The organism is Mycobacterium sp. NGS61 (assembly GCF_059812325.1).
Genome location: NZ_JCALCL010000005.1, coordinates 283,576 through 338,633, shown reverse-complemented (window position 1 = coordinate 338,633; position 55,058 = coordinate 283,576). Strand labels below are relative to the sequence as shown.

The window sequence follows — 55,058 nt, the reverse complement described above, 5'->3', positions numbered from 1 at the left end:
GGCTGCTCCGAGTGCTGCGCAGATGAGGCGCGGCTACTCAGCAGCTACAGCAACAGCAACAACCCGCTGTGCGGCACAGGTCGACTGTGCGGCACTTGGTGAGCAGAAGCTCGGCGCGGGCTGACACGTCGGTCAGCTTACCCAATGACATAGTGATCAAGCCAACAGCGATAACCGGACCGAAGCTCAGGACTGTTTGAAGTCGTCGAGTCGGATGGTGACGTTGTTGGTGATGCCTTCGATGATGACGTCGGATCCGCGGGCCCCGACGGTGTTCGGCGCCACGCCGAACGGCAATTTCTGGCTGTACAACCTACCGGTGAAGGCGCGCAGTACCGCGGTCAGCTTGTCATCCGGAACGCGCTGGTCGGCGGTGTCGGGGCCGGTCAGCACACCGGTGGGGGTGATGACCAGCGTCGCGGGGTCCTCGGGGGCGATGGACAGGTCCACCGACACGCTGACGCGGTGGTCGAAGTCCGCCGATTTCGGGGTGCCGCTGAACACCAGTCCGTGGCTGTCGGATATTCCGGACTCGGTGGTCCCGCCGGTGGCGTCGTTGGACTCCTGCGGGGGTGCCTCCACCATGAGGTCGGTGATGCCCAGGTAGCGGCCCAGGTGCACCGAGTCGATGATGATGCGGCTCTCCAGCTCGCCCACCGGGATTTTGGCGTCCGGCCTGATCAGCCAGGATGCGTCGGTCAGGTCCACCGCGTGCATGGTGGCCTCGAGCAGTGCCCGGCCGACCGCCGGCTGGTCTCCCGTGTAGGCCTTGATCTCCAGCTCGTTGTAGCGGTGGTTCATCGCCTGCGGAATGAACGGGAAGGCCAGGATCGCCACGAACGGATCGGAGCCCAGGTCGGCGGCGTGGCGAACTGCGGTCGAGAGCCGGTATTCGGCGTAGATGCTGGCGCCGTAATCGACGCTGAGGGCACCGAACCCGACCACACCGACAGTGATCGCCGCGGCGGTAGCACCGACCAGCATCTTGCGCATCGCCATATTGTGACATCGCCGCGGGCCATGTTGCATTGGTCACAACCGCCGCGCGGCAGCGAATCCGCTGGTCTAACCGCTGGTACCGGTGGGCCGCGACGCCCTGTCAGAAGGCCAAAGACCAGGTGGCACGTTATCGTTAGATGTTCTGGCCGCTAACGCGATGTGTCGCGATGTGCCTGGAGGCCTTACCCACGAACGCTGGAGGGGCTTGTTGGAGCTACTACTGCTGACCTCGGAGCTGTATTCCGATCCGGTCCTACCGTCGCTGTCGCTGCTCCCTCACTCCGTGCGGACGGCGCCGGCGGAAGCTTCTTCGCTGTTGGAGGCAGGCAACGCGGATGTCGTCCTGGTCGATGCGCGTAACGACCTGTCGGGGGCGCGCGGTCTGTGCCGGCTGTTGAGTACGGCCGGTAGGTCGGTCCCGGTGCTGGCCGTGGTCAGCGAAGGCGGGCTGGTGGCGGTCAGTGCCGATTGGGGTCTGGACGAGATCCTGTTGCCCAGTACCGGGCCGGCCGAGATCGATGCCCGGTTGCGGCTGGTGGTCGGTCGGCGCGGAGGTCTGGCCGATCAGGAAAGCGTCGGCAAGGTCAGTTTGGGCGAATTGGTGATCGACGAAGGCACCTACACCGCCCGACTGCGCGGCCGTCCGCTCGACCTCACCTACAAAGAGTTCGAACTGCTCAAGTACCTGGCCCAGCACGCCGGCCGGGTGTTCACCCGTGCTCAGTTACTGCACGAGGTGTGGGGATACGACTTTTTCGGCGGCACCCGCACTGTCGATGTGCATGTCCGCAGGCTGCGCGCCAAATTGGGCTCCGAGCACGAAGCCCTGATCGGCACTGTCCGCAACGTCGGTTACAAGGCGGTTCGGCCTGCGCGCGGTCGTCCGGCGGCCGCCGAGTCCGAGGACGAAACCGAGGCAGACGGTCTGCAGGACCCGCTGGCCGACCCGTTGCGCAGTCAGTGACCACCCTGACCTGGCGCTCGGCGCTGACCGCCGAGGACCAACGCGCGATCCGTGAGATCATCAGCGCGGCAACAGAATTCGATGAGGTCGCGCCGGTCGGAGAACAGGTGCTGCGGGAGCTGCCGCAGCAGCGCACTCATCATCTGCTGGCCGTCGAGGGTGATGACGGCGGTGCCGTCGTCGGGTACCTCAATCTCACGCCCGCGCGAGATGACGCCGCCGCGATGGCCGAACTGGTCGTGCACCCGCAGCACCGGCAGCGTGGCATCGGGACCGCGCTGGCGCGCTCGGCCCTGGACAAATCGGGTGGTGGCAACCAGTTCTGGGCGCACGGCACGCTGGCGGCGGCCCGGGCCACCGCCGCGGCGCTGGATCTGGTCGCCGTGCGGGAACTGCTGCAGATGCGACGTCCGCTGCGCGATGCGCCCGCCCCGGTGCACCCCGATCGGCTGCGTGGGTTGCGGATCCGTACCTACGCCGGCCCGTCCGACGACGACGAGTTGCTGCGCGTGAACAACGCTGCGTTCTCCTACCACCCGGAGCAGGGGGGTTGGACCGAACGAGATCTCGACGAGCGGCGCGGCGAGCCGTGGTTCGATCCCGACGGGCTGTTCCTGGCGTACTCGGCCGCCCCCGCGGACGGAGACGAGAGACTGCTGGGCTTTCACTGGACCAAGGTGCATCCCGGCACCGCGGGATTGGGGGAGGTTTATGTGCTGGGCGTCGACCCCGCCGCGCAGGGCCGTGGACTGGGGCAGACGCTGACGTCGATCGGCCTGGCCTCGTTGGCGCAGCGGCTGGCTGACCGGCCCGATCCCACCGCGCTGCTGTACGTGGAATCCGACAACAAGGCCGCGGTGCGGACCTACGAGAAGACGGGTTTCTCCGTCTACAGCGTCGACACCGCCTACGCGGCCGCCACCTGAGCATCGCCATGACGACGCCGAACCCAGCCGACGCAGGTTCGGGCGAGGTCGTGGCCGCGCCCTTTCCCGAACCACCGGTCATTCCGCTCAGTTCACGGGGGCTCCCCGAACCCCGCCTGGCGGATCGGCTTTTTCGTCGGCTGTCCGCGGCCTCCGGGGCGCTGATCGTCGTCCTGCTCTCAGCCATCGGCGTCGTCCTGCTCCTGCAGGCCTTACCGGCGCTGTCGCGCAACCGGGAGAATTTCTTCACCTACGCCGGCACCTGGATCACCACCGATGCCGCGACGCTGCGATTCGGCATTCTGGAGCAGCTGCAGGTTACGGTCTTCGTGTCGTTGTTCGCGCTGGTCGTGGCGATGCCGGTGGCGCTGGGGGTGGCGCTCTACCTCACCCACTACGCGCCGCAGTCACTGGTCGCGCCGCTGTCGTACCTGGTCGACCTGCTGGCTGCGGTGCCCTCGATCATCTACGGCGTGTGGGGCCTGCACGTGCTTGCGCCCCAGCTGCGTCCGGCGGCCGGCTGGCTCAACGCCCACCTGGGTCAGTGGTCTCTGTTCGCCGCCGGTGACGGGTCGATCAGCGGTGGCGGCACCCTGTTCACCGCCGGGATCGTGCTGGCGGTGATGATCCTGCCGATCATCACCGCAGTCACCCGTGAAGTGTTCGCCCAGACACCACCGGACCAGATCGAGGCCGCGCAGGCTCTCGGCGCCACCCGCTGGGAAGTGGTCAAGTCGACCGTGCTGCCCTTCGGGCGATCCGGCTTCGTCAGCGGCGCGGCCTTGGGTCTGGGCCGCGCCCTGGGGGAGACGATGGCGCTGCTGATCATCCTGCGTGGCACCCGCGAGGAGTTCGGCTGGTCGCTGTTCGACGGCGGCTCGACCCTCGCCACCAAGATCGCCGCCAACGCACCTGAATTCGACAACCATTACCGCGCCGGTGCCTACATTGCTGCCGGGCTGGTGCTGTTCCTCCTCACGTTCGTGGTCAACGCGCTGGCGCGGCGCGCCGTGTCCGGGTCGCGGGCCGGGGGAGCGCGATGACCTCCTTCCTGGACCGCCCCCTGAAGTGGCGAAAAATCTCGGGTCTCAGTCGGCGCCGCCGATTCGCCGACCGGGTGGCCACCCTGCTGGTGAACGCGGCGATGCTGCTGGCCTTGGCGCCGCTGGTGTGGGTGCTGTGCGCGGTGGTGGTCCGCGGGATGAAGGCACTCGGCTCCAGCTGCTGGTGGACGCATTCCCAGGCGGGTATCTCGGTCTCTACGGCCGGCGGCGGGGCTCTGCACGCGATCGTCGGCACGCTGCTGCTGGGGCTGGTGTGTGCGGTGATCTCGATTCCGCTCGGGATCTCGATCGGGATTTATCTCGCCGAGTACGGGGGCGACGGTGTGATGGCGCGCCTGGTCACGTTCACGGTGGACATCCTGGCCGGGTTGCCGTCGATAGTGGCGGCCCTGTTCATCTACGCGGTGTGGGTCGCGGTGTTGGGTCTGCCGCGCTCGCAGTTCGCGGTGGCGCTGGCGCTGGTGGTCCTGATGTTGCCGGTGATCGCACGGGCCACCGAGGAGATGTTGGGGATCGTCCCGGTCGACCTTCGCGAAGCCAGTTACGCGCTGGGAATACCGAAGTGGAAGACCATCTCCAGGGTGGTACTCCCGACCGGCCTGTCCGGCATCCTGGCCGGCATCATGCTGGCCTTGGCCCGGGTGTTGGGCGAGACATCACCGCTGCTGGTCCTGGTCAGTTACTCGAGCGCGACGAAGTTCGATATCTTCGGCGGGTTCATGGGCTCGTTGCCCGGCATGATCTATCACCAGACGAATGCGGGCGCCGGTGAGAATCCGGTTCCCACGGATGCACTGTGGGGTGCCGCGCTGACACTGGTCCTGTTGATTGCGATGATCAACGTCGGGGCCAGGGTGGTCGCGAGAGTTCTCGCCCCGAAGAAGGCGTGACCCGAAGCAGTATCGAGGCGGGAGCTGTAGCAGTGGCCAAACGGTTGGACCTCAACGAGGTCAACATCTACTACGGGTCGTTTCACGCGGTCGCAGACGTGTCATTGTCGGTGCTGCCGCGCAGCGTGACGGCGTTCATCGGCCCGTCCGGCTGCGGCAAGACGACCGTGCTGCGCACGCTCAACCGGATGCACGAGGTCATCCCGGGTGCACGGGTCGAAGGCAGCGTGTTGCTCGACGACGAGAACATCTACGGCACCCGCATCGATCCGGTGGGAGTGCGCCGCGCCATCGGAATGGTGTTTCAGCGGCCGAATCCGTTCCCCGCCATGTCGATTCGCGACAACGTGGTGGCCGGTCTGAAGCTGCAGGGCGTGCGCAACCGCAAGCTGCTGGCCGAGACCGCCGAGCATTCACTGCGCGGCGCCAACCTGTGGGACGAGGTCAAGAACCGGCTGGACAAACCGGGCGGCGGATTGTCCGGTGGGCAGCAGCAGCGGCTGTGTATCGCCCGGGCCATCGCCGTCCAGCCCGACGTTTTGCTGATGGATGAGCCGTGTTCGGCTCTGGACCCCATCTCGACGATGGCGATCGAAGAACTGATCAGCGAACTCAAGCAGGACTACACCATCGTCATCGTCACCCACAACATGCAGCAGGCCGCGCGGGTCAGCGATCAGACGGCGTTCTTCAACCTGGAGGCCACCGGCAAGCCCGGCCGCTTGGTGGAGATCGACGACACCGAGAAGATCTTCTCCAACCCGAGCCAGAAGGCCACCGAAGACTACATCTCCGGCCGATTCGGCTGAGGTCGACTACAGCGTGCCGGTGGCCTGGAAAATGACCCGCCGGGCCACCTCGACCGCATGGTCGGCGAAGCGTTCGTAAAACCGGCCCAGCAGGGTCACGTCGACGGCGGCAGCCACACCGTGCTTCCACTCCCGGTCCATCAGCACGCTGAACAGGTGCCGGTGCAGGTCGTCCATCGCGTCGTCTTCTTCGCGGATCCGCGCGGCCTTTTCAGGATCGCGGGATATCAGCACCTCTTGCGCGCTGTTGCCCAATTCGACTGCGACACGGCCCATCTCGGCGAAGTAGCCGTTGACCACTTCGGGTAGCGCGTGCTGGGGATGGCGACGCCGAGCGATCTTGGCGACGTGCAGGGCCAGCGCCCCCATCCGGTCGATATCCGCCACGATCTGGATTGCACTGACGATGGACCTCAGGTCCCCGGCGACCGGCGCCTGCAGCGCCAGCAGTACGAAGGCGCTCTCCTCCGCCTGCGTGCTGAGCGCCGAGATCTGTTCGTGGTCGGTGATCACCTGTTCGGCCAGCACCAGATCGGCCTGCAGGAGCGATTGCGTAGCACGCTCCATTGCCATCCCGGCCAGCCCGCACATCTGACCGAGGCGCTCAGAAAGTTCCGTGAGCTGCTCGTGGTAAGCGGTCCGCATGGGTAGAGCCTACGTTCTACCGGCCGGAATCGGAGTGAAGCACCGCACGTCCTGCTACTCGCACGTGGTGTCTGCGGCGTTGGTCACCGTCAGATCCTCCGGCAGCCTGGTCGGAGTGCTGCCGGACGCGCGACTGATCTGCATGCTCACCGAGGAGCCGCTGGGCGGCGGCGTGTTCACCGCGTTGAAGTCCGAGCCGATGACCACCTGAACCACCGAGCCTATTCCGGTGACCCGTTCCACCTTCGAGTTTCCGAAGGCGGCGGCGACCGTCGCCGCGGCCTGCTCGTTGCCCGGCGAGAAGAACACCGTGGTGGCCTTCAACGTGTTGGGGTAGTCGTCGGGCGTCATGACGTTGAACCCGTTGCGTTTGAGCTGGCCGGCGGCGGTGGCGGCCAACCCGGTGGTGCCGGTGCCGTTGGACACCTGCACGGTGACCTCTTGCGGCGAGGTGGTGATGACCTGCTCCCGGCGCGTCTCGTTGGTCGGAGTCGCCTCCGGCGCCTTGCTGGCGGTCGAGGGTGTGGTGGTGGTCCCCGACGTGCGCGGCCGGAGCGTCTGCGCGTTGTGGTCGTTCTCCAGCGGCAACGGATCGTCGTTGATGATCGCTGTGAACAACGCCTTCATGTCGGCCGTGCGCGGCGGCTCGTTGCCGTCCTGGTCGGTGATCCCGGTCGGAACGGTCACGAAGGTGACATGCCCGGCCGCCATGTGCTGCAGTGATCGACCCAGCTCGACGAGGTCCTTGGTCTTGACGTTGTCGACGTAGCTGTTGCCGATGAACATGTTGACGACGTTGTTGAGCTTGTTCAGGTCCATCAGCGTGTCTTCGGAGATCATCGTTCGCAGCAGCGACGACAAGAACAGCTGTTGACGCTTGATGCGACCGTAGTCGCCGTTGCTCTCGGTGGTGACCTGGCGCGCGCGCACATAGTTCAGCGCGGTGGGCCCGTCGATGATCTGGCGTCCGGCGTGGTCGAGGACGGTGCCCAGCTCGTAGTCCTTCAACGCCGTGGTGCTGCACACCTCGACGCCGCCGAGAGCCTCGACCATGCGCCCGAAGCCGACGAAGTCGATGGCGATGAACCGGTTGACGCTCAAGCCGGAGAGCTTCTGGATGACTTTGACCAGACACTTGGGCCCGCCGAAGGAGAACGCCGAGTTCAGTTTGGTCTCGGTGTAGACCATGCGCGGACCCGTCTTGCCGGTCTTCGGGTCGTAGATGGGGCCGTACTTACCCGTCTCGGGGTTCCAGGCTTCGCACTGGATCGGATTGATCGCCAGGTCGCGGGGAAACGACACCGCTACCACTCGTTTGCGGTCGGCCGGGATGTTGACCAGCATCACGGTGTCGGACCGGGCGCCGCCCGCATCCTCGGTATCGCCGGCCCCGACGTTGGCGTTGGCACCCAGGCGGGAGTCCATGCCGACGATCAGGAAGTTCTCGTCGCCGTATTGGGCATTGGGGTCGACGATGTCCGCCGATTGCGGATCCAGCGCACTCACGGTGTTCAACCGGTTGTTCTTCGATGCGCTCCACTGGTAGGCGCCACCGGTCATCACCAGAGCCAGCACCGCGACGACGGCGACCGCGGCGCGGCCCGCAATCAACAGGCCGCGGTGGTTCCGCCGCTTCGCCTCGCGCGTTCTCGGGCCGTTGTCCTTAGCCGCGGAGATCCTTCGGAATCGTTTGCGTCGCGGCTTTGCCGAGCCGGCGTCCTCGTCGTCGGGGTCGAGCGGGTAATGGGCGGACCCCAGGTCGGGCAGCTCCGACTGCAGTTGCAGCGAGTAGGCGGGGATGGGAAGGATCTGGGTGTCGGTCAGGTCGTCGCGGTCGGGTGCTTCGTCGGATTGCGGCACGGGCCGCTGGACTTCGGCAATCTCGGGCGATGCCGGCGCCGCCGGCTCTTCTTCGGGCTCGTCAGCGACCTGCGGCTCGTCAGCGTCCTCGGGCTCCCCGGCGACGTGATGGTGCCGCGGGCGCTCGGAAACAGTCGCACCGAGCTTGGCGATCAGATCGGCGACACTGAGCGGGCCGCGGTCGTGGCCGGCCGCGGTGTCGGCCTGCTCCGGACGCTGATCAGTCTCGACGGCTGGGGGTTTGCCCGACCATCGGCACAGGTCCTCATCCACTGCAGATTCGGTGAAGCGCTCCCACGGCGCGGCGCCTGGCATTGCCGACGCTTCTGCGGTAAGCCAGTCATCATCGCGGCCGGAGCTGCGCGGGAGGCCGGGAGTGGCGTCCTTCTCGCCGTCACTCATTCTTTGTTGGCCTCCGAACGTGCGCATGAGTAGGCGCAGCACCATCGGACAAGTGCCGCGCAACTGCAGTAGGGCTCATATCGTACTGATTTCTTGGCTGAGGCGCGATTTCAGTAGCGTCTCGGTTCGGCTACCCGAACTCAGCCGCCGGAGTGCATGACGTCGGCGCCCTGGGGCACTCGGCAGTCTTCGGGGTCCTCCAGCCAGCCCGCTGGGAGCGCCACCTTGGCTGCCGACCCCTGCCGACCGCGTGGGCCACTGCCGACCTCCGGGAAGGGGACGCTGCCGTCCAGGCGTTCCAGCAGTTCGTCGAGTTCGTCGAGGGACGTGACCAGAGCCAATGCCCGTCGTAGGTCGGACCCGGCCGGGAAGCCGTGCAGATACCATCCGACGTGCTTGCGGATGTCGCGCATGCCTTTGTCCTCGCCGAAATGCGCGGCCAGTAGCACGCCGTGCCGGCGGATGATGTCGGCGACTTCGCCGAGGGTGGGCGGGGTCGGCGCCGGGCGGCCGGTGAAAGCTGCCGACAACTCGGCGAAGAGCCAGGGCCGGCCGAGACAGCCGCGGCCGATCACCACCCCGTCGCAGCCGGTGCTCGCCATCATGGCCAGGGCGTCGCTGGCGTCGTAGATGTCGCCGTTGCCCAGCACCGGGATCGTGCGCACCTGCTGCTTGAGCGCGGCGATCTGCTCCCAGTCGGCGGTGCCCGAGTAACGCTGCGCGGCGGTGCGGGCGTGCAGCGCCACCGCTGCGGCGCCTTCGGCTTCGGCGATCCGTCCCGCGTCCAGGTGGGTGTGGTGCTCGTCGTCGATCCCGATGCGGAACTTCACCGTCACCGGGATACCGCTGCCCGCGGTGGCGCGCACCGCGGCGGCGACGATGCGGCCGAACAGCCGCCGTTTGAACGGCAGGGCCGCCCCTCCGCCGCGCCTGGTCACCTTGGGCACCGGGCAACCGAAATTCATGTCGATGTGGTCGGCCAACCCCTCGTCGGCGATCATTTTCGCCGCGGCGTAGGTGGTGTCCGGGTCGACGGTGTAGAGCTGCAGCGAGCGCGGTGACTCGTCCGGCGCAAAGGTCGTCATGTGCATGGTGACCGGGTGGCGCTCGACGAGCGCGCGGGCGGTCACCATCTCGCACACATACAACCCGCTCACCGTGCCGACTTTGGCCAGCTCCTGTTCCCGGCACAGGGTGCGGAACGCGGTATTGGTCACGCCGGCCATGGGTGCCAGCACCACCGGGCTGGCCAGCGTGATCGGACCGATACGCAAGACCCCTACCGGCGACTCATCGTCAGCTTGCCCGCGGTCTGGTGCAGTTCGAACGCAGTGGTCCTCTTGCCGGTGCGGAGCTCCCGGTCGAGTTGACGCTGCTTGGACACCTCGAACTTGTCGCAGGACTGCTCGAGTTCCTTGATCAACAGGGCCAGGTCGTCGCGCAGCGCGGCCGCCTCGCCGGTGATGTCCTCGCGCTCGAAGAACCGCCACTTCTTCAGCACCGGCATCACCACGTCGTCGAGGTGGATGCGGGGGTCGTAGACGCCGCCGACGGCGATGAACACGGCCTTGCGACGGAATTCCGGAACCTGGAAGCCGGGCATCTGGAAGTTGCGCAGGATCTTGTGCAGCGACTTCGTTGCCTGGTTGGGGCAGATCTCGAAACCGGCCTCGCTGACGTCGCGGTAGAAGATCATGTGCAGGTTCTCGTCGGCGGAGATCTTGGCCAGCATCTGATCGGCGACGGGCTCGTTGCAGGCCTTGCCGGTGTTGCGGTGCGAAATCCGGGTGGCCAGTTCCTGGAACGTGACGTAGATGACGGAGTCGAAGAGGCTCTCGGCGAACAGGTCGTCGCGGACCTGGTGGTTCTGGCCTGGGCTGAAGCCCCGGTTGACCACCTCCATGCGCAGCTTCTCCAGCTCATAGGGGTCGACCGCACGAGTCACCACCAGGTAGTCGCGCAGCGCGATGCCGTGCCGGTTCTCCTCGGCGGTCCACCGGTTGACCCAGTGTCCCCAGGGTCCGTCCAGGCCGAAGTTCATGGCGATTTCGCGGTGATAAGACGGCAGGTTGTCTTCGGTCATCAGGTTCTGGACCATCGCCACCTGCGCGAGGTCGGACAGCTTGCTTTCCTCGGGATCCCAGTCCTGCCCGCCGAGAGCGTAGAAATTCTTGCCATCCGACCACGGAATGTAGTCGTGCGGGTTCCAGTCCTTGTGCATCTTCTCGTGCCGGTTGATGTACTTCTCGACGACCGGCTCGAGCTCGTGCAAAAGCTGCAGGTTGGTCAGCTCGGCTGACATGATCCCTCCAGTTATCTGTGTCTTTGGGTTGCAGTCAATATATCTGTGTCTATCAGTAGCATCAAGTTTCTCGGCGGTGTGGCGTATCACGCTCGGGTCACATTCGAAACGGGTGCCCGAGGGCGTCCGGCGCTAATCCTGGGCAGCGTCGCCGGCGGGGAAATCAGCCAGCGGAACGTAGGTAGCGGCCGTGCTGAGCAGCATGTCGACGCAGTAGTCGATGAACTGTTCGCGACTGGCGCCCAGCTGCCCGCTCAGGTAGGCGGTGAACAAACCGGTCAGCGCGCCGATCAGGCTGGTGGCGACCAGTTTCTGGACGACGGGGTCAGCGATGCGGGACAACTTGCGCTGCAGCAGGGCGATGAAGTTAGGCATCCACTCCGCGCCGGACTGGGTCAGTATCGGCTCCACCGCGGGAGCCAGCAGCAACACCCGGCCGCGCACCGGGTCGTCGACCATCAGCGCGACGAATTGCTCGACGGCTTCGCGTGGCGTTTTCGCTGAGGTGAGAGCGGCCATCGCCTTGGTGCAGACGTCGTCGTAGACGGCGCGGACAAATTGGTCGCGGTCGGCGAAGCTCTCGTAGAAGTAGCGCTCGGTCAAACCGGCTTTCCGGCAGACGGCGCGCACAGTGAGCGCCGGGCCGTGTTCCCCGCCGAGTAACTGCACGCCCGCGGCGACCAGGTCGTCACGGCGCAGGGCATGGCGGTCCTGCACGGGAACACCCGACCAGCGCCCCCGCCGTTGACCCGCCTGCACTTCTGCTCCTAAGATTGATTCTGACAACGCGCGTAGTCAGAATGGTCGAGAACCGAGGTTGAACACTTGTGACTCAAGATACGTCTGCCGGCTGCCCGCTGACCAGCGATGATGCCCCATCCGATGAGGTGGTGGCCGCCGGTTGTCCGGTGTCGTCCGGCTACGACGCGCCGCCGACCCCGCTCGGCCCGGGTTCGCTGACCTGGAAGTATTTCGGCGACTGGCGCGGCATATTGCAGGGCCCGTTCGCCGGGTCCATGCAGAACATGCACCCCCAACTGGGTGCGGCGGTCGAACAACACTCGACGTTTTTCCAAGAGCCGTTGCCGCGGGTCTTGCGGTCGCTGTACCCGATCGGCGGGGTGGTCTTCGACGGTGACCGGGCGCCGACGACGGGCGCCGAGGTGCGCGACTACCACATCGGCATCAAGGGTGTCGACGATCAGGGGCGGCGCTACCACGCGCTGAATCCCGACGTCTTTTATTGGGCGCACTCAACATTTTTCATGGGCACCATCCTGGTGGCCGAGCGGTTCGGCGACGGACTGTCCGAGGCGGACAAACGCCAACTGTTCGACGAGCACATCCAGTGGTACCGCATGTACGGCATGAGCATGCGGCCGGTGCCCAAGACCTGGGAGGAGTTCCAGGACTATTGGGATCACATGTGCCGCAACGTGTTAGAAGACAACTATGCGACGCGCGCCGTACTCGATCTGACGATCTACGACAAGCCGCCGATCGCGCCCTGGATTCCGGATCGGGTGTGGGCAGCGCTGACCAAGCTGTCCCGGCCGATGTTCGTCTGGCTCACGCTCGGCTTCTACCATCCGGCTGTGCGGGAACGGTTGGGTTATCAGTGGTCTGCCCGCGACGAGTGGCTGCATCGGCGCTTCGGGAATCTGGTGCGGGCCATCTTCGCCTTCGTCCCGCCCAGATACCGCAAGCATCCGCGGGCCCGCGCCGGTCTGGATCGTGCCAGCGGGCGCATTCCGGCCGACGCGCCGCTGCCTCAGACGGCCGCGCGCAATCTGCCGCCGCTGGAGCGGCGCGGCAGCCCCAATCACTACTGCCCAGAGGTCTGACCGGATCCGCTCACTCCGGCAGGGCGGTTGCCTGACGCTGCCCGTCGTTGCGGTCCTGCCAGAGCCGGTAGACGTCGACCGCGGCGTCGCGCGGCTCGTACCGCATGGGCAGTCGCCGGTCCTGCCAGTCTTTGGCGAATTCGTCGTAGAAGGTGGCCAGTTCGAAGTATTTGCGGTCGTCGACGTAGTGCGGTTCGTAGGCATCGCGGGTGGTGAGGAAGACGACCTCATCAGGTGAGCAGTAGTAGAGCGAGCCCAGGCACATCGGGCAGGGATGGGCCAGCACGTAGATGGTGGTGCCGACCAGGTGCTCGGTGCCCAGCCTGGTGCAGGCGTCGCGGATCGCCAAGATCTCGGCGTGTGCGGTCGGGTCGCTGGTCTGAGCCACCTTGTTGGCGCTCTCGGCGAGGACTTCGCCGTCCTTGACGATCACGGTCGCGAACGGGCGACCACCTTCTTCGACGTTGCGGCGCGCGAGATCGATGGTGCGTTGGGCGAAGTCGGTCACAGATCGCAGCGTAGTCCCGATCGTGCCGGTCTCGACCGAACGTGATACTAACTAGATTATCTATATTTTTTGCTGAGGGGAGTTGGTCGTGCGTAGCGATCGCGATCGTTGGGATTTGGCTACGAGTGTCGGCGCGACGGCCACCATGGTCGCGGCTCAGCGTGCGCTGGCCTCCGAGCGTGCCCTTATCGACGACCCGTTCGCCGCGCCCCTGGTGCGTGCGGCCGGCCTCGACGTCTATGTCCGGCTGGTGAACGGCGAGATTCCCGCCGACGCCGAGGCTGGGTTCGATCCAGACCGGATGGCCCAGGGAATGGCCTGTCGCACAAGGTTTTACGATGATTTCTTCCTGGACGCCGCCCGCAGCGGGATCGCACAGTTCGTGATCCTGGCCTCCGGCCTGGACGCGCGCGCCTACCGGCTGCCGTGGCCGGCCGGCACCGTCGTCTACGAGGTCGACATGCCTGAGGTGATCGACTTCAAGACGCGGACGCTCAGCGAGTTGGGTGCCGAGCCGACCGCAGAACGCCGGACCGTTTCGGTCGACCTGCGCGACGACTGGGCAGCGGCACTGCGCGCGGCGGGTTTCGACGCCCAGGCGCCGGCGGCCTGGAGCGCGGAAGGACTGCTGGTCTACCTGCCCGGCGACGCGCAGGACGCGTTGTTCGACAACATCACCGCGTTGAGCGCGCCCGGTAGCCGGCTGGCTTTCGAGTTCGTACCCGACACCCGGATCTTCGAGGACCGGCGGTGGCGGGAACATTACGACCGGATGGCCGAACTCGGGTTCGAGGTCGATTTCAACGACCTCGTCTACCACGCCGAGCGCAGCCACATCCTCGATCATCTGTCCGGCGAGGGGTGGCAGACGTCGTCGCGCACCGTCAAGGAACTGCAGGATGCCAACGGCTTCGCCTACCCCGACGACGAACTCTCCCAGGCGTTCGCCGACATGACCTACAGCAGCGCGGTGCTGGGGTCGTAGAGCGCTACTGCTGCCCGCGCAGCAGGTCGTCCTTGAGGCGCGTGGTCAGCATGTCCTGGAAGACCGTCTGCGCCGGGGCATACAGATCCCGGAAGGTCGAGAGCAGCGCCTCGCGGTTGTACTCGGGGATCGCGCCGGTGGGCGGCGTCCAGAAGCTGTCGATATCCATCAGGAAGAACTGGCCCGTCCCGGCCGGTGCCACCCGGCGCAGGTGGTAGCTCTGGTCGAGGGCCTGGCCGACCCCCGGCCCGTACCGGACGATCAGCGACCTGCCGGGCTGCGCCTCCCGGAAGACGCCCGCGCCCTGCCATTCGGTGAGCGTCAGCCCGCCGGGAGCCAGCCGCTGCGGCCCCAGCAGGCTTTCGTCGATCCAGTTGGTCCATTCGATGCGGCCGTCGACGCCGGCGGGTACCCGGATCTCCAGGACGTAGCGCAACCCGATGCGCTCGACGCCGACAATCGAGGAAATGCGCGAGCGGGCGTCGACCACGCGCATCGCAACGTCGAGGAACGTGTCGAAATTGGTGTAGGCGGTGGTCTCGACGACGATCGCCTGGTTCTTCAGCGACGCCGCCGTGGTGTTCTCGCGGTTGGAATAGCGCACGAAGCGGTCGGCGACGGGCTGCGGGGGCTGGCCGGGAGCCGTCATACCCCACTGGACGTCCTGTGCCTGGCGCTCGATCGGCAGGTCGGCGAGCAGTTGTTGCTTCAGCTCGCGGCTCGCCGATTCGGTGAGGGTCTCTGCGGCCGGATGACGAATTTCCAGCGTTACCAGGGCTACGGGGGCGTTTGGTTGGGCATCAACGGAAGTCACGTCCGGAAGCATAGCCGCGAGCATAACCGTGCGGGGCGGCATTCGAACGGTGCGCCCAACTTCGCGTCGGCAGCGGGACGTGACCAGCGCCGCGGTGCCCCCAGCAGGGCTCGAACCTGCGACCTGCGGATTAAAAGTCCGTAGCTCTACCAACTGAGCTATAGGGGCGTGGAGACTCAGGATACTGGGTGGCCGGTTGGGCCTCGTTTGAGGATTAGGCCCGGGGTGCCCTAAGCTGACTTGGCTCCCAACGGTGATCTCGTTGCGAGTGCCCCGGAGAGATTCGGTTCTGGCCCCCTTCGTCTAGCGGCCTAGGACGCCGCCCTTTCAAGGCGGTAGCGCGGGTTCGAATCCCGTAGGGGGTACTTGCGACGCGGGTGACCGCGGAGCAGAGCAAGGCCCTGTGGCGCAGTTGGTTAGCGCGCCGCCCTGTCACGGCGGAGGTCGCGGGTTCGAGTCCCGTCAGGGTCGCCAGCACGGCGAGGCACACGCTGCCTGCCGGCTTCCGGCCAGGTAGCTCAGTCGGTACGAGCGTCCGCCTGAAAAGCGGAAGGTCGGCGGTTCGATCCCGCCCCTGGCCACCAGTCTTGAGCTGCACGGACGCGGTGATGGCACTCTATGGATGGTTCGGTGTGTCCGGTTCCTGTCCGTTCGCCCGGTTTTTGGCGACGTCCTGAAGCCGGTCGAGATTCGTGGCTACGTGGTCGAGTTCGTCTGAATAGAGGTCGCTGTAGATGTTCGCGGTGACGGTCGGCGTCGAGTGCCCCATCGTCTTCTGGACGTAGCGGAGGTCGGCGCCGGAGGCCCGGGCCAGGCTGGCGTAGGTGTGGCGCAGGTCGTGAATCGTCAGCGGCACCAGTCCGGTTTTCTTTAGGGCTTCGTTCCAGTCGGTATGCCGGCGCCAGTTGTTTGATCTGAGGAACCCGCCATTTGGCGAGGTGATTGCATGTTCTGTGGGCGCGCGATTATCGATCCTTGGTTTGAGCGCGTCGATGACGATTTGGGGGAGTGGGACGGTTCGGGCGGCGGCGCGAGTTTTTGGCGGCCCGACGATGATCCGGCCTTCCACTTCTGGCGCGGCCTGGCGGACATAGAGCCGACGCGCAGTTAGGTCGATGTCGCCGACCCGCAGGCCGACGAGTTCGGACCAGCGCAGGCCGGTGAAGGCGAGGATGATCACCACGTCGCCGTGGTCGCCGCATGCGGCTGCCAGGGCGGCGACTTCGGTGGCGGTCAGATAGCGGTGGCGTTCTCGGGTGGGTATCCGCCCGGATGACACCCCGTCAGCCGGGTTGCTGTGGATTCGACCGTCCTCGCGCGCCATGTCGAGAATCGACCGCAGCAGCCGCAGCGTGGCGAGTTTGGCCCAGGGACCGACGGTCATGGAATCGATGAATTGCTGTATATCCTTTCGGCTGATTTCATCAACCGGGACGTGGCCGAAACGCGGACTGATGCGTAGTTCCCAATGCTGGGTGTAGCCGCTCCAGGTCTTGGGCGACACTGCGGGGCGTTTCAACGCGCTGTATTGCGTCCAGACAGCGGCGAGTTTGGCCCGGCCAAGTCGGGGGTCGAAGCGTCTGGCGCCGATCGCCGCTTCGCCATCCCGGTCGGCCTTGAATGCCCGCGCTTCTCGCAAGGTGGCGAACGTCGACGACGTCTCAGCCCATCCCGACGGGGAGTCTGAATCACGCACCAGGTAGCGCACTTGATAGCGCGGCAGACCGGCCGAATTGATCCGCTTTCGGATACCGCGCGGGACCGATCCGGCCACTTAGCGACGCACCTTACGAAGCCATGCGCGGACTTCAGCTGCGTCCCAACGTCTTACGCGATCAGATAGCGTGTAGCAGGGCGGTCCCACGTCTGCGCCGTGTTCGCGCAATGCGCCCCATCGACTCACCGTCGCAGCGGACACGCCAAGCAGCTCGGCCACCTGCTCCGCTGTTAGAAGCTCTGGAAAGGTCGCTGTCGCGGTGGCGCTGGTTTTGATGCCGAGGGTTGTCATGCCGATGTCCTCAGTTCTCTGCTGAACCAGCGCGACTTGAGCTTGTAGGCCCGTATTCTTGTGCGACAGAACGGATTAGCGAATCGGGCCAGAAGTCGGCGCGTACTCGCATCGTTGACCCGTCTTCGGCGATGACGTATCCGGTACCAGGCTCATTTGGGTTGATCCGATGCGCGGGGGCGGCGTCGGCGAGGCCGTCACCCAAGACCATGGCGACTTCGTCGCGTGAGCGCAGCCGCAGTGCGACGGTTTGGGTGAACAACCCGCGCATGGGCAGAATCTCCTTGCGAGGGTCCTGCATGAATGCGGCGACCACGATGCCTACAGCCCTACCCTTTGTCAGGATGCGTGAGAGTGAGCCCGCAACTTGCTTCCTCAGTGCCGCGTCCGTCATGTATGCGGTCAAGCCCGCGAATTCATCGATGAGCAGCACGACGAGCGGTTCGGCGGTGCTCGGTGTGTGCGAACGCGCTCGGCCGGCCATCCTGCGACCGCGGCTGTCTAGTAGCTCCTCCAAGTTGGTCAGCAGTCTCGCGGCGTTGGCCTCGGTCGTCGCAATGCCGCTGAATAGTGCAGACCCGACTGACACTTCGATCCCGTACTTGAGATCCACGGCGAACAGCCGCACGGTTCCCGCCTTGATGGCTGGGCCTAATCCGCCTGCAATGCCCCAAAAAACGGAGCCCTTGCCCGCACCCGAGCACCCAACAGTGAGGGTGTGCAGGCCGGCGACGCGCAGAGTCCATGCCGACCCATTCTCACGCCGGCCGACCTCGACGCCCGTCGGCTCGACGCTGGTTGGGAATGCAGCGGTCTCTGCCTCTGAAAGGCATTGTTTCATAACGAATTCCACGCGAACCGTGCCGGGGCCGATCAGTGTCGAGCGGGCGGAATGCGCCCCGACAGCGTCACGAATTGCGGGGACCGCGTTTTCGAGGTCGTCCACCGTCTGGCCGGTCCGTGTTCGGACTGTCATCCGTAGGCAGTCGCCGAACATGCTCACCCCGAGAAGGCGAGGATGAGTCCAAACTGTCCTCGTCCTGCTCTTGCCCTGTGCGTCCGTGCGTGTGACGTGCTCGGGAGTCGACAACCCGCAGGCCTTGGCAACCCGTGGCCAGGAGATCGATGCCCAGATCAGCCATCGGGCCCGACATGCTGGTGTTGCAACATAACGCCCAAATGTGGCGGGGGAACGCACTCTCCAAACGACGAGCGAAACGGCGACCACGCCGATCACCGCAATGAGCCACATGGCGCCGACCGCCAGCAGGTGCGTGAGGTCAAAGAAGTCGATGCCGGCGTCGGGATCTGGAATCGAATACGGATCGCTAGGTACTACGGGGTCGTACGGACTCATGCTGACACCCGGTCTCCCGCTGAGGACCCCGCCTTGCCGGTGTCCGCAGTCATACCCGAGGCCCGAAACGACCACGCGATGCGGCCGGATTCGCTCGAACGGTCTACGTACGGCAATATGTATAGTTCCTCGAAAATCACTGGTGTGAAGGGCATTCCGGCAGTGTTCGGTGGGCACACAGGCTGCTTGGGCGTTGCGAACTTGACGGTGAGAGTGCGCGCTCGCTTACTAGCTGTCGGGTCGCCGTCGAGGACTTCGACCTGCCACAACGGAGCGCCTGATTCTCGATCAGTCGCCTGGACCTTGTTGTCCTTCGTCGACCGCTCGTAATCGATCACCGCCGTCACGTCGGACACCACAAACGCTTTGCGTGGGAAAACCTGCTGGTGTGACACCTTGAGCCATTTCGGCACAGACATTTGTCGACCTTTCATGAGAACTGCTCTAGACAAGTTGAGGTTACATAGTCGTCTAGAGGAGTGCAACGGTCGACGCCCAGTTGATCGAAGACTTTGGGCTCAGCGGGCCGGGAACTCGTATTCGAGCAGGTAGGCGGAAGCAACTTTCACCGTGTCGCAGACCTCAACCGCCACGTCATTCGCGTCATATGCGGTTCGCAGCACTGTCAATACGGGAACGCCTGGTTCGAGTTCCAGTTGCCGCCGTTCTTCGGGAGTGGGCATTCGGGCTGCGACCTCCTCGGTGAAGTGACCGAGTACGTGGCCATTCTCTTCCAGTCGGGCGTAGATGCCCCCGGGCCCAGTGTCCACCTGCTCGATCCTCGTGCCTTCGGCGAAAGCAGCCGGGATGAAGGAGACCGCCGTTTCAACCGGTCGGCCATTCGCCAGGTAGCGGCGCGATCGCACGACGATGTCATCGTCCGGTGATAATCGAAGTCGTTCCGCTACAAACGAATTCGGCTTCTCGCGGCTCACCGCAATATTGTCGACTTGCGGCGAGTAACCCGATTTCTCGGCCTCGACGGTAAACGCCGCCTTGCCTGCCGCGCGATGCTGTCGCGCGAATCGATCCGACGCGAGCCGGCGGATGGGGGGCGTCGGGCGAATAAACACCCCGCGGCCATGCTGCGAGACGACCAGTCCCTCGGAACGAAGCTCCTGCACAGCTTGTCTTACCGTCATGCGTGCCACACCGAAATGCTCGATAAGTTCCGTCTCAGACGGCAGTCGTTCCCCGGGAGCTAGCCGGTTGGAACGGATCGCTTCTCGCAACATGCCCGCGATCTGCCGATATGGCGGCTTGTCATCGGCTCTGTCGATTTGTCCAAGTTGCAGCACCCGCTGGCCTTCCATCACATGTCTAGACGACTAGTCTAGGAAGCCAGTCAACCCGTGTCTCTTCTGCCGGCATCGAACAAGGAGGACCCCAGAAATGGCAACCTCGCCTAAGCACTCGGTCAGTGTCGCCGGCATCGTAGTGCGTGACGATGATCGCGTTCTCGTGATCAGGCGGGACGACAACGGCCACTGGGAAGCCCCTGGTGGTGTACTCGAACTAGGCGAATCTTTTGAGGACGGTGTTCGGCGCGAAGTCCTTGAGGAAACCGGATTGACGGTGAAGGTAGAACGTCTCACCGGCGTTTACAAGAACCTGACCCATGGGATTGTCGCTCTGGTCTACCGCTGCCATCCGGCCGATGGGGACACTCACCCCACTGCGGAAGCCCGCGAGGTTCGTTGGATGACAAGGGAGGAAGTTCAGTCAGCGATGAATCCTGCATTCGCGGTGCGTGTACTGGACGCGTTCGACGAAGAAACTCATTCGCGGGTCCATGACGGCGTCAACCTCGTGTCGGGCTGCTAGGGGTCCACTACACGCTGTCCGGATGTAATCCGAACAGTGCTTGATAGAACACTGCTCGCTTTGGGGGCGCTGGCTCGACCTCGCCCGGACGAGCCTGCACGCATCCCAGGAACGCACTAGACGACGGCGCATTCGCCGGTTTGTTCCGGACGATAAGTTTCGTGAACGCTTCGATGTACTCGAGCGCCGCTCGGATGAGGGTGAAACCGGTTGTCGCAAGGTCGGCCACCATTGACGAACCGGTAAAGGGCGAAACAGGTTCGGTCTGCCACACTCCCAGCGCGTCGTAGTGGTGCTGAGTCATCTCATTGTCGGCACCGAGGGCTAACTCGGGAATCACACTGAGATTCAGCGCCACGTTCATCGTGTTGCCGTAGCTGCGGCCAGGGTGGGTGTCGACGGCAAGAACGCCATCGTGGATGTGATTCCTCAACTGCTTGCAGAGCCACGCATACACCCGCAGGCGCGTCACGTCACCCAAAAGTGACTGGTCGTACTGCGTTCGCACTTCCTTGTCGATGAAGGTCCGCGAGTCGAGTGATCCCCGAGCCTTTTTCCGATCAACTGACGGGTCGACCATCGCTTGGTAAGCACGCCCGAAAATATCGAAAACTGCTGCAAGATAGAGTAATTCACGGTCAAAAGCTTCAGCGGTAGCCTCGGCAACATCTTCGTTCCGCTTCCCGTCCAGCGGGTTCGACAGCGCGGCCAGCAGATCGTCGAACGCGCGCGCTGCACGTCTCAGGCGGATGCGAACCGACGTGAATGCCTCTGCGGCCTCAGGTCCACCTTTAGCGGCAGCCGCAAACATTGAAGCGGCATCGAAGTATGGCAATCCGCTGACCGTGCCCCAGTCGTAAAGATTGACGATGGTCGCAGTCGACTCCGTCGTCTCCCAGCTTCCGCCACCCACCAACATGCCGCGCTCGACCGTCACAACCGGATTGCTAGTCACCCGCAAGTAGTGACCGATGAGTGGTACAGCCGCGTCGGGTGTCACGCTGACGACCACATCGTTGTCGGCGACATCTGTTCGTCCCGCAGTGGGGGCGGTGGTGACGATGGCATCGATGCCAACAGCCCCGGCGGCGGCAGCATAGGCAGCTGCACGATGTCGCTGATCGAGCGTCAACGGGGGGAGGCCGTCCGGCGCATCGTGCTCATCGAGCTGCTGGTACGCGGCGAAGAACCGAGCCTTGGACCAGGCACGGTAGCTCTCGCCACGAGCGGTGCTGACGGAGAACTCGGCCGCGTCGCAGAACTTGCCTGCGTCAGCTACGTTCGTGAAATTGACGGTGTGGCAAGGCGGTTCATCGAGCAACTCGGTCCACCCGCTCGGAGCTTCCGTTGCCGCCGGGATCAATAGGTGCACCTCGATCTCGTCGCGCGTCAGGAACCCGGTGATGTAGCCCTCCTCCGGCGGCTCCGCGATGGTCCCGACATCAATGCCCAGCCGCACCGGGCGCGTTGCCGGCCTCAATGGGTACAGAGGCTCCAACTTCGAGTCTCTCGTCGGCGGCCGAACGTAGCGCATGAAGCGCCAGTTGGGCCGGCCGGATGGGATGGTGATCGCCATATTGGGATGGTCGCACTTGGGGATGACAACTCAGATCGGTCCGTAGTGTTCGCATTCCGACGACTGCATGCATACGGCAGGTCAACCGACCGCAGCCACACCAGAGCCGCACGGCAGGGGAGGCGCGCGAGCGCATTGATCGAGGTTTGCAGCGCATTCTTGATGCATGGAACGCCCGCGATAGCGCATAGGAATACTAATAGTATCGTTGCGCTACTATCGGTAGCATAGATGGGACTCACCGACGCGTCGAAGGGGGCGGTTATGCACACGCAATGGATTGAGCAATGCACCGTTCAGCGAGTCTCGCTGCACGAAGGGCTCATACTCGACCTCGACGGTTACAACGAATTGGTGATTTCCCGACCGCTGCGACTGACCCTCCCGCCGGCAGGAGCCTGGCCGTCGGATGAAGTGTTGATCGACCCCATCAACCTTTCGCCCGAGGAGCGGCCACTGTTGGACCTTGCCGGAGCGATCTGCACGCGCGCCTGGTGCGACGACGACGGGGCCTTACATCTCTGTTTCTCCCCCGGCCACCGCATCGACGTCGACCCGGATGTAGCGGCGACCTCGTGGGAACTCTATGGCAAGTGTCACGGATACGTGGCGTGTCTGCCGCGAGGTCGCGTCCGAGCGATTCGGCACGACCTTCCTGTCGACGAGAATGACTCAGACGCAACACAACCCAAAGCCATGGCACATCAGTAGCCCGGGTGGCTGAAGACTCGCTGGATGCTTATGTCAGGGTCCTCATGGCGCGGTCGAGGAAGTCGGTAACCGCGGCGGTGAACGCGTCGTTGTTGTCGCCGGCAACCATGTGACCGGTGCCGGTGACGTCCGTCGTTTCGGCGTGCCTGACGAGCTGGCGGAATTCGCTGACGGTTTCCTGGGAGACTACGTCTGAAAGTGCCCCGCGTACCAACAGCGTTGGGGCCGTGATTCGACGTGCTCCTTCGGCGAGGAATCCGCTGATGGCGTCGAACTCCTCGCTGCCCGTCATGAGATTGCCTTGGAGGACATCGAAGTTGGAGCTGATGAAGGCCGGGTCCCAGCGCCAGATCCATCGGCCATCGCTACGTTGGCGCAGAACCTTGTGCAGGCCGTCGAGATTTTCGGGTCGCGCGCGGCGTGGGTTGTATTCGGCGATGACATCGGCGGCATCATTGAGCGTGCCGAATCCGTCGGGGTGTCCGGCCATGAATGACAGGATGCGACGGGCCCCATGAAATTCCATTCGCGGGGTGATGTCGACCAGGACAACGGCTGCCCAGAGGTCGGGTGGGGCCAGCAGATGGGTAGCGAGGATGATCAGCCCACCCAGCGACGCGCCGACGACGGCGGGGGGACTGTCGGCGCTGACGTGTCCTCGTACCGAGATCAGATCGGACACAAACCGTTCGATGTCATATTGTCCGCTCGGGTCCCAGTCGCTGTCGCCGTGACCTCGTGTGTCGTAGGCGACGACGGTGTAGCCGTGGGAATAGAGTCGACGGGCGGTGGTGGCCCACGCGTGACGGTTCTGGCCGCCGCCATGGAGCAGCAACACGACGGGGTGAGTCGCGGCGTGCCGGTAGCAATCGGCCACGAGAGTGATCCCGTCGCTGGTGCGGATGCGCTCTCGGCCAATTGTCATGTGGTCCGGTGTGGTCGGCCGTTGTGAGTCGAGGATTTCCGTTGCGGCCACCAGCTGGCCTCGCGCAGGAGCGTAGCGATCGCGGGCACCGTGAGGGTGCGAACGACGAAGGTGTCGAGTAGTAGGCCGCAGCCGACGATGAATCCGACTTGGATCATGATTCCGACAGAGCCGACCATCAGGCCGAACATACTCGCGGCGAAGATGAGCCCGGCTGAGGTGATGACTGAACCGGTGTTTGCGACCGTGCGTAGCACGCCGACGCGAATGTTGTGAGCGGATTCTTCGCGTAACCGCGAGATCAGCAGCATGTTGTAGTCGGCGCCGACGGCGACCAGGATGATGAACGCCACAAGCGGTACGGGCCAGGCGATTTCCTTACCCAGGCCGTATTGGAAGACGAGCGTCCCAATGCCCAGTGCCGCGCCATAGTTGAGTACGACCGTACCGAGGAGGTAGAGCGGGGCCAGCAAGGCACGCAGGAGAAGGACAAGGATCACTCCGACGATGACGAGCGTGGCGATCGCCAGCAGATGAAAGTCGGCCGACAGCAGGCGCTGAATATCGGAGTTGACGGCGGGGAAACCGGCCATCGATATCGTGGCGTTGGCCAGGGAGGTGTTCGGGCGTGCGGCCCCGGCAACTTCGGTGATTTTCTGAGCGAGATCCATCGCTTGGCTGCTGTAGGGGTTGTAGCTCGATTCGATCGCGAAGCGGGCGGTCTTGCCATCGGCCGACATAAAATGTTTTGCCACATCGGCGAACTGGCGATTCTCGAAGGTGTTGGCGGGCAGGTAAAAGCCGCTGGCGTTGTCCGAACCGGCGCTGGACCGCGCGGAATTTTGTAATTGGGTGGCGACCTGACTCATGCCGGACAACATTTCGATGTTGCTGTCGGCAAGGGTGTGCACGCCGGTGGCCAGGGCTTGTGCACCCGACGCGAGCTGGCTGATGCCGTTTTGGAGGCGGCGGATATTGCCGGCCATGTCGGCGGGATCGCCGAGTGCTCCGAAAGCCTTGTTCAGCGAGGTGACCGTGCTCTGCAGATCTGCTACGGTGCCCGCCGCATTGTCGCTGCCCGGCTGGTACATGTCGCCCAGGTTGGCGAGCTGGCTGAAAAAGCCGCCATCGCGCAAGGTCACCAGAATCTGCACCTGATCGCGGATCTGGGCACACTCGGGTGTGGTGGCACACCACGGGGAGGTGTTGAGCGCACCAACCAGCGGATCGATCGTGGCGATCGCGTTTTGGGCTTGTTGAGCTTCTTGACGCAGTCCCGGCCCGGTTCGGATCGCTTGATCGATGGTTGGTGTGGTAGCCGAAAGTTGCTGCAGCAGAGGGCGAAAGTGTTGAAATTGCGATCCGCTGGACTGGGCTTGGGTAAGGACCGCGGTCAGCGGTGTCAATGCCGTGCGCAGGGTGGTGTCAAGTTGCGCCAGGCCGCCGGCGAGTTGGTCGGCGCCACTGGTGAGTTTGGCCAGGTCGTCCTTATGGGCGTCTCCCTTGGCGACCGCGCCGGCCATCTTGTTGCCGATCTGGCCGTTTTGCCACGAGAGCTGTGCCTGATCGAGGCGTGCACCGGTGGGCCGAGTGACACCGGAAACCTTGGTGACGCCCGGCAATTGCGACACTCGAGACGCCATTTCATCTAGGTCGGCTAGGCCTTTACTGGTGCGCATATCTGTGGGTGATTCGACGACCATGAACTGTGTGATGACGATATCTTTGCGGAAATGCCTATCCAGCAAGCGATAGCCCTCATTGCTGGTGGTCGTCGCCGGCTGTCCTTGCCGATCGTCGTAGCTGATGTGCATAGTCAGCGCGACAGCCGCGAGGCCTAATACAAGTGCCAGGCTGGCGGCCAGCAGTGGGGCGGGTCGGCGGACCACGGCCACGGCGATCCAGTTCCAGTATCGGCGCGTGCGGTCAGCTTTGGGTTCGCCAATGCCATGTTTCGCGGCAAGCGCCAATACCGGAGGAAACAACGTTACTGTAGCTGCGACTCCGACAAAGACAGCGATCGCGCACGCCGGGCCTAATGCGCTAAATACGCTCAGCTTCGCAAAGACCAAGGATAGAAACGCAAACGCCACAGTCGCGGCGGAAGCCATGATCACCCGCCCGATGGTGGCGGTTGCGTTAATCACAGCCAGGTCAGCCGAAATCATCTGGCGGCGCTGCTCGTGATACCGGCTGATCAGAAACACGGAATAATCGGTGCCGGCACCCAACAAGATGGCAGTCATGAACGCAATCGTGAATTGCGACACCGGCATTCCTGATTCGCCCAGCGCCGAGAGCACCCCGCGCCCGACCGCCAGGCTCACACCGATCACGAGCAATGGCAGCAACGCGGTAACTAGTGACCGATAGATGACCAGCAAAATCACCGCGATCAGACCGGCTGTCACGATGGAGATGCCAATCAAATCCTGCTCAGCCGAATCGATTAGATCGCTGAATGTCGCGGGAGGTCCGGTTACACGAACGATCGTGGACGTACCGCTAAACGACTCGGCGACAATAGCGCGCACCGCCCGAACGGATTCCGCCGCTCTAGGATCGCCGAGCGTGCCAGCTACCCCGACCGGCACATACCACGCCTTGCCATCCTGGCTCATCGCCTGACCCGCAGTAACGGGGTCGGCTAACAGATCCTGAACCAGTCGCACGTGCTGGGAGTCGGCACGCAACCGCGAAACCATCGTTTTGTAGCGCTGACGCACCGGCGCAGTCAGGCCCGTCGGGTCCTCGAATGCAACAAAGACGGTGGTCTTGGACCCCTGCTCGCCGAATGCCGTGCCCATCCGGTCAACCGTCTGCAGCGATGGAGCATCAGGGGGGACCAGATTCACCGACTGCTGTTTCACAACGGTTTCCAGCTGGGGGAACAGCATCGCCAGGACGCCGGCGGTCACCACCCACGCCCCGATGACCAGCACCTTATGTCGGATGCTGAACCCCGCCAGGCGAGCTAGTCGATCACTGTATGCGCCCTCGCCCGCCGCGACCTTGCGAAGTTGCTCCCGAACTGGGCGACTCAGCGTCGCCACCCCCGAGGAAACCCACCCGTTGTCCGCCATCCCCCACCTCCGTTATCCCAAAAGAAACTAACGGTGTCGGAACAGTACCGCTAGTACCCTTTCGCTTCGTCGCCGAAACCGCGACAGGCGTGCACCCGTCGACCGCTACCGCACTACTCACCTGGATTGGCCCGAGAGCACCCCGCAGGCGACGGACCAGCATTTCGCGCCTGGCGCGACGTGCCCCTCGGCGCGCAGGTTGATTGACCGTGACGACGCACCGTCGCCGAAATTCTGAAAGGTTCATGAACGCCGCAGACGAAAAGCCAGCCGGGAAGTTAGCCTGGTGGGATCGTCGTGCACGTGGTTGTACATTTCCCGGTTCATCAAATTGTCGTCCAGGTATGAGCAGTAGCGAGGCGGGTAATGCCGAGGACGAACGCGGTCTTGGTCCGGCGGCGTTCGGTGGATGTCACTGGTAATGGTGCGGCCGCTGAGCCTGAAACCGCGAGCCGCACTCATCCACACTTGGGTCCTGGTTAGCGCAAGCAGCGCATTCATCGCAGAACGCCATCCTCGGCGTGTGCGAGTCCCTGCCGCACAAGTTGGGAGGGTTCGTGGGATGGCCTCATGAACCGACATGCCAGCCGTGCATTGGTGGCCTTTTGGACCACGGGTTGTTCGAGCCGTTGCCTGATCACGAATCCCCCTACTACGCACAAACCCCTACGAATAACTGTACTATTGGTAGCGCTATGCTACCAACAGTAGCGTTAGTTGGGTAGTGGCTGGATCAATCGCCAATGCAGATGCGATTCGGTGCGGGCCAGGTATGCGTAGGGTTTACGGTGACCATATGGAGCGCGACGGTTTTGACATGCCGGTCGACGACGATGTCGATCCGCGCCTGGTGCGCTCCCGGACCCGGCTATTAGATGCAGCCACCAAACTCCTCAGCGCCGGCGGGATTGAAGCCGTCACCATAGACGCGGTCACCAAGGCCTCTAAAGTTGCGCGCACGACCCTCTATCGCCACTTCAGCAGCTCCACTCAACTACTGGCCGCCACATTTGAACGGCTGCTGCCGCAGGTTCACCTTCCGCCGGCGACGGGATCGTTGCGCGACCAACTCATCGAACTGTTGAGCCGACAGGCCACGCTGTTCCAGGAGGCGCCGCTGCACGTCACCACACTGGCTTGGGTCGCGCTTGGCCCAACATCAAACAGCACTCAGGAGACCTACGATCGGCACGCGCTGCGGACCCGGATCATCGAGCAGTATCGCCAGCCGTTCGATCTACTTTTGCAAAGCCCCGAAGCCTGCGCCGACCTCGATGAATTCGACCCCGAGCTGATCCTGTGCCAACTCGTGGGGCCGGTCGCCTTCGCGCGCCTCACCGGGCTGCGTGCCATCGATCGTCAAGACTGTGAGCGCATCGTCGATGACTTCCTCGCCGCGCACCGCCGCAAGGTCGACGAGCCCGCATCGTAGTGATCCCGCTCCGCGGGAATGGCGCCGCCCCAGCCGCTCTGCCTGACGCGCAGTTCGGCTAATTTGCCGACCACGAGATAGGCAAAGACATATAGCCCCGGATGAGGCCCGACCGCAGGCGCTGCGCGTTCTCTAGGTCGACTTCCCAGTTGGGCACTCGGGCCAGCAGGGCGCGCAACGCTATCCGGGCCTCCATCCGCGCTAATGACGCACCGAGACAGAAGTGGATACCTCGGCCGAACGCCACTTGATGTTCGGGTTTGCGCCCGATATCGAACACGTCGGGATCAGCAAACACTCGTTCGTCACGGTTAGCCGAGCCGAACAACAGCAGCACTGAATCACCGACGGACATCGTGACGCCATGCAGCGTGACGTCGCGGGTCAGAGTTCGTGAAAGTCCTTGCACCGGTGAGTCATACCGGAGGAGCTCCTCAACTGCGGGACCAAGCAAGTTGTCATCGGCGACTAGTCGTCGGCGAATGTCGGGATCGCTCGCAAGCACTACTGCGGCGTTGCTGAGCAGGTTCGAGGTGGTCTCATGGCCTGCGATGAGCAGCAACAGGCAAAAGCCAAGGAGGTCCTCGTCAGTAAGACGCTTTCCGTCGATCTCGGCGGACACCAAGGCCGACATCAAGTCGCCGCGCGGTTCGCGTCGACGCTCGGCGAGGAAGTCGGTGAAGTAGGCATAGACGGCCGCAGCCGCGGCCAGCCCCTCGCCCATCTCACCGCGCGCCGGATTGGACTGGACCATCGTGGTTGACCACTGCCGAAACTGTGCGCGGTCCTCGCGAGGAATGCCGAGCAAATCAGCGATCACCATGGCCGGCAGGACGGCGGCAAAGTCGGCGGCAAAGTCAACCGACCCTGCGCCCCGGTCAAGGCAATCTGATAAATCCTCCGCCAGGTCCTCAATCCCACTACTTAACGCCGCGATGCGCCGCGGGGTGAACGCCTTGCTTACCAACGCGCGCAGCTGATCGTGTCGCGGGGGATCCATCAAAATCATCATGGGCAAGAACGATGCGTGGAAATCTGAGCCCGGTGGAGTTGGAAATATGCCGTCCACGGATGAGTAGGTGTGATGGTCAAGCAGCGCGCTGACGACATCTTCGTGGCGACTGAAAACCCACGTGTTGGAATCGGCTGCGCGATACAGCGGGGCTTTGTCGCGCAGCTGCCGGTAGATGGGGTAGAGATCGTCCTGAATCGTCGCATCGAACGGGTCGTAGCGAAGTTGCACCGTCGTCATCTGAGCTCCTACCGCTGTGAATCTAATTATACGGCTGTCTAATCCAGTAGTTTAGACTGTAAGTCCAACCGAGAGGAGCGTCAATGCGCGAGGTTCCGCGAAAAATTGCCGACCGCCTGCCGCCGGCGGCGGCACTTTTCGCAGACCGCGGGCTCAACGACACCAAGATCGAAGACGTCGCCGCCACCACCGGCATCGCCAAGGCCACCCTTTACTACTACTTCGCCGGCAAAGAGGAAATACTCGCCTTCCTCCTCGAAGACGTCCTACAGCAAGTCGCGCACGAGGTCGCCGCAGTCGTGGAGGCAGAAGGCTCCGCCGCTCAGCGCCTGCACGCAGTCATCAGTGCCCAGCTGCGCGTGATGGCACAGAGACCCGCCGTCTGCCGCGCTCTCATCGGGGAACTGGGCCGCGCCGCCCGCATGCCCGTCATCGCCGACATGATCAGCGCCGCATACTTCGCACCCGTCGAGACGTTACTTCGCGCTGGCGCCGGCGACGGCTCACTCGTGACCCTCGACAACCCAGCAGTTGCCGCGATCGCGCTATTCGGTGCCGTCACGACCAGCGCACTGACCTACCTAGTGCTTGACGATGCGCTCGACGAAGATCGAATTGCCAGAACAATTCACGACCTCGTTTTTGTCGGTTTACGACCGCGCTAGCCGTCCCCCGCACCGCGTGGACGGTAGTGCGCAGCTGAGCATGGCCCGCGACTCGGACTATCCGGAGCATCCAGGCGACGCGGGGTCGTCGGAGTGAGCTACAGACAGCGCGTGACGCAGCGGATGAAGTACGGCTGGCCCACCCGTATGCACCGCCAGCCGCAGCTGCTCAATGACTGTGTGCACCTGACGTCGCTCTTCAGTGTCGGAAAGTCCGAATTCATAAAGCTCCCAACGATATTTATGATCCTCCAGCCGCAGGAGTAGCTCGTTGATCACGTTGTCCAGGTCCATCTGCTCAGCGGCCAATTCCTGATGATTCCTCGGCCGCTCACCATCCGGCAGGCGCGGCGACAGTTCGATGGTCACGTGCTAAGCGTATGTAGCCGGTTGCTGCAATGCGACGGTCAGAGGTGAATTGCGTTAGATCACTTACGGCCCGCGAGTTGTTCGTCGCGCACCGCCTTCGCCCGATCCGCCGATAACGCTGCCGCGAGCTGGGATGCGAACGCTGGTCCGTCGTTCACAAGGGCGTAGCCACCCGCGAAGCCGCCTTGGCGGCAGAGAAGTCGCCTCCGACAGACGTTGCGGTGGCGTACTTTGCCAGTCTTGGAGTTTGTTCGTTGAACTGCGACGCGGGTCATTCGCGGAACGAGTGCGGTGGGGAAGCAGTGGGTGCAATCGCTATGAATGGCCTGTGAGCGAGACCACCGACGGATGATCCTTCGGGCCGTCAGGTATGCGTCCTGGGCGATCTCAACGACTGCGGTTGCTCGTTCCAACCCGTGGACCCCCCAAAAGCGACCCGGTCCGCGGCCCGGCCGCCGCCAGGCCTCCGGAACGATGTGCTGGTATTCCTTGTCGCCCAATCTATTCGGTGATGAGTGCTTCGTGAAGTAGATCGCCAAGCGTTTGGGGTCGCAAGCACGCAATCCGTTGAGGCTGTCGATAGCCGTACCGGCGCGCAAGTGGCGTGTGCGTTGTTCAGGGTCGGGATGGGCGACGACTTCCGCCCATTCCTGCGACAACCATTCGCTGAACCTACGGCCTGATCGACCGACGGTATACGGGGGAGCCATCCATAGGTGAATGTGTGGTGCGCCGCGGCGTTGAAATTCCATCTTCCAGATGTAGCGCGCTGGTTCACCCCATTCGCGCTGAAATCGTTTGCGCCACAGCATCATATGTCGCTTTACGCTGGCTCCATCGGGTGCGACCGATTCCCAGTCGCCGGGGTAGGTCAGCGTGACCATCGCGGGTACCCGTCCGCTTTCCACCATCGGCGTGTAGTCCAGCTCGGCGAAGGTGCGGCACATCGCCGCACGCGACTTGCGGGACCATTCGGTGATCGCACGGCCCGACGGGTCAGGCACATCACGACCGGCCTTTATGCGGTCTACCTCGCCCGCTACGTCCTGCATGTGCTGGCCCACGGTCCGCTCAGATGCCTTCTCCGCGCGAACGGGATTGGTCCAGCCGAGACGGACGACGCCCGGGCCGATCGTGATCCGGAATCGCCCGCACTCAGGTTCGACATCCAGCCGGTCCCGTCCATGCGCCCATGGTTCGGCCGGTTCGAACAGCGCCGCTGCCGAGGCCACCATGTTGGGCCTCGGGAACCGCAGCCCCAAGGCATCCGAGGCCGACAGTTCCGCATCAACAATGCCGTCGACGGTGTCGCGGACACTTTTGGCGCATATAACAAGCCCGTTGGTCCCAGCCGGAACACGGTCTACGCCGCTCCCGCCGTCCGACCGACCGCTACCGCTCTCGCGCCCTGCGGCCTTGCCGGCCTCGGGCACTCGCGGTCTACCGGCGTCCGCCGCTCCGTCCGTGTTCCGGCTGGCCGTTCGGGTTGTGTCCGGCCGAAGGGTGAGTCGCTCCGCAATCGAGCTCGTTGAATGCGCGCTCGACCTCGTGATGCCGGGCATCGGGTACCTGCTCCCCGGGAGCCCCCAGCGCGCATCACTGAGTGACGGGCGATGAAGGGTCCCTTGTCGGGAGTGCTGTCACCGTGTCCGGTCTGTGTCCGATCGCCGGACGAGCAGCCTGCGTCAGACGCGCTCAGCGCGGCGTATTTGACGTATGGGAGTCATTAAACCGCAGGCCAGCGGCCGTTCCATCCACCTGAAAAGCGGAAGGTCGGCGGTTCGATCCCGCCCCTGGCCACGTCAGAGGTCCAACGCATGAAGATCCACCGCCAGTTCGCCTGGATCCCCCGAAAGGACCTCCTTGCGACCCTGGATCGGTGGCTGAGTAGGCGGTGACGCCCACCCTTGGTGGCGCTCCCCGGTTGTGGTTGTTCGTCGTTCACAGCGTCCCGTCCCGAGAGATCCCGAAGATCCGCCGGAAAGAATCCTCGCCGTAGCTGGTGGCTTCGGGCCTGCCGGCGGTCAACCGGAACGTCCGCGAACCATCGGTACGCCGCTCGGCCCGCAGAAACAGGTCAGTCGGATCCTGACGCGCGTACAGACTGTCCGCGAGGTCGTAGAGGTGGGTCACGAAGAACACCCTGACTCCGCTTTCGACCATGGCGTGCACGATGCCCCGCGCGATCTGAGATCCTTCGAGCTCGTTGGTCGAGGCGAACGACTCGTTGCACAGCAGCAGCGACCCCGGCCCCATGTGCTCGACCATCGCGCTGAGCCGGGCCAATTCCTCCTCGAGCTTGCCGTGCCGCAGGCTGGCATCCTCTTCCCGCTTGAAATGGGTGAAAACACCGTCGCGGACGTTGGCACTGAACGCCGCTGCGGCGACGAACATGCCCGCCTGCATCATCAACTGGGCGACACCCACGCTGCGCAAGAAAGTCGACTTACCGCCTTCATTGGCCCCGGTGATGACGATCAAGTTCTTGCCGTCGGCGTCGACGTCGTTTCCGGTGATTTTCCTCGTGGTGGTCAGACAGAGTGCAACGTCGCGCAGACCCCGGGTGTCGAATTTGACCGTCCCGATCGGTGCTGGTACCGGAACACACAGTGGCACAGACCGTTTCGTCAGCGCATCATGCAGATTCAGGCAGCCGAGGTAGAACGCCAGTTCCAGCCGCAGGCGTCCGAAGAACGTCTGGAAATGTTCGGCTGCCTGGGTGACCACGCTGGCGACGTCGTTGACTGCCTGACCGGCCAGCTTGTCCAGCGCTTGCTCCCCGGCCATGTCCTCCTTGTCGACGACGAATCCGTACCCGTCGCGGGAACCTCCGAGCGGCCTGCCCCACCGATTGCGCTGGGGCGGTTGGTGTAATTCGTGGTGTTCTCCTCGGTTGCCGAGTCCGAGCCGGGCGCTGAGCAACACCCCGCGGGGCAGATTCAATTCGGCCAGGTATTCCTCGAACCGGTCGAGATAGTCGTCGGGCATCAGTTCGGCGAGCATCGCGAAGAACTGCCCGAACCCGGCCGAACGGAACCGACCGGCTGATGCGTCGGCCAGACCACGCAGCCCTCTGAACGTGGTGACGAGCAGTTCCAGGATCCGGACCGAGCGGCGCAGCATCAACGCGGGGTCGCCTGAACTGAGACCGCCGAGAAACACCTTGTGTCGCAGCTCGATTCCTTCAACGGCGGAGGCGATGTCGTACATCTTCTGCACCACACCGCGATTGGCCAGGCAGTCAGCGAGCACCTGTTGGCGGTAGCGGATGACCTCCGGCTCGCTCACGCTCCATGGGACCACCTTCTTGGCGGTTTCCAGCAGAAAGGGATCGCCGGCTGCCATTGCGTCATAGAGTCTGCCCAGCTCCAGGTCTTCTTCGGTGAGAATGCTGAGCCGCCAGGGCAATCGGGCCTTGAGGTCGAAATCCGACTCGGGATGGAGCAGGCGGACTTTCACCGGCCGATCCTCTGTCGCAGGGCCTGGTGGGTGAGTCCGTACTTGTTCGCCAGCGCGGCGGCGTAGGCCAAACCGTCCGCGGGTCGACGGGTGAACTTGAACGTCCGCCGCGCGGGGTCGTCGGGTGCAACCTCGCCCACCATGCTGACGCACGCGCGATCCACGCTGGCCAGCTGATCGAGGAAACTGACATAGACTGCAGTGCAACGTATTCCCACAATGCGCCGAACAACCTTCGTAGCGATCAGCAGAGCATCGTTGAGGGTGGTGGAGGCGAAGCTCTCGTTCAGGATGACCAGACTGGTGGCGGTGGCACTCGACAGGATCTCGTGGATCCGGACCAGTTCGTCCTCGAGTTTGCCGTGCAGGGTCGTCAGGCTCTCCTGTCGTTCGAAGTGCGTGTAGATCGTGTCGGGCACCGTGAACCTGGCATGTACGGCGGGTACCGGGCAGCCGAGGGAGGCAAGATAGGCGCACTGGCCGATGGTCCGGGCGAAGGTGGTCTTGCCGCCCTGATTGGGGCCGGTGATGACCAGCACCCGTTCGGCCTCCGAGAACCGGAAATCGTTTCCCACCAACGGATGATCCGACTTGATCGCCAACGCGAGGTCGACGGCGTCGTCGGCGGCCAGCACCCCCGGCTCGGCGGTGACCTCGGGGTAGCTGAAGCGCAGGCCGGCTGCGGACATGCGACGCACGAAGGTCAGATAGTAGAGATAGAACCGAATTTCGTGGTCGAACCGGATCACGGTGGACTCGGTGAAGCCGGTGTTACGGCGGCAGAATTCCGCAAGCTGTTTGAATGCGTTCGGGTAGAGCTTCGCGACGCACTCGAGGATCTGCCGTTCAACGTGGTTCATGTCGGCCGAGTCCCGATGGGTGACGTGGTAATCGATCGCTTCTTCGGTCGCGAATCGCTCGAATGTCGCCACCGCGTCGGGACTGTAATCGGTTTGGCCGGAATATTTTTCGACGTGCACGCGGCGGTCTTGGATATGCACGGTGTAACGAACGTCATGCAACGCAGCCCGGACCGTCGAGGTATCGGCCAGCAGGCTCTGGAAGGTGTCGCTGTCGACGTATTCGGTTAAGTAGGAACAGAACTCGGACAATCCGCGAGAGGTCGGTGCTACTCGGCCGAGTGCTTGGCGCAGTGTCGCCACGGTTTCGCAGTAAGTCTGCACCGCGTAGATGAACCATCCTTGCCGCTGCAACGGATGTCGGAGTTCCCTCGCCTGCTCACGCCGGTGCCGCATCGTTCGCAGGCCGTTGACGAAATCCGTGATGGGCTGGCGAATGCGCTCGTCCTGCAGATCCCGGAACACCTGATGGCGGTGCTCGATGGCGGCGACATCGGGCAGCGGTTGGCGAAAGTATCGATCGACGTCGTCGGCGTGCCCCGCGTTGATGGCCGTGATGATTTCGTCGAGGTGCAGATCGGAGAGGCAATCGGGCGCCGCGTCTGCTCCCGTTGCGGCATCACCCGCTGGGAACAGGATGCTGAAGCGGGCCATCGAGCCCCCTTCGGTCGTGAGCATTGAGGTCGGTGCGGAACGTGGGCCCGCGTCAGCTCAGTCTACGACCGGCGGCAGCTGCAACTAGCTGGCCAAACCCGACCAGACAGGTCCTTGGGTGACCAGATCGGCGCCACCGGCCCCGGCCCACGTCGACTCCCTCGCCATCGTGGGGATCAAAGGGGCTCCGAAAATGTTGTTCCCGGAGAACACTTCTCCGGGGCAGCAGAACGCGCATAGAGCCGGTTTGAGCGTCGGATAACCGCACGCCGGGCAGACATGGGATGTCATGCGCGCTGCCTCCCTAGTGGACGTCTGTGGAACGAATCGCGTTTACCCCTCCTGAGGGTGTTCAAACCCTTCTGGCGCAACGGTTGCCGGACGAATCAACCGAATCAACATGCGTGTTATAAGCGGCTCGGTTCGGGGAACTCGCGTGTCAGGAGGTGCTCAACAGGAGCGCCGCTGTGCACAGGAGTTGAAATGATCGGAACTATTCTCATGGCCCTGGTTGTCGGCGCCATCATCGGTCTCGTGGCACGGCTGGTGATGCCGGGCCGGCAGAACGTCGGGTTGCTCATGACCGTGCTGCTCGGCGCTGCCGGCGGACTGCTCGGGTCCGTGGTGGCGAGCCAGTTCGGTTACCACAACGCCAATGGCGGAATCGCCTGGATTCCGTTCTTCATCGGTGTGGGTCTGGCCATCGTCTTCATTGCTGTCTACGAAGCCCTGACCGGTCGCCGTACCCGCACCGGCATGTTCCGCTAGTTCAAAAGTCCCCGGCCGCAACTCATTTGCGGTGGGACCGAATGGATGACGAGCGTAACGCTGCGGCGAAAAGTTGAGGGGAAATTTCGCCGCAGCGTTACGCTCGCATCCGTTTCAGCGTCGGTAGGCGGATAGATTCTGCGCCAGCTCCGCGAACAACGCCTGATTCAGGTTGAAGGCGATTTTCACTTCGTCCACCGCGCGACCGATTTCGTCGGTGTCGAGTCCGAGCCGGTCGAGGCGGGCGCGGTAGGCGTCCTTGTACGGCTTCGGCCGCATCGGAAACTCGTAGAACGACAGGCCGGCGCCATCCAGATCGAAGGTGCGGTTGAGGATCTTGCCGATGGCCTGTCCGCCGGACAGATCGCCGAGGTAGCGGGTGTAGTGGTGGGCCACCAGTTCGCCGCCCCACGAGGCGTTGGTCAACCGGTCGCGGTAGGCGCGCGCAGCGGGGGAGTCGACGTCGTGGCCCGCGCCCGGCGCCCAGTACTGCAGGTCCGTGTCGATAGCCTCGAGCCGCTCCAGCGCGGGATCGTAGACGGCAGCCACCAGTGGGTCTTCCCGGTGACTCCGCACCGCCCGCTCCAGGGCTTCGTAGATCATCCGCAACCGCAGCAGGTAGTCGGCGTAACCCTGACGGTTGACGCGGCCGGCGAGCAGTTCGGACACGTAGGGCGAGTGCTCGGCGGCCTCGTGCTCGGCGGTCGAACCTTCCTTCATCGCGACCGAGAAGGGTCGGACGGCCTCGGCGGTGCTGACTGACACGTTCTGCTCCCGGTACTCGGCTACTGCTCCAACGGCTCTGACAACATGTCAAAACGATGCTGACAATCTGTCAGAAACATAACACAGGCCGCACTACGGTGTCGCTCCCAGCGCGCGCAGTACGAATCGCTCAATAGCGGCGGTCGGCAGGTCGCGCGGCGCCAGACAGGCGTGCAGCAACGACATGGTGGCAGCTTCGTCCTCGACCACGAACTGGCTGGAACGAACCCCGTCGGCCAGGATTTCGCGCAACACGTCTTCGATGGCCACCACGTGCTCACGGATGGCGCGCATGGTCTCCTGCGACAGCGCGCCGTAGAGCTGCGGCCCGAGACCCATGTGGAATTGCTCACCCGCACCGAGCTGATGGCGGACGTAGATCCTGAGCCGCTCGGCCGGGTCGTCGACATCGGCCAACTCGGCGCGCAGCCCGTCGATGTAACGGCTTGTCTCGTGCGACGCGAATGCGACGACAACGGCTTCCTTGTCGGCGAAGTGGTGGTAGATCGCGGTGCGCCCGATGTCCGCGGCGGCGGCCAGCTTCGCCATCGTGATCGCGTCGAAACTGTGCTCGGCCATCAACGTGGCGAACGCCTCGAACACACGTCGTTGCACCTGCTCGCGGTGCTCCTCCACCGACGAAGCGCTGATCTTGGGCACACGCGACTCTAACTCCCGCGTGCGCCGCCGAGCGTGTGACGCACTCGCCCGTAGGATGACCAGTGGGCCGCGACCGGGGAGGGTGGATTTGCTCAGACCACGAACCGCGCGCGGTGGCTGGCATCTGATCGTCACCTGCGTGATGGTCGCGCTGACGGCGTGTTCGTCGCACAGCACGTCGGCCAAACCCACCACCAAGCCGGGCTCGCGCGCCGATTCGCTGATCGTCGGCATCGAAGAAGTTCGTCGCATCGCCAACTACGAGGAACTCACCGCGCATGCGCACGCCGACCTGCATCAGCCACCACCGAGCGACCTCAACGCGCCGGCGCCGTGCCGAGCCGCGGGCATCAGCGACGTCACCTTCGGTTCCGGCTGGTCGGAGTTCCGCAGCGCGGGCTACCACGGCATCACCGATGACCTCAAACCAGGCCCGCCCGCATTGATCCAAACGGTCAGCCAGGCCGTAGCGGTGTATCCCGACTCCAGCATGGCGCGCGGTGTCCTGCACCAGCTGGAGACGTCGTTGCAGGCCTGCGCCGACTTGCACGACCCCCGCTACCAATTCACCCTCGACCGGCCCGACGGCGCGACGGTGCGGATCAGCGCCAACGCGTGGAGCCACCTCTACCGGGAGAAGTCCTCGGTGCTGATGTCGGTCGGTGTGGTGGGGCTGGAACCCGCCGCCCAGATCGCACAGGTCATCCTGCAAACGGCGACCGATCGCATCGGTTGAGACCCGCGCGCCGGCTCCCCGTTTCCGGGGTCGCGACCCGCGACAATGAAGCAATGCGTCGAACAGTGCAGTTCCAGCTGATCGTGGCCATCGTGTGCCTGGTGGCCGGGTGCGGTGCGCCATCGTACGGCGCCTCGGTGCGACCGGTGGGCACCACGATTCCGCTCAGCCCTGGCGTGCCTCCGGTGAGTCCCGAGGCGGCCGCGGCCGGACTCGTCGACGTGCGCAGCATCGTGGGCGACGCAGTGATCGATCTGCGATACGCCACCACCGACAACTTCACCCACACGCAGCTGTACCCCCCGGGCGCCCGTTGCCTGGTGCACCACACCATGGCGCCCGGGCTCGAAGCGGCCGCCAATTCGCTGCGCCCAGCCGGGCAACTGCTGGTCTTCTGGGATTGCTACCGGCCGCACGAGGTTCAGGCCAGGTTGTATCAAGCGGTGCCCAACCCGGCGTGGGTGGCCCGTCCCGGCCCGTACGCCACCAGCCATGAGGCCGGACGGTCGGTGGACGTCACCTTCACCACCACCCAGCAACCGTGTCCGACAGTACGGCGGGCGGCGCAGTTCTGCGTGGCTGACATGGGCACCGATTTCGACGACTTCACCGCGCGGGCAACGGCTTTCGCGACCAAAGATGTCAGTCCCACCGCGCAGGTGAACCGGTCCCGGCTGCGGGATGCGATGAAGTACGGTGGGCTGCAGGTGTATTCCGGTGAATGGTGGCACTTCGACGGCCCCGGGGCCGGGGTGCAGCGGCCGATTCTCGATGCCCCGGTCGACTGAACGGACCACTTCATGAACGAGGAACCCCAGGCGATCTACACCCACGGACACCACGAGTCGGTGCTACGCGGACACCGGCGACGTACCGCGGCGGACTCCGCCGGCTACCTGCTGCCGCACTTGCGGCCGGGCCTGTCGCTTCTCGATATCGGCTGTGGCCCAGGCACTATCACCGCAGACCTCGCGCTGCGGGTCGCGCCCGGCGCAGTGACCGCCGTCGAGCAGACCGAACAGGCGCTGGGCCTGGCGCGCACCGAGGTCCAGTCGCGCGGCCTGTGCAACGTGTCGTTCACCACCTCCGACGCGCATGCGCTCGACCTGCCCGACGACGCGTTCGACGTCGTGCATGCCCACCAGGTGCTGCAGCACGTCGCGGACCCGGTGCAGGCGCTGCGCGAGATGAAGCGGGTGTGCGCACCGGGTGGGATCGTCGCCGCTCGGGACGCCGACTACGCCGGGTTCATCTGGTACCCGCGTCTGGCGCCGCTGGACCGCTGGCTGGACCTGTACACACGCGCCGCCCGCGCCAATGGCGGCGAACCGGATGCGGGCCGCCACCTGCTGTCCTGGGCTCGCCAAGCCGGCTTTGACGACATCACGCCGACCGGCAGCCTGTGGTGCTACGCAACCGACGAAGCTCGGCGCTGGTGGGGTGGCATGTGGGCCGATCGGATTCTGCACTCGGATCTCGCCCGGCAGCTGGTCGAGTCAGGCCTGGCCGTCAGCGCCGAGCTCGACGAGATATCGGCGACCTGGCGGGCGTGGGCCGCGCACCCGGATGGCTGGTTCGCCATCCCCAACGGGGAAATACTGTGCCGCGCATGATGGTGCGCGGACTGCTCAGCGAGACAGGATCGCGTTGCGGGTGAAATCGGCGGCTTGGTTGGCCATGCCGTTGTCCCGATAGGTGCTGTGCGCGGCGCGGTCCCGGCCGCCGGGGAAGCACACCGGATCGCCGTCCGCGCACAGTTGCAGCGTTTTGGCCGTGTACAGCGGACCGATCGCGATCGGCGGAGCGCTGCGGTCCACAATGCTCAAGAATCCGTCCGACGGGGCCGCGAACAGTACGACCGCGGCGACCTTGGACGCGACGGCGGGCGGCATCGGCCCGGTCCCGTCGGGCAGCGCCACGCCGTCCGGGACGGAGTCGGCCGTGGTGTATGCGGCGACGGCCGCACCCTGGGAGTAACCGCCGAGCACGATCTTGGTGTTCGGGCAATTCGCGGCCGTGGTCTCGACCTTGCTGCTCGCGTCGGCAACACCGTCGACCGCCCTGGCGAAGTCCAGCGACGCGGGATAGTTGACCGGGTCGACGGCGACGTTCTTGCCCACCAGCCGAGCGTTGAGGGCATCGACGAACGCCTGTCCAGTAGCGCCGACGCCGGGAGCCTCGAAGGTCCCGCGCGCGAACACCACACTGACATCGGGACATCCCGGATCAGCGCCGGCGCGGGCCGGCTCGCCGAGCGGCGACATGAGTGCGGCTACGGCGCCGACGATCACGGCCAGCCTGGGTGCCATCCGCCGAAGGGAAGGGTTTCCGGTGCGGCGCAAAGTCAGCTCTTTTCCGTTGATTTGGGGGCTCCGCCGATACGAACTCGCGTCGGGAGCAGTTTGTTCCGCGCCCGTGATTTCCGGGGCGATGTGCTGAGCGTAAAACACAGGTTGAATTGGCGCTGCCGGCAGCGGCCCGCGGCCGGGGCGCGCCATAGCTGCGCTCGAAGCGCATTTCCGCACTTGATCGGCGATGACAGGCGCCGCCGGGACCGGACTTCGGCCCCGCCGCGATGTGCTGATGTTCACACATCCGCAGCCGCGGAATCGCTGGCTCGGTGCGGCGAGCGGACAACTCCGAGCCGACCACCCTGCTGGGCCCGAATAGCCGGGGCCGTGTGGCCCCAGACGCTGCTGGCGCGGCACCGTTTCAGCAGGTCAACACTATGGTATTGGCATTCTCTTTTTTTGCAAGTACGTTATTCACCGATGGATAACGCAGCCCACACCCCATCAGGCATACCGCTGGCCCCGGTGTATGGCCCGCAGGACCGCGGCACCGAGCCCCCGCCTCCGGGTGAGTTCCCGTTCACCCGGGGTAACTTCGCGTCCGGATACCGCGGCAAACTGTGGACTTTCCGGCAGTACTCCGGTTTCGGCACCGCTGAGGAATCCAATCGTCGCTACCGCTACCTGCTGGACCAGGGCGGTACCGGTCTCTCGGTCGCGCTCGACCTGCCGACTCAGTGTGGCTATGACTCCGACGATCCTGATTTCGGTGAGGAAGTGGGCCGGGTCGGGGTCGCGGTCGACACCCTCGCCGACTTCGAGATCCTGTTCGACGGGATCCCGCTGGACAAGCTGAGCACCAGCATGACGATCAACGGCACGGCGGCGATTCTGCTGGCCTTCTACGTTGCGGCCGCGGAGAAGAAAGGCATACCGCGCGCCAAGCTCACCGGCACCATCCAGAACGACATCCTCAAGGAATACGCCTCGCGGGGAACTTGGATCTGGCCGCCGGAGCCGTCGCTGCGGCTGATCGCCGACACCATCGAGTTCTGCGCGGCCGAAGTCCCGCGTTTCAACGCGATCTCAGTGGCCGGCGCCCACTTCCGTGACGCCGGCGCCACCGCGGTACAGGAGATGGCCTTCACCCTTGCCGACGGGGTCACCTACTGCGACACCGTGGTGGAGCGCGGCCGGATGAGTATCGACGAATTCGCGCCGCAGATCTCGTTCTTCTTCTACACCCACGGCGACTTCTTCGAAGAGGTCGCGAAATACCGTGCGGGACGCCGACGTTGGGCCACGATCGTGCGGGAGCGGTACGGGTCGACAAAGGACAAGGCGTCGATGTTCCGGTTCGGCTGTGTCTGCGGCGGTGCGTCGTTGTACGGTCCGCAAGCCCAGAACAACGTGGTGCGGGTGGCCTACGAGGCGATGGCGGCGGTCCTGGGCGGTGTCCAGTCCATGTTCACCGCGGCCTGGGACGAACCCTTCGCGCTGCCCTCCGAGGACTCCACCACGCTGGCCCTGCGCACCCAGCAGATCCTCGCCTACGAGACCGGCGTCGCGCAGGTCGCCGACCCACTGGGTGGCTCCTACTTCGTCGAAGCACTCACCGACGCCACCGAGACCCGCATCATCGAAATCATGGCCGACCTCGAACAGCACGGCGGCATGGTCAGCGCGATCGAGGACGGCTACCTGCAGGGGCTGATCGCCGACGAGGCTTACCGGATACATCAGGACATCGAGAGTGGCGCCAAACCGGTGGTGGGGGTCAACCGATTCGTCTCCGAGGAACCCGAACCCGATATCGACACCTACGAACTCGACGCCGAGGGCCGCGACCTGCAGCTCAAGCGGCTGGCCCAGGTGAAAGCCGAAAGAGACAGCGGCGCAGTGGAATCCACCCTGGCTGCGCTGGCCCGCGGCGCCGAAGGAGACGACAACCTGATGCACCGGCTGATCGACTGCGCCAACGCCTACTGCACGGTCGGTGAGATGGTCGCCACGCTCAAGGCGGTCTGGGGCGAATTCCAGCAGCCGGTGGTGTTCTAGATGGCCGCCCGCATACTGGTCGCCAAACCCGGTCTGGACGGACACGATCGTGGCGCCAAGATCGTCGCCCGTACCCTGCGCGACGCCGGCTTCGAGGTCATCTACACCGGTATCCGGCAGCGCATCGAGGACATCGCGTCGATCGCGGTTCAGGAAGACGTCGCCGTCGTCGGCTTGAGCATCCTGTCCGGAGCCCACCTGACGCTGACCGCCCGAACGATCGCAGCGCTGCGCGCCGCCGATGCGGCTGACATCGCGGTCGTGGTCGGTGGAACCATCCCGAACGCCGACGTGCCCAAGTTGCTGGAAGCCGGTGCCGCAGCGGTGTTTCCGACCGGCACACCGCTGGACGCGTTGGTGCGCGAGATTCGCACGCTGACCGGAACACCCGAACCGGCTGCCCAGACAGCACAGGAGGAACCGTGCGTGTCGGAGTGATGATCGGCGCCGAGCGTGGCGACATGTCCCGCAAGGTGACCAAGCTGGTCGCCGACATCGAATGGGCCGAATCGGCGGGTCTGGACACGGCCTGGATGCCGCAGGTTCCCGACGACTTCGACTGCTTGACCATGGTGTCGCTGATGGCCGCCCACAGCTCACGCATCGAGCTGGGGACGGCGGTGGTGCCGCTGCAAGCTCAACATCCCATTGCTCTTGCCCGTCAGGCACTCTCGATACACGCGGTGGCCGGGGGGAGGCTGGCGCTGGGTGTCGGACCGTCGCACCACTGGATCATCCGGGACATGCTCGGGCTGCCCTACGAGAAGCCGGCCGCCTACACCCGCGACTATCTCGAGGTACTCAACGCCGCCGTCGCCGGACCGGGACCGGTTGACGTACAGAACGATTCGTTCACAGTGCACAACCCGCTGGCGATCGGAGCCGATACCCCGATGCCGGTGCTGGTCGCCGCACTGGGTCCGGTGATGCTGCAACTGGCCGGTGAGCATGCCGACGGCACCGTGTTGTGGATGGCCGACGAGCGTGCGATCGGTGACCACATCGCACCGAAGATCACCAAGGCCGCCGTGGATGCCGGCCGCCCTGCGCCGCGGATCATCGCGGGTATCCCGGTATGTCTTTGTGCGGCATCCGAAGTCGACACGGCCCGGGAACGGGCCAACCGCATCCTGGGGGAAGCTGAAGTCTCGCCCAACTATCAGCGGCTACTCGAACGCGGTGATGCCCGCGACGTCGGTGACCTGTGCGCGGCCGGCGACCCCGAGCAAATTCTCTCCCGGATGCGGGGATTCGCCGACGCCGGGGTGACGGATCTGTCGGTGCGGCTGCTGCCGATCGGTGACACCCGCGAGGAACTCATTGCTTCCAAGCGACGCACGCGGGAGATGATCGCCGAACTCGCCCGGGAGTTGCGGTGAGCAGTGCCGGTCCGCTGGCCGGCATTCGGATACTCGAGGTCGGCACCATGTTGGCCGGACCGTACGCCACCATGTTGCTGGCCGACCTGGGCGCCGACGTCACCAAGATCGAGCCGCGCGGCGGGGAGATTTCCCGTGGGGTCTCCGACAGCTATTTCGCCAGCCTCAACCGCAACAAGTCCAGCATTTGTCTGGACCTCAATTCGCAAGGCGGACAACAACGCTTAGGCGAACTGGTTGCCGACGCCCACGCGCTGCTGGTGAATCTGAAGCCGTCGGCGATCCGGCGGCTGGGATTGACCTACGAGACGCTACGGCAGCACAACGAAAAGATCGTCTGCGTGGCCATCACCGGATTCGGACTCGACGGCGGAGACGACCCGGCCTTCGACTACGTGGTGCAGGCCGGAGTCGGTATCGCCGCGCTGACCGGCGATCCGCAAGGCCCACCGACCCTGCCGGGATATTCTTCGGCGGACAATTCCACCGGCATGACCGCTGCGCTCGGACTATTGGCCAAGATCATCTCGGGCAGCGGTGGTCAGGTGGACGTGTCGTTGCGCGATGTGATGTTCTCGCAGCTGAACTATCACGCTGCCGCCTACCTCAATGACGGTGTCGTTCCCCAGCGCCGGCCCTACGGTGCGCACTCGTATTATGTTCCCGCACAGCTCTTCCCGACTTCCGATGGGTTCCTGGCACTGTTCATCACCCACGACGGTTTCTGGAAATCCTTTGCCTCCGAGGCAGGTATCGGCGGCTTCGAGACGATGGCCGAGCGGGTATCCCGGCGCGACGAGGTGCTGGCGGTCGTGACGGCGATGCTGGCGACCGACACTGCCGTCAGCTGGGAGCAGCGGCTGCGTCCCCTCGGGGTGCCGGCCGCGGCGGTGCGGACGCTGCCCGAAGCGCTGGAAGCGACACCGGAAGTTGTTGTCCAGGCTGGAGATTCGCGCTTGGTGGGCAGTCCGATTCGGGTGTCCGGTTACGAACCGGACTACCGGCCGCCGCCGAAGCTGAACAGTTCTCGACCGTAACCGCGCGTCGCGCTGGTCACGGAATATCGCCTGAGCGCCGTTCGCAAGCCTCCTTGGGATAGTCCAATCGATGTGCGGCGACATCAACGGCGCCCTCGCCACCTATCCAACAAGAACCGGCGAACCACCGCTGGGTCAGCACCAGCTGATCGGGCGTCTCCTGGCCGGGGTGTGTGTGCTGCCATTCGGTGACCACCGACGGCAGATGCGGCATTCGCGCGCCGAGCACATAGGTCAGCCCGGCGGCGGCCGGCGCGGTCTGGTTGCCCTCCGAGATCATCCGGCGTCGGCGACCACGGTGACATCGGCGAGCTGATGGGCCTTCTTGAACGCGGTGATGACCGGCAGCATGGACGCGGTCTCGGCCTTGTTGCCCTCGAAGGCCTCCACCATCAGCGGCAGCCCACAGGCGTCGGTGAGCAGCCCGAGAGTGATTTGCGCTCCAGCCGGCGTTCCTTGGAGAACCCGGGTTCGCGGAACCCGTCGCCGGCATCGGTCTCGAAATACAAAGTGCTGACATCGAAAAACTCCAGGCTGGCCGGGCCGAGCTGCGCGTGGGCGGCGCAGGCGACTGAAAGTGCTTGCCGGAAGCCGGGTTTGGCGAATACCGGCAGGCGGCGTTTCAGTGTCGATACGACACCGCGGTGATGCCGGCTTCCTCGATCACCCGCGGGGAGTCAGCCTTGCTGGTGGGCTCGATGATCCGGGCCAACACCAACTGGCGGAACACCTCGTCACCGCCGGCGGCCTCCTCGAAACCTAGCATGTCATAGACATCGGACAGCGCCGACCACAGATGATGGGCCCGAGAGGACGTGATCGGCAACGGCTCGGCGTCCACGCCGGAGTCCAGTCCCAGATCGAGCTGGTCCTGGCCTCCGGCGATCCGCTACGCTCCAGCGGCTTCAGCGCCGCGACACCGACCTCGTCATGGGCAGATCCGAGGTGCTCGATGTTGCGGGAACCGCGCCGGTTGGACCACACGATCTGCACCGCAGTCACCCCCGAGGCGGTCTTCACCGTGCGGACATGGGCCACCCGGGCAGCTTACGACCCACGACTAGTGCTCAAATTCCTACTCCCCGCCACCCAAAACAACAGGTCACAGGCCTACATCGTCGTAACCGCCGCGATAGTGATAAAAGTCAGGTTTGAGAAGCTTCAGAACTACAACAGTTCAAGGATCGCGGCTGTAGCGGCAATGACCGTCATGCTTACCATTCGAGTTGCGGCCCCCGCGAGTGTTAACTCCACGGCGACGGTGAAGGCGAAGACCACGCAGCGCATGAACGGCCCGAACCCGAACTTCGGCCAGGACTGAACTTCACACCACGGGCATGTTATTTCAGCTTCGATATGTCGAACGGCGGCTGGGATGACCTATACAAGACATCTGACGGACACTTCGTTCCTGACGTCGACATAGAGACCCACACTTTGAACACGTTGGGCCCGGATTGCGGTAATGGTGGGGGTGCGCCCGCCCCAGCTCGGGCGCCCGCAGCTGCTCCGGCGGGTGACAAGGGGGACAGGTGCCTACCTCGACTCGTAATCAATGGCCAATAATCCGACCGGCGCCGCTTAGTGCGAGTTGTTTGTCGAGGACTCGCCACGTTCAGTGCCACAGGTGATTTCTGAGGCGTAGCGTCTCAACAGTCAGAAGGCGGTTTCGAAATCGGAGGTTCACGTGGCCAGACAGAGTTGGAAAGAGTACTTGGCCGAGCAACGCGCGCGGCGGGAGAGGGCTAGCGGACTGAATGTGTTCGGCCAGCGGGCGGATGCAGTGGCCGCTCACCTCGCCCAAATCCCCTCAATTATTCGCGGCAACTGTCCTGTCTGCTACCACGACGTAAATGCACAAGTGCAGAAACAGTTCATGCGAACCACCGTTGCATGCGGGTGCGGGCACACCGTATCGATGAGTTCCTGGCAACAACAGAACAACTACTGACCTCAATCGGCGGAAACTGGCCGGGCTCGGCGAAGCCGCGCCGGCACCGTTTCACGGTGCCGCTAGGTGACGCGCGGAACGTTGACGACGCCGCCAAAGACGCGCAACCACCGCTTCCACGGTCCCTGCCGAGAGTCGTTGCGGTTGTTCTGGCGTGTTCCCGCTGAATTTGTCCAACTGGTTTTAGTGTCCTGTGGCCTGATATCGGGCCGCGGGACGATGAAATCGTGCGCAAGTTACGCCGTGCGGATGATCCTGCCGCAGAAGATAAGACCGGCGAGGAGATCGCCACCGAACTCGGCGTCTCGCCGGCCACTCTGTACAACTGGCGTCGCGCCTACGGCGGCGGGGTGGACACCGACGCCGGCAAGGAACTCAAGAGATGCGCGAGCAGAACGCCCGCCTCAAGCGGCTGCTGGCCGAGGCCGAGCTGGAGAAGGACGCCCGGGAGGGTCGCGAAGGACGCTCCTACAGATGTCAAGTGCTGAGTTGGGCGTAAACGGCGCGCAGGGTGTGGAAGATTTCGCGGGCGAGGTAGCGCTTTGGCAGCGGATAATTTCGGGCATGGATAGGCCCTCGGTGGTGCGACGGTCGGCGTAGGCGCGGCTGCGTGGGTCATAGCGCTGCCGGACGACTGCGGCAGAATGTAGGGCGCTGTTGGCGGCTCGGTCGCCGCCGCGGTGCAGTCGGTGTCAGTGGGTTTTGCCCGAGGATGCCGCATACGGTGGTTGCGGTGTCTGCACGCGTGTTCTGCATTGCGAATGCAAAGATTGCGGCAAAGGATGCGGCGAGCCGGTTCATCGCTAATTTTCAAGGCGATCGCAGCCGCCGCGCAGAAGTCGGGGCCCTTCATCTACGCGCCTCATCAACGTCGGATTGAGCAACTCCTGTAGAAGCTGAGCGCGGCAGCTAGTCCGACGGGTTGTGGTCGGTGATCACCTCGAGCAATCGCGGTATCGGCGGCGGATCGAGTTGCAGCGCACTGGACATGGTCAGCTTGGCAGTGCTCATGCCCTGCAATATGGCCGGCAGGTCGTCACCCTCGATCTCGTACAGCGCGACGTACGGCCCGTCACCGTCGATCGGGCGTAACCGGCGTGCCGAGATGATGCCGTCGAGCGCCACGAGTTCGCCCAGGTGCACCTCGTCGTACCAGGTGTTGTACTCCTGCTCGCGGTCCGGCGCACTGGGGTAGGTCTCGACGTAGATGATCCCTCTGGCCATGTGCCGCCTCCCTGGTGGCTACTCGTAGTGCACGGTGATCGGTGCCGCGTCCGGCACGGCCTGGCAGGTCAGAATGTAGCCGTCCTCGACCTCGTCGTCGTCGAGGGCGTCGTTGATCCGCATCGTCGCGGTGCCTTCGGTGAGGTGCGCCATGCACGTCCCGCAGTTGCCGGCCTCGCAGTTGAACGGCGGTTCGAGCCCGGCTCGTCGCGCGCTTTCCAGCAGCGTCTCGCCGGGGACCAACGGCACCGACACCTTCTTGCGGTCGAGGTGAATCGTCACCATGCCGGCCTCCGTCACGCGCACCTCCCTGCACTTTGTATTCTTCACTATAGAGAATAGTATTCTCATTAGACGATAGGGTCTTCTCAGACGGTTGGAGGATCGAGACGTGACCGAGCCGGCCGCGCTCGCGTTCGAGGACCGGCAATACAGCCTGTCTGACCTCGACGCGCTGACCGACGGACTGGCTGCCACGCTGCGGAAGCGGAACGTCCACGCGGGTCAGCGGGTCGCGGTGATGGCGTCCAACCGGCCCGAGTTCTTCATCGCCCTGCAGGCGATCTGGCGGCTGGGGGCCACGGCGGTGCTACTCAGCCCGGCCTGGAAGCGGGCCGAGGTCGAGCACGCCCTTGCGCTGACCGACCCGGCCCATGCGATCGGGGACAACCCGGTGCTGGCCGGTCTGATGCCGATGCTGCACCTGGACGAACCGGTCGGTCCCGGTGCACCGGGGAATGCCGGGTCGGCGCCCGGCGATGCGGTCCTGGTGTTCAGTTCCGGCACCACGGGACTGCCGAAGGCGGTGCGACACACCCATGCTTCGCTGGACGCCTCGGTGCAGCACTGGCGCGAAGCGCTGCAGCTGACCGGTCGCGACCGGATCCAGGTCGCCACCCCACCGTCCCACATTCTGGGCCTGTTGAACATCCTGACCGCATTGCGCACCGGGACATGGTTGCGGCTGCACCGCCGATTCGACATCGACCGGATGCTGCGGCACATCGAATCCGATCGCATCACCGTCGAAATGGCCGTCGCCCCCGTTGCATTGGCCATCGCCTCCCATCCCGGCCTCGAGTCCTACGACCTGTCGTCACTGCGTTACATCATGTGGGGTGCCACACCGGTGACGGCCAGCATCGCTGAAACCGTCACCCGACGCACCGGCATCTGCTGGGTCCCCGCCTACGGCACCACCGAGCTCCCGGTCATCGCCTGCAACCCCGTCGTCGGATCGAGGCTGGACTCGGTCGGCCGGGCGGTGTCCGGCGTGCAACTGCGGGTGGTCTGCCCGGACACCGGCGAGCCCGTCGGCCCGGGTGACGTCGGCGAGATCCAGGCGCGGTCGAATTCGATGATGGCGGGCTACCTGCCGGCCGAGGCGACCGCCGAAGTGCTCAGTGACGGTTGGTATCGCACCGGGGACGTCGGCGCGCTGGACGATGGCGGCTGGCTGCGCATCACCGACCGTCTCAAAGAGATGATCAAGGTACGCGGATTCCAGATCGCACCGGTCGAGATCGAGACCGTGTTGCACGGTCATCCCGCCGTCCACGACTGCGCGGTGTTCGGTGTGCCCGACGGTGTCAACGGCGAAGCTGTGGTGGCGGCCGTGACCACCCACGCGGCCGGCCAAAGCACCGCGCTCGCAGCCGAACTCGCTGAACGCGTCGAAGCGGAACTGGCGTCCTACAAACGATTGAGCCGGGTGGTGTTCGTGCCCGATATTCCCCGCCTGCCCTCGGGCAAGGTGCTCCGCAGAGTGCTCAAGGAGAGCTATGGATGTACGTCTGACAGCTGAACAACAGCAACTACGTGACGCCGCCGCCAAGATGGCCGACGACCTGGGCGCCGGGGCGGTACAGGACCTGGCCGACCAGAGCCGAATCGGCAGACTGGACAAGCAGATTGACCTGACCGGATGGCGATCGCTGCGCTCGGATGAGGCCTCTGGGGTCGAAGTAGCCATCGTCGCAGAGGAATTCGGCCGCCGGTTGGTCGACGCACCCTTCCTGGGGCCGGTGCTCGCCGGCGACCTGGCCCGCCACCTCGATGCCGACGTCGGACCGGTGACCATCGCGGTGGACGATCGCGCCGTCGACGCGCGCGGCTATCAGCGGGCGTTGCTGCTCTCCGGCACCACGGTCTCGGTCGTCGATCTCGGCGGCGACGACGGTGGTGCCGATCTGACCCGGACGTGTGCGTCGATTGCCGGATCCCCGACGCCGCTGGGGGAGGTGTCCGCGGAGGCCGCCGGCCGATGGCGGGCACTTGCCTTGGTGGCCACGGCCGCCGACCTGGTCGGAGCCGCCCGCGGCGCGCACGCCACCGCCTGTGACTACGCCAAGCTGCGGGAGCAGTACGGCAAACCGATCGGGTCGTATCAGGCCGTCGCCCACCTGCTGGCCGAAAGTCTGGCGCTGATCGAAGGTTCGGTGAGCGTGCTGCGCCACGCGGCATGGGCGGTCGACGAACTCGACCCCGCCGAAGCGATCCGGGCCGCGCAGGTGGCCAAGGTCTACTGCGCCCGGGCCGCCCGCACCGTCTGCGAGACCGCGATACAGGTGCACGGTGGCATCGGCAACACCTGGGAATGCCTGGTGCACGTGTACCTGCGCCGGGCGCTGACGTCGACCGAGCTGTGGCCGGTCACCCTGAAGGAGGTCGGTCGTGGACTTTCGTGATTCGCCGCAGGAGGCCGACTTCCGCAACCGGCTGCGGTCCTGGCTTTCGTTGCACGCCAAGGAGTTCGGCGGGTCGGGCGACGAGTACTGGGCCCGGCAGGCCGACTGGCACCGCGCGTTGTACGAAGAGGGTTTCTTCGGTCTGTCGTGGCCGCGCGAGTACGGCGGCCGGGAGTTGCCGCCGGTGTACGACGTCATCGTCGACGAGGAGCTGGCCCGCGCCGGTGCTCCGCCACGGCCCAGCGTCGGCTACCTGGTCATCGGCATCGGCCGGCACGGCAGCGACGAACTGCGGCAACGCTTCGTGCCCGGCATCATCAACGGCACCGAGCGCTGGTGCCAGGGGTTCAGCGAGCCGGGTGCCGGTTCGGACCTGGCGTCGTTGACCACTACCGCCACCCGCGAAGGCCACGAGTACGTGATCAACGGGCACAAGATCTGGACCAGTTACTCCGACGTCGCCGACTGGTGTCTGCTGCTGGCGCGAACCGACCCCGCCGCCAAGCGGCACCGCGGCCTGTCGGCTTTCATCGTTTCGATGAAACAGCCTGGTGTACAACAACGTCCGCTGCGCATGATCAACGGCGTCACCAACGAATTCGGCCAGGTGACTTTCGACGGTGCCCGGGTCCCGGCGGACCGCATGGTGGGTGCCCCCGGCGATGGGTGGGCAGTGGCCATGACCGTCGTCGGGCACGAACGCGAACCGTCCACCCTGGGTTACGCGGCCCGGTACAACAAACTGGTCGCGCAACTGGTGGCGCGCAGCGACGGTGAGGTCGACGACGACGTGGCATGGGCAGCTGTCCAGGCGCAGATGCTCACCCACCACGTGCGGCGGCGGCTGTCCGAACAACTCGACGGCGTGTCGCACGGACCTGAGGGCTCGCTGGATAAGCTCTTGATGACCTGGGTGGAACAATCCGTCGGACATGCGGCGCTGGCCGTCGGCGGCACCCGCGATCCGGACCTGCTCAGTGCCTACCTGTACAGCCGCGCGCAAAGCGTGATGGGCGGCACCTCGCAGATACAGAAGAACATCATCGCCTCGCGAATCCTGGGACTGGGAGTCTGAAATGTACGACATGCCAAGCGAAATCGATGTGCGCGCCGACGGTCCGCTGCGGATCATCACGCTCAACCGTCCCGATGACCTCAATGCGGTCAACGACAATTTGCACGTCGGGCTGGCGCGGTTGTGGCAGCGACTGACCGACGACCCCACGGCGCGTGCGGCGGTGCTCACCGGCGCCGGTAAAGCATTTTCGGCCGGTGGCGACTTCGCCTACCTCGCGGAGCTGGCCGAGGACGCCGACCTGCGCGCCAAGACAATTCGGGACGGACGCGAAATCGTGCTGGGTATGGCACGGTGCCGGATCCCGGTGGTCGCGGCGGTCAACGGACCCGCCGTCGGGTTGGGGTGCAGCCTGGTCGCGTTAAGCGACATCGTCTACATCGCCCCGCACGCGTTCCTGGCCGACCCGCACGTGCAGGTGGGATTGGTGGCCGCCGACGGTGGGCCGCTGACCTGGCCGCTGCACATCAGTCTGCTGTTGGCCAAGGAATATGCCTTGACCGGCACCAGGATTCGCGCCGAAAGGGCAGTCGAGCTGGGCCTGGCCAACCATGTGGTCGAGGACCCGGTGGCCGAAGCGGTGGCGTGCGCCACACGCATCCTCGAGTTGCCGCAGCAGGCTGTGGAAAGCACCAAGCGGGTGCTCAACATCCACCTGGAGCGTGCGGTGCTGGCCAGCATCGACTACGCGCTGTCGGCCGAGCACCAGTCGTTTGTGACCGAGGACTTCCGCTCGATCGTCAGCAAGCTGAACGCGGGCAAGAACTAGCCGAGCGAGACCAGGTCCTCGACCGAGTCGCGCGGCAGGTCGTCGCTGCTGATCGCGGTGACGACCATGTTGGTCAGGTCGATCCCGCCGCCATGGTTGTCCAGGAAGGCGGTGTCGGCCGCGTCCCGGCCCGTGGCGATGCGCAGCATGGTCTGGCGCGGCGCCAGGCACGTCGCGTCCACTACCCGCCACTGTCCGTCGATCAGCGCTTCGGCCACGGCGTGGAAGTCCATCGGGTCACACCCGGGCGCGTACACCGAGACCAGTCGGGCGGGCACGTTGACAGCGCGCAGCAGCGCGATCACCAGGTGCGCGTAGTCGCGGCACACGCCGGCACCGGCCAGCAGCGTGTCGGTCGCTCCGTCGATCGGATCGCTGGAGCCCGGAACATACTGCAGCCGCGTCCCCACCCACGACGACACCTTCTCCAGCAGTGTCACGGACTGGTTCGTGTACTGACCGAACTCGGTGGCGGCGAATCCGAAGAACTTGTCCGCCTCGGCGTAGCGGCTCGGCCGCAGGTAGGTCGAGACTTCGATCTCCTTGACCGGAAGTGGCTCGGCACGTCCGACGACGGTGGCCTGGTACTCGACGTTGAGCTCACCGGCGCCGAGGTCGGCGGTGTGGATGCGGGTGCCGTATTCGCCGTTGATCTCACGCAGCGAGACGGGTTTCCCGTCCAGGGTCGCGGTCAGCGACTCGTTCACGTCCAGGCCCGGCAGCCGGGCGACCGCGATCTGGAATTCCAGCGCGGTGGGTTCAGAAATACCGACCTGCAGACTTGCCGCAACCTCACGCTTCATCGACGCGCCCCCCTTGTTTCGATTCCGTCGCAACTTCATGGCGTGCAGCCAATCATGCGTGGCCTATACCCGCACCTGGGCACTTCACGCACACCCGGGAGCTTTTGTCAGCAGTCGTGCTGCCGGAGAAACTCCCGCATCACCCTATCGAACCGAGTCGGCTCTTCGATGAATGGCAGATGCGCGCTGTTCTCGAAGAACTCATAGCGCGAACCGGGGATGCGCTCATGCATCTCGCGCATGTGGTCGGGCGAGCATTCGTCGAACCGGCCCGCCAGCAGCAGTGTCGGCACTGTGATCTCGCTGAGCCGATCGAGCACGTCCCAGTCGCGGATGGTCCCGACGATATGAAAGTCGCTGGGGCCGAACATTGTTTCGAAGATTTCGGTGCCCATGTTCTGGAAAGCCCGATAGAGATCTGTCGGCCACGGCAGGCGGCGGCACAGGAAGGTTTCGTTCCAAGTGGTGACGGCGGCCCGGTACTCGGCCGAATCGGTGGTACCGGCCGCCTCGTGACGATCGATGGCGTCCCGGGTGGCAGGGTCCAGCTCGCCCTTGAGCCGTGCGACGTTGGCGGCGAACGCAGGGATGGAGGCGGCGCTGTTGGAGATGGTGAAGCTGACGGCGCTGCAGGCGATGTCCAGCAGATACTGCTGCGCCAGCATCGCGCCCCAGGAATTGCCGAAGATGTGAAAGTCGTTGAGACCGAGAGCCGTTACCACCGCATCCAGTTCGGCCACGGACCGCTGCATGGTCCACAGGTCGGGGTTCGACGGTCGCTCGGAGTTGCCGCAACCGAGTTGATCCCAGAAGACCACCTCGCGGTCGTCGGCCAGCCGCTGCAACGAACTCAGGTAGTAGTGCGGCAACCCCGGGCCGCCGTGCACGACGAGCAACGGTCGACCGGAGGCTGTCTCGTTGGACGGGCCCACCCGCTTCGCCCATACCGTGCCGCCCGGCACCGCGATCCTCGACTCGGTCACCGGCAGCCTCCTTCGGGACGGGCACCCAGGATCGCACGGAGCACCCCGGCGGCGCGCGGGCAACCTTGCAACTCGTACTCTCTAACTGAGAGAATAGTGTTCTCATTTTGGCGCGGAAGGGCGTAGCGCACCACCATGGACGTATCCGATCTGATCGGCAAGGCCCGCAACGGATCTCCACGTGCCGCGGGCCGGTTGCTGAGCCTGGTCGAAAGCGAGCGCCGCGACGAGGTATTGGCCGGCATCGGCGCGGCACAGCCGGTCCGGGTCATCGGCATCACCGGCCCGCCGGGTGCGGGTAAGTCGACGACCATCGGCGCGTTGGTCGGTGCATACCGGCAGCGCGAATGCCGGGTCGCGGTGTTGGCCGTGGACCCGTCGTCACCGTTCAGCGGAGGCGCACTGCTGGGCGACCGGATCCGAATGACCGCGCACATCAACGATTCCGACGTGCTGATCCGCTCGGTGGCCAGTCGCGGTCACCTCGGGGGCCTGGCCGCGGCCGTGCCTGCCGCCATCGCGCTGCTCGGGGCGATCGGCTACGACGTGGTGCTCGCCGAAACCGTCGGGGTGGGACAGTCCGAGATCGAGATCGCTGCGGTGGCCGATCCGACCATCGTCATCCTGAACCCCGGGGCCGGCGACGCGGTGCAGGCCGCGAAAGCCGGCGTGCTGGAGGTCGCTG

General features: G+C 64.7%; 53 protein-coding genes, 5 tRNA genes and 2 pseudogenes (1 of these 60 running past the window's edge). 30 read left to right on the top strand and 30 right to left on the bottom strand.

The genetic code is table 11. The features are described from left to right. Nucleotides 1-186: 186 nt before the first annotated feature. On the bottom strand, nucleotides 187-999 hold the full coding sequence (gene lmeA / locus AC5Y3Z_RS14185) for a mannan chain length control protein LmeA (RefSeq protein WP_463828468.1): 813 nt from the start codon (nucleotides 997-999) through the stop codon (nucleotides 187-189). A gap of 205 nt (nucleotides 1,000-1,204) precedes the next feature. Here lmeA and AC5Y3Z_RS14180 point away from each other — a divergent pair, with 205 nt between their 5' ends. From AC5Y3Z_RS14180 to pstB, 5 genes are read left to right on the top strand one after another with little or no spacing between them, the layout of a single operon-like run. Beyond that, nucleotides 1,205-1,963: a winged helix-turn-helix transcriptional regulator gene (locus AC5Y3Z_RS14180; RefSeq protein WP_463828469.1), complete on the top strand. Its 759-nt coding sequence runs from the start codon at nucleotides 1,205-1,207 to the stop codon at nucleotides 1,961-1,963. Continuing rightward, entirely contained in the window at nucleotides 1,960-2,889 is a 930-nt protein-coding gene (gene mshD / locus AC5Y3Z_RS14175) for a mycothiol synthase (protein WP_463828470.1), read from the top strand. The genes AC5Y3Z_RS14180 and mshD overlap by 4 nt, the downstream gene beginning before the upstream one ends. An 8-nt stretch (nucleotides 2,890-2,897) precedes the next feature. Continuing rightward, on the top strand, nucleotides 2,898-3,932 hold the full coding sequence (pstC, locus tag AC5Y3Z_RS14170) for a phosphate ABC transporter permease subunit PstC (RefSeq protein ID WP_463828471.1): 1,035 nt from the start codon (nucleotides 2,898-2,900) through the stop codon (nucleotides 3,930-3,932). Beyond that, entirely contained in the window at nucleotides 3,929-4,843 is a 915-nt protein-coding gene (gene pstA / locus AC5Y3Z_RS14165; protein ID WP_463828472.1) for a phosphate ABC transporter permease PstA, read from the top strand. The genes pstC and pstA overlap by 4 nt, the downstream gene beginning before the upstream one ends. 32 nt (nucleotides 4,844-4,875) lie before the next feature. Next, nucleotides 4,876-5,652, top strand: coding sequence for a phosphate ABC transporter ATP-binding protein PstB (pstB, locus tag AC5Y3Z_RS14160; RefSeq protein WP_463828473.1), 777 nt, complete (start codon nucleotides 4,876-4,878; stop codon nucleotides 5,650-5,652). A 6-nt stretch (nucleotides 5,653-5,658) separates the two neighbouring features. Here the strand turns inward: pstB and phoU are convergent, their stop codons facing one another. The 5 genes from phoU to AC5Y3Z_RS14135 form a co-directional block, all read right to left on the bottom strand. Then, the gene (phoU, locus tag AC5Y3Z_RS14155) at nucleotides 5,659-6,297 is read right to left on the bottom strand and encodes a phosphate signaling complex protein PhoU (RefSeq protein ID WP_463828474.1); all 639 of its coding nucleotides are present in this window, start codon (nucleotides 6,295-6,297) and stop codon (nucleotides 5,659-5,661) included. Between the two features lie 54 nt (nucleotides 6,298-6,351). Further along, nucleotides 6,352-8,472, bottom strand: coding sequence for an LCP family protein (locus AC5Y3Z_RS14150; RefSeq protein ID WP_463828509.1), 2,121 nt, complete (start codon nucleotides 8,470-8,472; stop codon nucleotides 6,352-6,354). Between the two features lie 227 nt (nucleotides 8,473-8,699). Beyond that, nucleotides 8,700-9,833, bottom strand: a complete 1,134-nt coding sequence (gene dusB / locus AC5Y3Z_RS14145) for a tRNA dihydrouridine synthase DusB (protein ID WP_463828475.1) — start codon at nucleotides 9,831-9,833, stop codon at nucleotides 8,700-8,702. 5 nt (nucleotides 9,834-9,838) lie between these two features. After that, nucleotides 9,839-10,861 (bottom strand): acyl-ACP desaturase, encoded by a 1,023-nt coding sequence (locus tag AC5Y3Z_RS14140; RefSeq protein WP_463828476.1) that lies wholly within the window; start codon nucleotides 10,859-10,861, stop codon nucleotides 9,839-9,841. A gap of 132 nt (nucleotides 10,862-10,993) precedes the next feature. Then, nucleotides 10,994-11,620: a TetR/AcrR family transcriptional regulator gene (locus tag AC5Y3Z_RS14135; protein WP_463828477.1), complete on the bottom strand. Its 627-nt coding sequence runs from the start codon at nucleotides 11,618-11,620 to the stop codon at nucleotides 10,994-10,996. Between the two features lie 68 nt (nucleotides 11,621-11,688). Here AC5Y3Z_RS14135 and AC5Y3Z_RS14130 point away from each other — a divergent pair, with 68 nt between their 5' ends. Beyond that, entirely contained in the window at nucleotides 11,689-12,705 is a 1,017-nt protein-coding gene (locus AC5Y3Z_RS14130) for an oxygenase MpaB family protein (protein ID WP_463828478.1), read from the top strand. Nucleotides 12,706-12,715: 10 nt separating this feature from the next. Here the strand turns inward: AC5Y3Z_RS14130 and AC5Y3Z_RS14125 are convergent, their stop codons facing one another. Continuing rightward, entirely contained in the window at nucleotides 12,716-13,213 is a 498-nt protein-coding gene (locus tag AC5Y3Z_RS14125) for a nucleoside deaminase (protein ID WP_463828479.1), read from the bottom strand. A 145-nt stretch (nucleotides 13,214-13,358) separates the two neighbouring features. Between AC5Y3Z_RS14125 and AC5Y3Z_RS14120 the strand changes: the two genes are divergently transcribed. Beyond that, a complete protein-coding gene (locus AC5Y3Z_RS14120) occupies nucleotides 13,359-14,198 on the top strand; it encodes an SAM-dependent methyltransferase (RefSeq protein WP_463828510.1) in 840 nt (279 codons plus the stop codon). A 4-nt stretch (nucleotides 14,199-14,202) separates the two neighbouring features. Here AC5Y3Z_RS14120 and AC5Y3Z_RS14115 read toward each other — a convergent pair whose 3' ends face one another. Together AC5Y3Z_RS14115 and AC5Y3Z_RS14110 are read right to left on the bottom strand one after the other, a co-directional pair. Next, nucleotides 14,203-15,024 (bottom strand): TIGR04255 family protein, encoded by an 822-nt coding sequence (locus AC5Y3Z_RS14115; RefSeq protein WP_463828480.1) that lies wholly within the window; start codon nucleotides 15,022-15,024, stop codon nucleotides 14,203-14,205. A gap of 83 nt (nucleotides 15,025-15,107) precedes the next feature. Continuing rightward, nucleotides 15,108-15,180 (bottom strand) — tRNA-Lys (locus AC5Y3Z_RS14110). Nucleotides 15,181-15,304: 124 nt separating this feature from the next. Here AC5Y3Z_RS14110 and AC5Y3Z_RS14105 point away from each other — a divergent pair. From AC5Y3Z_RS14105 to AC5Y3Z_RS14095, 3 genes are all read left to right on the top strand, one after another. Then, nucleotides 15,305-15,377, top strand: a tRNA-Glu gene (locus AC5Y3Z_RS14105). A gap of 32 nt (nucleotides 15,378-15,409) precedes the next feature. Continuing rightward, a tRNA-Asp gene (locus tag AC5Y3Z_RS14100) sits at nucleotides 15,410-15,486 on the top strand. Between the two features lie 33 nt (nucleotides 15,487-15,519). Further along, a tRNA-Phe gene (locus AC5Y3Z_RS14095) sits at nucleotides 15,520-15,596 on the top strand. Nucleotides 15,597-15,628: 32 nt separating this feature from the next. Here AC5Y3Z_RS14095 and AC5Y3Z_RS14090 read toward each other — a convergent pair. The 5 genes from AC5Y3Z_RS14090 to AC5Y3Z_RS14070 form a co-directional block, all read right to left on the bottom strand. Then, nucleotides 15,629-16,786: a tyrosine-type recombinase/integrase gene (locus AC5Y3Z_RS14090; RefSeq protein WP_008263933.1), complete on the bottom strand. Its 1,158-nt coding sequence runs from the start codon at nucleotides 16,784-16,786 to the stop codon at nucleotides 15,629-15,631. Beyond that, on the bottom strand, nucleotides 16,787-17,020 hold the full coding sequence (locus tag AC5Y3Z_RS14085; protein WP_008263943.1) for a helix-turn-helix transcriptional regulator: 234 nt from the start codon (nucleotides 17,018-17,020) through the stop codon (nucleotides 16,787-16,789). Nucleotides 17,021-17,030: 10 nt separating this feature from the next. After that, a complete protein-coding gene (locus AC5Y3Z_RS14080; RefSeq protein ID WP_020821580.1) occupies nucleotides 17,031-18,377 on the bottom strand; it encodes a hypothetical protein in 1,347 nt (448 codons plus the stop codon). Continuing rightward, entirely contained in the window at nucleotides 18,374-18,796 is a 423-nt protein-coding gene (locus AC5Y3Z_RS14075; protein WP_008263947.1) for a hypothetical protein, read from the bottom strand. The genes AC5Y3Z_RS14080 and AC5Y3Z_RS14075 overlap by 4 nt, the downstream gene beginning before the upstream one ends. 99 nt (nucleotides 18,797-18,895) lie before the next feature. Next, a complete protein-coding gene (locus AC5Y3Z_RS14070; RefSeq protein WP_020821582.1) occupies nucleotides 18,896-19,690 on the bottom strand; it encodes a GntR family transcriptional regulator in 795 nt (264 codons plus the stop codon). Between the two features lie 79 nt (nucleotides 19,691-19,769). On the opposite strand from AC5Y3Z_RS14070, the gene AC5Y3Z_RS14065 reads away from it, so the two are divergent. Next, nucleotides 19,770-20,201: an NUDIX hydrolase gene (locus AC5Y3Z_RS14065; RefSeq protein WP_008263949.1), complete on the top strand. Its 432-nt coding sequence runs from the start codon at nucleotides 19,770-19,772 to the stop codon at nucleotides 20,199-20,201. 7 nt (nucleotides 20,202-20,208) lie between these two features. Here the strand turns inward: AC5Y3Z_RS14065 and AC5Y3Z_RS14060 are convergent, their stop codons facing one another. After that, nucleotides 20,209-21,777 carry a hypothetical protein gene (locus AC5Y3Z_RS14060; RefSeq protein WP_224097130.1) on the bottom strand — a complete coding sequence of 523 codons (1,569 nt, stop codon included), beginning with the start codon at nucleotides 21,775-21,777 and terminating at the stop codon, nucleotides 20,209-20,211. A gap of 264 nt (nucleotides 21,778-22,041) precedes the next feature. On the opposite strand from AC5Y3Z_RS14060, the gene AC5Y3Z_RS14055 reads away from it, so the two are divergent. Continuing rightward, the gene (locus AC5Y3Z_RS14055; RefSeq protein WP_014710938.1) at nucleotides 22,042-22,488 is read left to right on the top strand and encodes a DUF6188 family protein; all 447 of its coding nucleotides are present in this window, start codon (nucleotides 22,042-22,044) and stop codon (nucleotides 22,486-22,488) included. Nucleotides 22,489-22,516: 28 nt separating this feature from the next. Here the strand turns inward: AC5Y3Z_RS14055 and AC5Y3Z_RS14050 are convergent, their stop codons facing one another. Both AC5Y3Z_RS14050 and AC5Y3Z_RS14045 read right to left on the bottom strand, forming a co-directional pair. Further along, the gene (locus AC5Y3Z_RS14050; RefSeq protein WP_014710939.1) at nucleotides 22,517-23,413 is read right to left on the bottom strand and encodes an alpha/beta fold hydrolase; all 897 of its coding nucleotides are present in this window, start codon (nucleotides 23,411-23,413) and stop codon (nucleotides 22,517-22,519) included. Next, nucleotides 23,410-26,496, bottom strand: coding sequence for an MMPL/RND family transporter (locus tag AC5Y3Z_RS14045; RefSeq protein ID WP_024636820.1), 3,087 nt, complete (start codon nucleotides 26,494-26,496; stop codon nucleotides 23,410-23,412). Before AC5Y3Z_RS14045 ends, AC5Y3Z_RS14050 begins: the two co-directional genes overlap by 4 nt. Nucleotides 26,497-27,292: 796 nt before the next feature. Here AC5Y3Z_RS14045 and AC5Y3Z_RS14040 point away from each other — a divergent pair. Continuing rightward, nucleotides 27,293-27,928, top strand: a complete 636-nt coding sequence (locus AC5Y3Z_RS14040; RefSeq protein ID WP_014710941.1) for a TetR/AcrR family transcriptional regulator — start codon at nucleotides 27,293-27,295, stop codon at nucleotides 27,926-27,928. Nucleotides 27,929-27,986: 58 nt separating this feature from the next. Here AC5Y3Z_RS14040 and AC5Y3Z_RS14035 read toward each other — a convergent pair whose 3' ends face one another. After that, nucleotides 27,987-29,180 carry a cytochrome P450 gene (locus tag AC5Y3Z_RS14035; RefSeq protein ID WP_014710942.1) on the bottom strand — a complete coding sequence of 398 codons (1,194 nt, stop codon included), beginning with the start codon at nucleotides 29,178-29,180 and terminating at the stop codon, nucleotides 27,987-27,989. Nucleotides 29,181-29,263: 83 nt separating this feature from the next. On the opposite strand from AC5Y3Z_RS14035, the gene AC5Y3Z_RS14030 reads away from it, so the two are divergent. Further along, on the top strand, nucleotides 29,264-29,845 hold the full coding sequence (locus AC5Y3Z_RS14030) for a TetR/AcrR family transcriptional regulator (RefSeq protein WP_014710943.1): 582 nt from the start codon (nucleotides 29,264-29,266) through the stop codon (nucleotides 29,843-29,845). 57 nt (nucleotides 29,846-29,902) lie between these two features. Here the strand turns inward: AC5Y3Z_RS14030 and AC5Y3Z_RS14025 are convergent, their stop codons facing one another. Further along, complete coding sequence (locus tag AC5Y3Z_RS14025; RefSeq protein ID WP_131806047.1) at nucleotides 29,903-30,214, bottom strand: hypothetical protein; 312 nt, start codon at nucleotides 30,212-30,214, stop codon at nucleotides 29,903-29,905. A gap of 59 nt (nucleotides 30,215-30,273) precedes the next feature. Beyond that, nucleotides 30,274-31,647, bottom strand: a complete 1,374-nt coding sequence (locus AC5Y3Z_RS14020) for a rolling circle replication-associated protein (RefSeq protein ID WP_224097131.1) — start codon at nucleotides 31,645-31,647, stop codon at nucleotides 30,274-30,276. A gap of 302 nt (nucleotides 31,648-31,949) precedes the next feature. On the opposite strand from AC5Y3Z_RS14020, the gene AC5Y3Z_RS14015 reads away from it, so the two are divergent. Beyond that, nucleotides 31,950-32,014 (top strand) — tRNA-Phe (locus AC5Y3Z_RS14015). A gap of 141 nt (nucleotides 32,015-32,155) precedes the next feature. Here the strand turns inward: AC5Y3Z_RS14015 and AC5Y3Z_RS14010 are convergent. Together AC5Y3Z_RS14010 and AC5Y3Z_RS14005 are read right to left on the bottom strand one after the other, a co-directional pair. Beyond that, nucleotides 32,156-33,673: a MutS-related protein gene (locus AC5Y3Z_RS14010; RefSeq protein ID WP_463828481.1), complete on the bottom strand. Its 1,518-nt coding sequence runs from the start codon at nucleotides 33,671-33,673 to the stop codon at nucleotides 32,156-32,158. After that, the gene (locus AC5Y3Z_RS14005; RefSeq protein WP_463828482.1) at nucleotides 33,670-35,187 is read right to left on the bottom strand and encodes a MutS-related protein; all 1,518 of its coding nucleotides are present in this window, start codon (nucleotides 35,185-35,187) and stop codon (nucleotides 33,670-33,672) included. The genes AC5Y3Z_RS14010 and AC5Y3Z_RS14005 overlap by 4 nt, the downstream gene beginning before the upstream one ends. A gap of 483 nt (nucleotides 35,188-35,670) precedes the next feature. Between AC5Y3Z_RS14005 and AC5Y3Z_RS14000 the strand changes: the two genes are divergently transcribed. Beyond that, nucleotides 35,671-35,955: a GlsB/YeaQ/YmgE family stress response membrane protein gene (locus tag AC5Y3Z_RS14000; RefSeq protein WP_463828483.1), complete on the top strand. Its 285-nt coding sequence runs from the start codon at nucleotides 35,671-35,673 to the stop codon at nucleotides 35,953-35,955. 114 nt (nucleotides 35,956-36,069) lie between these two features. Here AC5Y3Z_RS14000 and AC5Y3Z_RS13995 read toward each other — a convergent pair whose 3' ends face one another. Together AC5Y3Z_RS13995 and AC5Y3Z_RS13990 are read right to left on the bottom strand one after the other, a co-directional pair. Then, nucleotides 36,070-36,720, bottom strand: a complete 651-nt coding sequence (locus AC5Y3Z_RS13995; RefSeq protein WP_463828484.1) for a biliverdin-producing heme oxygenase — start codon at nucleotides 36,718-36,720, stop codon at nucleotides 36,070-36,072. A 93-nt stretch (nucleotides 36,721-36,813) separates the two neighbouring features. Further along, on the bottom strand, nucleotides 36,814-37,380 hold the full coding sequence (locus AC5Y3Z_RS13990; protein WP_463828485.1) for a TetR/AcrR family transcriptional regulator: 567 nt from the start codon (nucleotides 37,378-37,380) through the stop codon (nucleotides 36,814-36,816). Between the two features lie 142 nt (nucleotides 37,381-37,522). Between AC5Y3Z_RS13990 and AC5Y3Z_RS13985 the strand changes: the two genes are divergently transcribed. Genes AC5Y3Z_RS13985 through AC5Y3Z_RS13975 form a run of 3 tightly spaced genes read left to right on the top strand, consistent with a single transcriptional unit; the run spans nucleotide 37,523 to nucleotide 39,729 of the window. After that, complete coding sequence (locus AC5Y3Z_RS13985; protein WP_463828511.1) at nucleotides 37,523-38,116, top strand: sensor domain-containing protein; 594 nt, start codon at nucleotides 37,523-37,525, stop codon at nucleotides 38,114-38,116. A gap of 53 nt (nucleotides 38,117-38,169) precedes the next feature. Then, on the top strand, nucleotides 38,170-38,904 hold the full coding sequence (locus AC5Y3Z_RS13980; RefSeq protein ID WP_463828486.1) for a M15 family metallopeptidase: 735 nt from the start codon (nucleotides 38,170-38,172) through the stop codon (nucleotides 38,902-38,904). 12 nt (nucleotides 38,905-38,916) lie between these two features. After that, nucleotides 38,917-39,729 (top strand): class I SAM-dependent methyltransferase, encoded by an 813-nt coding sequence (locus AC5Y3Z_RS13975; RefSeq protein ID WP_463828487.1) that lies wholly within the window; start codon nucleotides 38,917-38,919, stop codon nucleotides 39,727-39,729. 15 nt (nucleotides 39,730-39,744) lie between these two features. On the opposite strand, the gene AC5Y3Z_RS13970 is transcribed toward AC5Y3Z_RS13975, so the two are convergent. Next, nucleotides 39,745-40,425, bottom strand: a complete 681-nt coding sequence (locus AC5Y3Z_RS13970; protein WP_463828488.1) for a cutinase family protein — start codon at nucleotides 40,423-40,425, stop codon at nucleotides 39,745-39,747. Between the two features lie 462 nt (nucleotides 40,426-40,887). Between AC5Y3Z_RS13970 and AC5Y3Z_RS13965 the strand changes: the two genes are divergently transcribed. From AC5Y3Z_RS13965 to AC5Y3Z_RS13950, 4 genes are read left to right on the top strand one after another with little or no spacing between them, the layout of a single operon-like run. Further along, complete coding sequence (locus AC5Y3Z_RS13965) at nucleotides 40,888-42,465, top strand: methylmalonyl-CoA mutase family protein (protein WP_463828489.1); 1,578 nt, start codon at nucleotides 40,888-40,890, stop codon at nucleotides 42,463-42,465. Further along, complete coding sequence (locus tag AC5Y3Z_RS13960) at nucleotides 42,466-42,903, top strand: cobalamin-dependent protein (RefSeq protein ID WP_463828490.1); 438 nt, start codon at nucleotides 42,466-42,468, stop codon at nucleotides 42,901-42,903. Further along, nucleotides 42,888-43,844, top strand: coding sequence for an LLM class F420-dependent oxidoreductase (locus tag AC5Y3Z_RS13955; protein ID WP_463828491.1), 957 nt, complete (start codon nucleotides 42,888-42,890; stop codon nucleotides 43,842-43,844). Before AC5Y3Z_RS13960 ends, AC5Y3Z_RS13955 begins: the two co-directional genes overlap by 16 nt. Further along, nucleotides 43,841-44,881, top strand: a complete 1,041-nt coding sequence (locus AC5Y3Z_RS13950) for a CaiB/BaiF CoA transferase family protein (RefSeq protein WP_463828492.1) — start codon at nucleotides 43,841-43,843, stop codon at nucleotides 44,879-44,881. The genes AC5Y3Z_RS13955 and AC5Y3Z_RS13950 overlap by 4 nt, the downstream gene beginning before the upstream one ends. 112 nt (nucleotides 44,882-44,993) lie before the next feature. Here AC5Y3Z_RS13950 and AC5Y3Z_RS13945 read toward each other — a convergent pair. Further along, nucleotides 44,994-45,919, bottom strand: a pseudogene (locus tag AC5Y3Z_RS13945) (IS1634 family transposase); the annotation flags it as partial. Between AC5Y3Z_RS13945 and AC5Y3Z_RS13940 the strand changes: the two are divergent. Both AC5Y3Z_RS13940 and AC5Y3Z_RS13935 read left to right on the top strand, forming a co-directional pair. Continuing rightward, nucleotides 45,834-46,202 carry a hypothetical protein gene (locus tag AC5Y3Z_RS13940; protein WP_463828514.1) on the top strand — a complete coding sequence of 123 codons (369 nt, stop codon included), beginning with the start codon at nucleotides 45,834-45,836 and terminating at the stop codon, nucleotides 46,200-46,202. The pseudogene AC5Y3Z_RS13945 and the gene AC5Y3Z_RS13940 sit on opposite strands and share 86 nt — an antisense overlap. 857 nt (nucleotides 46,203-47,059) lie before the next feature. Then, a pseudogene (locus AC5Y3Z_RS13935) lies at nucleotides 47,060-47,176 on the top strand (helix-turn-helix domain-containing protein); the annotation flags it as partial. A 565-nt stretch (nucleotides 47,177-47,741) separates the two neighbouring features. Here the strand turns inward: AC5Y3Z_RS13935 and AC5Y3Z_RS13930 are convergent. Beyond that, nucleotides 47,742-48,056 carry a hypothetical protein gene (locus AC5Y3Z_RS13930; RefSeq protein ID WP_463828493.1) on the bottom strand — a complete coding sequence of 105 codons (315 nt, stop codon included), beginning with the start codon at nucleotides 48,054-48,056 and terminating at the stop codon, nucleotides 47,742-47,744. An 18-nt stretch (nucleotides 48,057-48,074) separates the two neighbouring features. Then, nucleotides 48,075-48,407: a 2Fe-2S iron-sulfur cluster-binding protein gene (locus AC5Y3Z_RS13925; protein WP_499926435.1), complete on the bottom strand. Its 333-nt coding sequence runs from the start codon at nucleotides 48,405-48,407 to the stop codon at nucleotides 48,075-48,077. Nucleotides 48,408-48,447: 40 nt separating this feature from the next. Here AC5Y3Z_RS13925 and AC5Y3Z_RS13920 point away from each other — a divergent pair, with 40 nt between their 5' ends. From AC5Y3Z_RS13920 to AC5Y3Z_RS13905, 4 genes are read left to right on the top strand one after another with little or no spacing between them, the layout of a single operon-like run. After that, entirely contained in the window at nucleotides 48,448-49,860 is a 1,413-nt protein-coding gene (locus AC5Y3Z_RS13920) for a class I adenylate-forming enzyme family protein (protein WP_463828494.1), read from the top strand. Beyond that, a complete protein-coding gene (locus AC5Y3Z_RS13915; protein ID WP_463828495.1) occupies nucleotides 49,838-50,743 on the top strand; it encodes an acyl-CoA dehydrogenase family protein in 906 nt (301 codons plus the stop codon). The genes AC5Y3Z_RS13920 and AC5Y3Z_RS13915 overlap by 23 nt, the downstream gene beginning before the upstream one ends. Beyond that, nucleotides 50,730-51,818, top strand: coding sequence for an acyl-CoA dehydrogenase family protein (locus AC5Y3Z_RS13910; protein WP_463828496.1), 1,089 nt, complete (start codon nucleotides 50,730-50,732; stop codon nucleotides 51,816-51,818). The genes AC5Y3Z_RS13915 and AC5Y3Z_RS13910 overlap by 14 nt, the downstream gene beginning before the upstream one ends. A 1-nt stretch (nucleotide 51,819) precedes the next feature. Then, nucleotides 51,820-52,587, top strand: a complete 768-nt coding sequence (locus tag AC5Y3Z_RS13905) for an enoyl-CoA hydratase/isomerase family protein (protein WP_463828497.1) — start codon at nucleotides 51,820-51,822, stop codon at nucleotides 52,585-52,587. On the opposite strand, the gene AC5Y3Z_RS13900 is transcribed toward AC5Y3Z_RS13905, so the two are convergent. Both AC5Y3Z_RS13900 and AC5Y3Z_RS13895 read right to left on the bottom strand, forming a co-directional pair. Further along, nucleotides 52,584-53,390 (bottom strand): transglutaminase-like domain-containing protein, encoded by an 807-nt coding sequence (locus tag AC5Y3Z_RS13900; protein ID WP_463828498.1) that lies wholly within the window; start codon nucleotides 53,388-53,390, stop codon nucleotides 52,584-52,586. The genes AC5Y3Z_RS13905 and AC5Y3Z_RS13900 overlap by 4 nt on opposite strands. A gap of 107 nt (nucleotides 53,391-53,497) precedes the next feature. Beyond that, a complete protein-coding gene (locus AC5Y3Z_RS13895; protein WP_463828499.1) occupies nucleotides 53,498-54,373 on the bottom strand; it encodes a proline iminopeptidase-family hydrolase in 876 nt (291 codons plus the stop codon). Between the two features lie 135 nt (nucleotides 54,374-54,508). Between AC5Y3Z_RS13895 and meaB the strand changes: the two genes are divergently transcribed. Then, nucleotides 54,509-55,058: the 5' portion of a methylmalonyl Co-A mutase-associated GTPase MeaB gene (meaB, locus tag AC5Y3Z_RS13890; RefSeq protein WP_463828500.1), read on the top strand. The gene runs 326 nt beyond the window's last position; only the first 550 of its 876 coding nucleotides appear in the window; it begins with the start codon at nucleotides 54,509-54,511; its stop codon lies off the right edge, out of view.

Coding starts and splice junctions, on each gene's coding strand:
- AC5Y3Z_RS13940 (WP_463828514.1), top strand. CDS start 45,834: ATGTTGCGGGAACCGCGCCGGTTGGACCACACGATCTGCACCGCAGTC.
- AC5Y3Z_RS13975 (WP_463828487.1), top strand. CDS start 38,917: ATGAACGAGGAACCCCAGGCGATCTACACCCACGGACACCACGAGTCG.
- pstA (WP_463828472.1), top strand. CDS start 3,929: ATGACCTCCTTCCTGGACCGCCCCCTGAAGTGGCGAAAAATCTCGGGT.
- AC5Y3Z_RS14055 (WP_014710938.1), top strand. CDS start 22,042: ATGCACACGCAATGGATTGAGCAATGCACCGTTCAGCGAGTCTCGCTG.
- AC5Y3Z_RS13985 (WP_463828511.1), top strand. CDS start 37,523: ATGGTCGCGCTGACGGCGTGTTCGTCGCACAGCACGTCGGCCAAACCC.
- AC5Y3Z_RS14005 (WP_463828482.1), bottom strand. CDS start 35,187: ATGGCCCGCTTCAGCATCCTGTTCCCAGCGGGTGATGCCGCAACGGGA.
- AC5Y3Z_RS13970 (WP_463828488.1), bottom strand. CDS start 40,425: ATGGCACCCAGGCTGGCCGTGATCGTCGGCGCCGTAGCCGCACTCATG.
- phoU (WP_463828474.1), bottom strand. CDS start 6,297: ATGCGGACCGCTTACCACGAGCAGCTCACGGAACTTTCTGAGCGCCTC.
- AC5Y3Z_RS14115 (WP_463828480.1), bottom strand. CDS start 15,024: ATGCTTCCGGACGTGACTTCCGTTGATGCCCAACCAAACGCCCCCGTA.
- AC5Y3Z_RS14065 (WP_008263949.1), top strand. CDS start 19,770: ATGGCAACCTCGCCTAAGCACTCGGTCAGTGTCGCCGGCATCGTAGTG.
- AC5Y3Z_RS13980 (WP_463828486.1), top strand. CDS start 38,170: ATGCGTCGAACAGTGCAGTTCCAGCTGATCGTGGCCATCGTGTGCCTG.
- AC5Y3Z_RS14075 (WP_008263947.1), bottom strand. CDS start 18,796: ATGTCTGTGCCGAAATGGCTCAAGGTGTCACACCAGCAGGTTTTCCCA.
- AC5Y3Z_RS14120 (WP_463828510.1), top strand. CDS start 13,359: ATGGTCGCGGCTCAGCGTGCGCTGGCCTCCGAGCGTGCCCTTATCGAC.
- AC5Y3Z_RS14070 (WP_020821582.1), bottom strand. CDS start 19,690: ATGGAAGGCCAGCGGGTGCTGCAACTTGGACAAATCGACAGAGCCGAT.
- AC5Y3Z_RS14000 (WP_463828483.1), top strand. CDS start 35,671: ATGATCGGAACTATTCTCATGGCCCTGGTTGTCGGCGCCATCATCGGT.
- AC5Y3Z_RS13965 (WP_463828489.1), top strand. CDS start 40,888: ATGGATAACGCAGCCCACACCCCATCAGGCATACCGCTGGCCCCGGTG.
- AC5Y3Z_RS13925 (WP_499926435.1), bottom strand. CDS start 48,407: ATGAGAATACTATTCTCTATAGTGAAGAATACAAAGTGCAGGGAGGTG.
- AC5Y3Z_RS13905 (WP_463828497.1), top strand. CDS start 51,820: ATGTACGACATGCCAAGCGAAATCGATGTGCGCGCCGACGGTCCGCTG.
- AC5Y3Z_RS13915 (WP_463828495.1), top strand. CDS start 49,838: ATGGATGTACGTCTGACAGCTGAACAACAGCAACTACGTGACGCCGCC.
- AC5Y3Z_RS14050 (WP_014710939.1), bottom strand. CDS start 23,413: ATGACAATTGGCCGAGAGCGCATCCGCACCAGCGACGGGATCACTCTC.
- AC5Y3Z_RS14150 (WP_463828509.1), bottom strand. CDS start 8,472: ATGCCAGGCGCCGCGCCGTGGGAGCGCTTCACCGAATCTGCAGTGGAT.
- pstC (WP_463828471.1), top strand. CDS start 2,898: ATGACGACGCCGAACCCAGCCGACGCAGGTTCGGGCGAGGTCGTGGCC.
- AC5Y3Z_RS14035 (WP_014710942.1), bottom strand. CDS start 29,180: ATGACGACGGTGCAACTTCGCTACGACCCGTTCGATGCGACGATTCAG.
- lmeA (WP_463828468.1), bottom strand. CDS start 999: ATGGCGATGCGCAAGATGCTGGTCGGTGCTACCGCCGCGGCGATCACT.
- AC5Y3Z_RS14030 (WP_014710943.1), top strand. CDS start 29,264: ATGCGCGAGGTTCCGCGAAAAATTGCCGACCGCCTGCCGCCGGCGGCG.
- AC5Y3Z_RS14085 (WP_008263943.1), bottom strand. CDS start 17,020: ATGACAACCCTCGGCATCAAAACCAGCGCCACCGCGACAGCGACCTTT.
- AC5Y3Z_RS14080 (WP_020821580.1), bottom strand. CDS start 18,377: ATGAGTCCGTACGACCCCGTAGTACCTAGCGATCCGTATTCGATTCCA.
- AC5Y3Z_RS14140 (WP_463828476.1), bottom strand. CDS start 10,861: ATGTCAGCCGAGCTGACCAACCTGCAGCTTTTGCACGAGCTCGAGCCG.
- AC5Y3Z_RS13930 (WP_463828493.1), bottom strand. CDS start 48,056: ATGGCCAGAGGGATCATCTACGTCGAGACCTACCCCAGTGCGCCGGAC.
- AC5Y3Z_RS14060 (WP_224097130.1), bottom strand. CDS start 21,777: ATGGCGATCACCATCCCATCCGGCCGGCCCAACTGGCGCTTCATGCGC.
- AC5Y3Z_RS14040 (WP_014710941.1), top strand. CDS start 27,293: ATGGAGCGCGACGGTTTTGACATGCCGGTCGACGACGATGTCGATCCG.
- AC5Y3Z_RS13960 (WP_463828490.1), top strand. CDS start 42,466: ATGGCCGCCCGCATACTGGTCGCCAAACCCGGTCTGGACGGACACGAT.
- AC5Y3Z_RS14045 (WP_024636820.1), bottom strand. CDS start 26,496: ATGGCGGACAACGGGTGGGTTTCCTCGGGGGTGGCGACGCTGAGTCGC.
- AC5Y3Z_RS13900 (WP_463828498.1), bottom strand. CDS start 53,390: ATGAAGCGTGAGGTTGCGGCAAGTCTGCAGGTCGGTATTTCTGAACCC.